The following is a 57,671-nucleotide window of genomic DNA, read 5'->3' on the forward strand; positions in this document are numbered from 1 at the left end:
AACGCAGTTGCCCCCCCCCCCCCCCCCGCTCCCCCCCCCCCCCCCCCCCCCCCCCCCCCCCCCCCCCCCCCCCCCCCCCCCGCCCCCTTTTCCGCTGCCCCGCGGCCCCGCCGCCGGCCCGGCCGGTGCACGACCGGGCGCGTTCGTCAGGGCCGATGTCGCCGGGACTAACTAGCATCAATGGGATGAACGTGGATCAGCGCCCCGCGCCCGCCGTGTCCGTGGTCGTGATCGTCTACAACGACGCGGCGAGGCTGCCCACGGCCGTGCGTTCCGTCCTGGACCAGACACTGCGCGACATCGAGATCGTCATCGTCGACGACCACAGCACGGACGGTTCGTACGAGGTGGCGCGGGAGCTGGCCGCCGGGGACCCCGAGCGCATCCGTGCCCTCCGGCTGCCGGAGAACAGCGGCGGCTGCGGCGCCCCCCGCAACCGCGGCATCGAAGAGGCCCGCGGCGCGTACGTCCTGTTCCTCGACAGCGACGACGTGCTGGAGCGCAACGCCTGCCGCAACATGCTGGAGGCCGCCGAGAGCACCGGCGCCGATCTCGTCTCCGGCCTCTGCGTCCGCGTGCACGTCGACTCGCGCACGCGCAAGGAGAACAAGTGGTACCCCTGGCTGTACGAGCGGACCCGCACCCTGGAGTCGGTCTCGGAGCTGCCCGACCTGCTGGTCTTCGACACCCTCTCGACGAACAAGTGCTACCGCCGGCGGTTCCTGCTGGACGAGGGGCTCCGTTTCCCCGTCGGGATCCACTACGAGGACCTCCTCTTCTCCGCGCAGGCGTACGTGGCGGCCCGCCGCATCACCCTCATCCCCAACCGGGTCTACGACTGGAACGTCGTGGAGAAGTCCACGCCCACGGCCGTGAAGTCCATCAGCAACCGGCGCGACGAGATCGCCAACTTCGCCCACCGCATGGAGATCCACCGCCGCGTCGACCGGCTCCTCGCGGACGGCGGCCTGCCGGAGCTCAAGTTCCGCAAGGACGTCAAGTTCCTCAAGCACGACCTCGTGCTGCACCTGCGCGACCTGCCCTTCCGGGACGCGTCCTACCGGCGGGAGTTCGCCGCGGCCGCGCGGCAGTACCTGGAGTCGATCGACCGCGCCGCGTTCGACGAGGCCGAGCCCGTCCACGCGGTCTGCGCCTACCTCCTCCAGGTGAGCGACTGGGAGAACCTGCTGCCCGCCGTGGACACGCTGACCAACCGCGACAAGATCTCCGCCCCGCTCGTCGAGCGCGACGGACGGATCTACTGGTGTGCCGAACACCTCGACGACGACTTCGGCCGGCACGTCCTGGACGTCACCGAACTCGGCTACCACACCCGGCCGATCGAGCGGATGTTCCTGCGCAACGCGCTCACCGCGTACACGCAGACGGGCCGCACCGTCCGGCTGGCCGGGCGGATCACCAACCCCCTCGGCATCGTCCCGCCCGGCGCCCGGCTCGCCGGGGAGCTGGAGTTCTACGCCCGGCGCAAGGGCGTGCGCTTCCGCACCTACCGCTTCCCCGTGACCACCCTCGGGCACGAGGGCACGGCGGTCGGCTGGGAGGCCACGGCCGATCTCGGCGCCGTCCGGCCGCTCGGCATCGTCGACGCCGTGTGGGACGTCCGCCTGCACCTGGACGTCGACGGGGTGCGCACCTCGACCCGGCTCACGGCGGCCGACGCGGACCTGACCGCCGGACCGCTGCCCGTACGGCCCCTGCTCACCCGGCTGGTGGCCGACCGCATGGAACCCGTGGTCTCCACCCGCGGCCACCTCGCCTTCCGGCTGGTGCCGGACAAGAAGGCCGGCGAGCTGGTGCTGAGGGGCGTCCGGGGCCCGGCCGGCCGGTTCGCCAAGTCCGGCTACCGCAAGGCCAGGTCCCTCCGCGGGAGGATCGCCTCGGGCGAGAGCAAACTGCGGGTGTACCACGAGGTGTTCAGCCGCCTGCCCCTGCGCAAGGGCCTCGTCGTCTTCGAGAGCCACCTGGGCCGGCAGTACAGCGACAGCCCCCGGGCCATCTACGAGGAGATGCGCCGCCAGGGCCTCCGCTTCGAGGCGGTGTGGTCGTACACCGGGCGGCCGGACGGTTTCCCCGCCGACGCCACCCTGCTGCGCCGCTGGTCGCTGCCCTATCTCAAGGCGCTCGCGCAGGCCGAGTTCTGGGTCGACAACCAGAGCTACCCGCTGAAGCTCACCAAGCGGCCCGGCACCACGTACCTGCAGACGTGGCACGGTTCGGCGCTCAAGCGGATGGGGTTCGACGAGGCCGAGTGGAAGCTCAAGTCGCGTGCCGAGCAGGAGGCGCAGCAGCGCACCCTGGACCGTTTCGACCGGTTCCTGATCCGCTCCGAGCACGACGTCCGCACCCTCGCGCGGGCCTTCCGGCTGCAGGAGAAGACCCTCCTCAGGGTCGGCTACCCGCGCAACGACGCGCTCGTGCGGGCCCGGGAGCGCGAGGCGGCCGCCGGCGGGGTGCGGGAACGCGGGCCGCTCGCCGCCGAGCTGGGCATCCCGGACGACCGGACGGTGCTGCTCTACGCCCCGACGTTCCGGCAGCGCGGCGGCGGCCGGAAGCGGTTCGAGCTGCCCTTCGACGTGGAGCGCTTCGCCGACGCGTTCGGCGACCGTCACGTCCTCCTGGTCCGCTCGCACTACCTCAACCACGTGGTGCTCCCGCCCTCGGTGCGGGGCCGGGTCATCGACGTCACCGCGCACCACGACATGACGCCGCTGCTGGCCCTCGCCGACGCGCTGATCACCGACTACTCGTCGGTGATGTTCGACTACGCCCTCCTCGACCGGCCGATGTTCTTCCTCGTCCACGACTACGAGGAGTACGTGCACGAGGGGCGCGGCACCTATTTCGACCTGCTGGAGCGGGCGCCGGGCCCCGTCGTGCGCACCGAGGACGAACTGCACGCCGCCCTCGGCTCACTGGACGAGCAGGCCGTGAAGTTCGCGGCGGCGCGGGAGCGGTTCGTCGCCGACTTCGGCGAGTACGACCGGGGGACCGCCGCGCGCAGCGTCGTCGACCAGTTCTTCTCCCGGTGGAGGCCCGAGTGAGCGGGCCCGGCGGGCGGGACGGGAGCCCGGCGCCGGACGGGCGCACCGGGCCCCCCGGCCGTGCCGGGCGGGACATCTTCCTCGTCTCCAACAGCGTCGACGAACTGGGCGGGGTGACCAGCTGGTCGCACCGGATGGCCCGGCTGTTCACCGAGCGCGGCCACCGGGTCCACGTCGTCGGGATCACCGAGCCCGCGGTCGCCCAGGAACTCGGCGCACTCCCGTACCCCACCACGACGCTGTACGACGTCCACCCGCCGCGCGTCGCACCCGCCCGCGGTCCGGCGCGGCTCAGCCCGGCGCGGCGCAGGCTGCGGGCGGCGCGCGCGGCCGGTGTGCGCCTCCGGGCGGACCGGCTCACCGCGCTGTTCCGGTCCGCGCGCCCCGGTGCCGTCGTGATCGTCACGCAGGTGTGGGCCATGGAATGGGTCGTGCAGGCCGACACCACCGGGATGACGGTCATCGGCATGAGCCACGAGTCCTTCGCCTGCTCCCGCACGACCTCCCGGTACCGGCGGGTGCGGCGGTACTACCGCGACGTGGACCGGATGCTGGCGCTCACCCGTGAGGACGCCGACCTGTGGATCCGGCACGGCATGGACAACGCCTCCTTCATGCCGAACCCGCTGCCGTTCCTGCCGGACGAGCCGTCGCCGCGCACCGCGCAGGCCGTGGTCAGCGTCGGCCGGCTGACGGACCAGAAGGGCGTCGACCTGCTTCTCGACACCTGGGCCGAGGTCGCGCCGCGGCACCCGGACTGGAGCTTGCGGATCTACGGCTCCGGCGAGGACGAGGAGGTTCTGCGGACGCAGAGCACGGCCCTCGGCCTCGACGGCTCGGTGCGGTGGATGGGCCGGACCGGCGATGTGCCGGGCGCCCTGCGGACCGGCTCCGTGTTCGTGCTGTCCTCACGCGGCGAGGGCTTCCCGCTGGCCCTGATGGAGGCCATGGCCTCCGGCCTGGCGTGTGCCGCCTTCGACTGCGCGCCGGGCGTCCGCGAGATCGTCCGCGACGGTGAGGACGGCCTCCTCGCCGCCCTCGGCAACACCGGCGAACTCGCCCGCCTGCTCGACCGGTTGATATCCGACGCGGAGCTCAGGGACCGGATCGGGGAGGCGGCGCGGGCGAACATCCGACGCTACACGCCCGAGGAGATCGTGCGGCGCTGGGAGGACCTGTTCACCTTCCTGGAGCGCTGACCCCGCGGCCCGGTGGACCGCCCTGCGCTACTTCGCGGTGAACCTCTCGTACTCCTTGAGGACCTCCGCCGTGGGCCCGTCCATCCGCAGTTCGCCGCGCTCCAGCCACAGCACGCGGTCGCAGGTGTCGCGGATCGACTTGTTGTTGTGGCTGACCAGGAACACCGTGCCCGCGTGCTTGCGCAGCTCCCGGATGCGCGCCTCGGACCGCTTCTGGAAGGAGCGGTCGCCCGTGGCCAGCGCCTCGTCGATCATCAGGACGTCGTGGTCCTTGGCGGCGGCGATGGAGAACCGCAGCCGGGCGGCCATGCCGGAGGAGTAGGTGCGCATCGGCAGGGTGATGAAGTCGCCCTTCTCGTTGATGCCCGAGAAGTCGACGATCTCCTGGTACCGCTCCCGCACCTGTTCCCGGGACATGCCCATCGCCAGCCCGCCGAGGAACACGTTGCGCTCGCCGGTCAGGTCGCTCATCAGCGCCGCGTTCACCCCGAGGAGCGAGGGCTGGCCGTCGGTGTAGATCCTGCCGTTCTCGACCGGAAGCAGGCCCGCGACCGCCTTGAGCAGGGTGGACTTGCCGGAGCCGTTGGTCCCGATCAGGCCGATGGCCTCGCCGCGGTACGCCGTGAACGAGACGTTCCTGACGGCGTGCACCGTACGGACGCCCGCCGCCTGTTCGGTCCTCCTGCGCCGCAGTATCCGGTTGAGCGCGGCGGTGGCGGTGCCGCGGCCGGCTCCGGTGCCGTTGACGCGGTAGACGATGTCGACGCCGTCGGCGACGACGGTGGGGACGGGGCCGGCGGTGCCGGTCCCGCTCGTGCGTCCAGTGTCCTTCGTCAGGGTGTCAGCCACGGCCGTAGGTCTCCTCAGCCTTCCAGAAGTAGATGAAACCGCCGGCGCCCGCGAGCAGCGCCCAGCCGGCCGCCAGCGCCCACACATGGGCCGGGAGCTGGCTTCCGTGGAAGCTGTCGATCAGCGCGAACCGCATGAGGTCGATGTAGACGGCGGCCGGATTGCACTGCAGGGCGACCAGCACCGCGTGCGGGATGTCCCGGTCGTCCAGCATCCGGTCGATGCTCCACATGACGCCCGAGACGTACATCCAGGTGCGCAGCAGGAAGGGCATCAGCTGCGCGATGTCGGGGGTCTTCGCACCCATCCGGGCGACGACCATGGCCACGCCCGCGTTGAAGACGAACTGCAGGGTGAGCGCCGGGACGACGAGCAGCCAGGAGGCGGTGACCGGCACGCCGAAGCAGAGCAGGATCACCACCAGGGCGGCCATCGAGAACAGCAGCTGCTGGAGCTGTTGCAGGCAGTACGAGACCGGCAGCGCGGCCCGCGGGAAGTGCAGCGCCCGGACGAGGCCGAGGCTGCCGGAGATCGCGCGGGTGCCCGCCATGATCGAGCTCTGCGTGAACGTCCACACGAAGACGCCCGTGACCAGGAACGGGACGAAGTCCGGGACCCCGTGCTTGGTGCCCATCAGGATGCCGAAGATGAAGTAGTAGACCGCCGCGTTCAGCAGCGGGGTCGCCACCTGCCAGATCTGGCCGAGCCTCGCCTGGCTGTACTGGGCGGTCAGCTTGGCGGTGGCGAAGGCCGTGATGAAGTGCCGGCGGGCCCACAGCAGGCGCACGTAGGCGGGCAGCGAGGGACGGGCGCCGCTGACGGTCAGGCCGTACCGCGCGGCCAGTTGCTCCGGGGTCTCGGCCACGGGGGCGGACGCGGTCGCGGGGGGCGGTGCGTGGAGAACCTGGCTCACATCCGCTGCTTTCGCTCGGGGGGCGGGGTGCGGGGTCCGTCGCCGTCGTCTTCCCGCGCCGGCTCGACCGGCGCTTTACGTCGGGACGGGACCGTATCGTCGTAACGTGAGCGTAGGACCTGCCGACGTCGGAACGCAACCGTTTCGTCGTACCGGCCTATGCTGGTCGGCATGACGACGAACGCCGACTCGCCGGGGCCCGACACGGACCGGGCGCCGCGCCGCAGGGCACCCGCCGGGGCCGCCGTGCTCCGGGAGGACGTCACCGAGGCCATCCGGTCGGCCGTGTTCGAGGAACTCGCCGCGGTCGGCTACGCCCGCATGTCCATCGAGGGCATCGCCCGGCGGGCGGGCGTCGGCAAGACGGCGGTGTACCGGCGCTGGCGCTCCAAGCTGCACCTCGTGCTGGACCTGGTCTCCGCGGTCGCGGTCCAGGGGCTGCCCGCGCCGGACACGGGCTCGCTCGAAGGCGACCTGCGGCTGCTGTACGAGGTCACGTCCCGTGCCCTGCGCCACCCGGTCGCCGGCCAGATCATCCCCGACCTGCAGGCCGAGGCGGCGCGCAATCCCGACCTCGCCGAGGCCATGCAGAAGGCGCTGCGCGAGGGCCAGCAGGGCGTGGCGAGCGGCATCGTGGCGGCCGCCGCGGCGCGCGGCGAGATCCGCGAGGGCGTCGACGAGGACCTCGCCCTCGACCTGGTGTCCGGCCCGCTCTACTGGCGCGCGGTCGTGGTCCGCGGCCCCGGACTCCCGAAGGGCTACCTGGCGGGCCTGGCGAGGGCCACGGCGGCGGCCCTCAAGGCTCTCTGACCCACGGACAACCGGGCCCCGGGCCCTCGGGTGCCGGCCGCGGCGCGCCCCGGAGCGCGGGGCCCGTCGATCGCCGACTGGTCCCCGGGCGCGGGCACCGGTCGGCCCCGGCGGCTCCGGGCGCGGTCACCGGTCGGCCGCGGCGGCCCCGAGCGCGGGCGTCGCGCGGCGGCCCCCGGCGCGGGCGTCGGTCAGCTGCGGGCGGCTCCGGGGTGCAGGCGGACCCAGCCGTCCCAGGCCGACGTGATCATGTCCTGGACGTCGTACTTGGCCTTCCAGCCCAGTTCCGCGGCGATCCGGTCCGCGGAGGCGACGACCCGGGCCGGGTCGCCGGGGCGGCGGGGGGTGACCGTCGGGGGAGTGTCGTAGCCGGTGATCGCGTTGATGCGGTCGATCATCTCGCGCACCGAGACCCCCTCCCCGCGTCCGATGTTGAGTGTCAGGTGGGTGCCCGGCGAGGCCTGGAGGGCGCGGGCCGCGGCCACGTGCGCCTCCGCCAGGTCCACCACGTGGATGTAGTCGCGCACGCACGTGCCGTCCGGGGTCGGGTAGTCGTCTCCGAAGATCCGCGGCGGCGCGCCGTCCGTCAGCCGTTCGAACACCATGGGGACGAGGTTGAAGACGCCGACGTCGGCGAGTTCGGGCTCCGCCGCCCCCGCCACGTTGAAGTAGCGCAGCGACGCCGTGGACAGCCCCGAGGCCCGGCCGGCCGCCCGGACCAGCCACTCGCCCGCGAGTTTCGTCTCGCCGTAGGGGCTCATCGGGACGCACGGGGTCTCCTCCGTGACCAGGTCCACGTCGGGCATGCCGTACACCGCGGCGGAGGAGGAGAACACGAAGGAGGGGACCGCGGCGGCCGTCACGGTCTCCAGCAGCACCCGCAGTCCCTCGACGTTCTCGCGGTAGTAGTGCAGCGGGAGCTCCACCGACTCGCCGACCTGCTTCTTCGCCGCCAGATGGACGACGCCGGTGACCCGGTGCTCCGTGCAGGTCCGGGCCAGCAGCTCGGCGTCCAGGGTCGAGCCGACGACCAGCGGGACGTCCGCGGGGACCCGCTCGGCGATGCCGGTGGACAGGTCGTCGTAGACCACGGCCCGTTCGCCCGCCTCGGTCATCGCGCGCACCACGTGCGCCCCGATGTAGCCGGCGCCGCCGGTGATCAGCCAGGTCATGTCGGCCGTCCCCTCGTCAGTGAGCCTCGGTGAGTGTGTGCCCGGCCCCGGGTGGGGGAGGGCGGTCGGTCGTGTCTCAGTGAAGCAGGCGCGCGAGCCTGCGACGGACGACTGCTGTCAATCCTCGCCAACCGGGCGCGAGCCGCAGTGCCAGCGCCCCCGCGTGGGTGGCGTACGGCTGTACGAGCAGGATGCCGTGCCGCCTGCTCGGGACCGCCGTGCGGCGCAGCAGCCCCGGCCCGGCGAGGGCGTGGGGGGTGGTGTCGCGGCTCGTACCGTCGTCAAAGCGCAGCCGCAGGCGCACGTCCCAGGTGCCCGAGCCGAGCGCCGCCAGGTCCACGGCCGTCCCGGCGGACCAGGTGCCGGCGGCGGGATCCGCGGCGAAGAAGGCGGTACGGCGCAGGCCCACCCGCCCGTCCTCCCGGTGCACGAACTCGACCTCCACGGACGCGGGACCCGCTTCCGCCATCCGGCCGTACAGCTCGTGCAGGCGCAGCCGCATCTCGCGCGCCCGGGGCCGCAGCTCCGCGTCCACGGCGACCGGCAGCAGCCGCACCGGCCGCTCCGGCAGGTGCTCCAGCTCCACCTGCGGAAGGTCCGCCGACCAGACCGGCGTGCCGTCGGCGGCGCGCGCGTAGGGCGGGCAGAGCCGCGCCGGCCGGGCCGCCAGCTCCTTCACGCGGGCCAGATCGCGCGGGGCGTCGCAGGCCCGGACGAGACGGGCGATCACCCGGCCCGGTGCGGGCGCCTGCGCCAGGTCGGCCGCGTCGAAGGTGGCGAGGTACGCGCGCGTGCACTCCCACCAGGCCCGCCGGTAATCGGGGTCGCGCAGCTCCAGTTCGCGCGCGTACATGCGCACCTCGTGGTCGAGGAACTTGGCGCGCACCGCCCGGGCCAGCCGCTTCTCCCCGGCGCCGAGGAGGATCTCGTACGCCAGGCGGTTCGCCTCGATGCGGGCGCGCCAGTTGTCGATGCCGCCCCGGTCCAGCGAGATGGACAGGTGCGCGGCCGCCCTGCGGACGTGCCACACGTACACCCGGTCGGGCACCAGCGCGACGCGTGGTCCGGCGGCCAGGACGCGCGCGGTGAACACGAAGTCCTCGTACGTGAAGCGCCCTTCGGGGAAGCGGATGCCGTGGGCGCGCAGGAAGTCGGTGCGGTAGAGCTTGTTGACGCAGAGTGTGTCGTGGACGAGCCGGGTGCGCCGCGCGGGCCTGGCGACGAGGGCGGGCCGCGCGTACAGCCCCGCCTGCCAGGGGGTCTCGCGGCCCGAGGGCAGCTCCCGCCGCACGCACAGCCCGGCCGCGACCTGTGCGTCGTGCCCGGCGGCCGCGGTGAGGAGTGCGTCCACCGCGCCGGGCGGCAGCACGTCGTCGCTGTCGAGGAACATCACGTACGGTGCCGCGGCCGCGTCGATGCCGTCGTTGCGGGGGCTGCCGCAGCCGCCGCTGTTGACGGTGCGGTGCAGCACCGACAGCCGGGGCTCTCCGGCGGCCAGGGCGTCGAGCAGCTCCGGACTGCCGTCCGTGGAGCAGTCGTCGACGGCGATCACCTCGCGCACCGCCGGCCCCTGGGCGAGCGCGGAGCGCACGGCGCCGGCGACGTGCGGGGCGTCGTTGTAGCCGATGACGACGACGGAGACCTGGGCGGGGTGAGGGTGCATGGAGTCCACGGCCGGAGCGGTAGGGGAGATATTTCCGAATAAGTATGTATGCGGCATTTCAGTGTCTTGTACGGAAAACGACCGGAATCGGGTGTTGGTTCCGCGTGGACGCGTCCGGTCCCGTCCGCTCCGGCACGCAGAGCCCGGACCGCCACAGGCGCCGGAAGGACAGCACCGCGGCTGCGGCCAGCAGGCCGTTGCGGAGGACCATCAGCAGGCAGCCCGTCCAGGTGCTGTCGACGACCTCCCCGTACATGCCCGGGTACGCGACCGAGCTGACCGCGGTCGCGGCCACGACGAGCACCGCCACCGGCCGCTGACCGGTGTGCCGTGCGGTCAGGCACACGGCGGACAGGCCGAGCAGCCACACCATGTACTGGGGGCTGATCACCCGGCTCGTGACGGTGAAGAGCAGGACGGCGGCGAGCGCGGCGTCGAACGGTGTCGACGGCGTCCAGCGGCGGGCGCGCACCCGCCACAGCAGCAGCAGCCCGAAGGCGGCCACGGTGAGCGCGAGCGAGGCGGCGGCGACCAGGGGCACATGGGGGCCTACGAACTCCATGGCGCCGTACTGGTAGCGCACCTGCCCCGGCCAGCCGGCATGGCGCGCGAGGCCGAGGACCGTGCCGCCGAGCGACTCGATCTGCACGCCCCGGCCGCCCTGCTGGCGCAGGAAGTCGAAGGGGTGGTCGAAGAGGGCCGCGAGGGCCGCGAGCAGGACCGCCGTCGTCACGGCGGCCGAGGTCCACGCCTCCCGGGTGGTGCGCCCGCGCGGCGTGCCGATGAGCGCCAGGGCGGGCCACACCTTGACCAGCGCCCCCAGGGCGGCGAACGCGCCGCACACGCGCGGGGACCGCGACGAGGCCAGCAGGGAGAGCACGGCGAAGGCGGTGACCTGCACGTCGTAGCGGGCCAGTGGGATGTGCAGCAGCAGGGGCAGGCTCGCCGTCCACAGCCACGCCCCGGCCGTGCTGCGGCCCGGTCGCGTTCCCGCGCGCGCGAGTGCCGCGGTGATCACCGCGTCCGTGAGGAGCGTGAGGGTCACGAAGGCCTGGAGGTAGGTCAGGGCGGGCAGCAGCCCGGGCGACAGCAGTACCGGGCCGGCGCCGGGCGGGTACTGCCACAGGCGGTCCCCCGACGGGAACGAGCCGTGCGACAGGACGCCGTACCAGCGGAAGTACAGGTTCTCCACCTCGCGCGAGACCCCGCCCCGGCCGAGCGGCACGAGGTCGTCGTGAGCCAGCATCCACAGCATCAGGCCGCGGGCGGCCAGCCAGCCGACGGCGAGCGGGACCAGGCGGCGGAGTTTCGTCGAGGCGCTCATCAAGGCCGGATCGTAAGCCGCACGGATGGGTAATCCGGGACGATACGCCGTCAATGCGCAAGAGAGGTGACCTACTCCCACAAGGTCGACCCATGCTCAGCAAGTGCGTGGGGCGGTGGCAGGTCGGGCGCGCGGAGGCCGCGGCCGTGCTCGGGCCGGTGCTCGTCATGCTCGCCCTCGGGCTGTGGGGGCTCGACCGCGGGGGCATGTGGCGCGACGAGGCGGTCACCTTCCAGGTGGCCCGGCGTTCGGTGCCGCAGATCTGGCGGCTGCTGCACGACGTGGACGCCGTGCACGGCCTGTACTACCTGTTCATGCACGTCGTCCTCGCCGCGCGTCCCGGCGAGGTGCCGCTGCGGCTCCCGTCGGTGTGCGCCGCCGCCGCGGCGGCCGGCCTCGTCGCCGCCCTGGGCACCCGGCTGTGGCGCCCGCGCGTCGGCCTGTGGGCGGGCCTGCTGTACGCGGTCGCCCCGGCGGTCGGCCACTACGCGCAGGAGGGGCGCTCGTACGCGATGGTCGCCGCCGGAGCCGCCTGGGCGACGCTCCTGCTGGTCCGCGCGACGACGCTGCCCACCCGCGCGGAGCGGATGCCGTCGGGCGGGGGCGGGACGGCACGCGCACGGGCCGGGGGCTGGTGGGGGTACGGCGCCGTCGTCGCCGTCACGTGCCTGCTGCACGAGCTGGCGGTGCTGGTGCTGCTGGCGCACGGCGTCACCCTGGCGCTCGCCCGGATGCCCGGGCGGGTGTGGCGGGGGTGGCTGTGCGCGGCGGGCGCGGTACTGGTGGTCCTGCTGCCGCTCGCGCTCGTCTCGCGCGGCCAGGCCGCTCAGGTCGCCTGGCTGGTGCCGCCGGACGGCCGCAGCGTGGAGCGCCTGGCCGAGGGGTTCGCAGGTCCGTCCCCGGCCGTCCTCGTGCCGTACCTGGTGCTGGTGGCCGTCGCTCTGCTGCCCGCGCCGAGGCGCCGCGGCGGGCTGTCGCCCGTCCGGGTCGCCCTGCCCCTCGCGGTGCTGCCGCCCGCGGTCCTCATGGGGGTCTCCCTGGCCGTGCCGCTCTACGACGAGCGCTATGTGCTCTACGCGCTGGCGGGCGTGCCCCTGCTGGCGGCGGCCGGGCTGGAGCGGGTCGCGGGGCTCGCCGCCGGTGGACGGGAGCGGGCGCCGTCACTCCTCGGACGGCGGCCGGTGCCGTCGCCGGCCGCGGCGATGCGGGCGGACGGCACCGTCCCGCACCCCGCGCGAGCCCGGCGGCCGGGCGCGTCCGTGCCCTTCCCGGCCGGCACGCGGGCGGGCGGCCGCGTGCCGCGCCCGCCCCTCGGGGCGCTGTCCGGAGTCCTCCTCGTGGCGGTCGTGCTGCTCTGCCAGCTCCCACTGCTGCAGCGGGACCGCAGCCCCGATCACCGTCCCGACGACCTCGCCGCCGTCTCCGCCGTCGCCGCCCGCCGGCTGCGGCCGGGTGACCCGGTGCTGTTCCTGCCGGCGATCGGCCGGCGCACGGCGCTGGCGTATCCGTACGGGTTCCGGGGCACGCGGGACATCGCGCTCGGGGTGCCGGCGCCCGCCTCGGGGACCCTGTACGGACGGGAGACCGGCCCGGCGGAGCTGAGACGGCGGCTGGCCGGGCTGAACCGCGTCTGGGTCGTCGCCGAACGGTTCACCGCGCCGGCGTCCTGGTACCCCGCGGAACCCACCGAGCGGGTCAAACTGGCCGTCGTGGGCGAGGAGTTCGTGCCGCGCGAGACGCATGTGCGCCGGGGAGTGACCCTGCGGCTGTACGTACGCCGCCCACCGGCCCGGCCGTGGCCCGGACCGGCGGGTGCGCGGGACGCGGCCGGGCCCTAGACGCAGCCCGGAGCCTCGTCGGCCGCGGACCCCTCGGCCGCCGCCTCGTCCAGTGCCGCCTCGTCCAGCGCCGACGTCAGCCGGTCCAGGCGGGAGCGCAGTTCGCGGATCTCGTCGAGCTCGAAGCCGGTCGCCGCGGCGATCCGGCGCGGTACGAGCAGCGCGCGGGCGCGCAGCGCCGTGCCCTCGTCGGTGAGGTGGACGTGCACGGACCGCTCGTCGCGGGCACTGCGCTCGCGCCGCACCAGACCGGCCGCCTCCAGCCGCTTGAGCAGCGGCGACAGGGTGCCGGAGTCGAGCCGCAGATGCTCGCCCACCTGCTTCACGGGCAGTGCGCCGTGCTCCCACAGCACCAGCATCACCAGGTACTGCGGGTAGGTGAGCCCGAGGTCCTTCAGGAGCACGCGGTAGACACCGCCGAAGGCGCGCGTGGCGGCGTTCAGGGAGAAGCAGATCTGCTGCTCCAGGCGGAGGAAGTCCCCGTCGGGCGACGCCTGGGGGCTCGGGGCGGGCGTGGTGGTCATGGCTCCAGGATAGCTCTGTCCACCATTAAGTTGTGTGCAATTGAATTGCGTGCTCTACTAGTGGTCGCAGACGGCCGGACCGGTCGCCCGCCACCTTTGACTTGAGAGGGATGGTCTCCATGGACGCGCTCTACACCGCTGTCGCCACCGCCACCCACGGCCGTGAGGGCCGCGCCGTCAGCTCCGACGGCCGCCTGGACCTCCAGTTGGCCGTGCCGGTGCAGATGGGCGGCAACGGCGAGGGCACCAACCCGGAGCAGCTCTTCGCGGCCGGTTACGCCGCCTGCTTCGCCAGCGCCCTCGGCCTCGTCGGCCGACAGGCGAAGGTCGACGTCACGGACGCCGCGGTGACCGGCGAGGTCGGCATCGGCAAGGAGGGCGCGGGCTTCGGACTGGCCGTCACGCTGCGCGTGGAGCTGCCCGAGTCCGTCGACGCCGCGACCGGCCGCAAGCTCGTCGACCAGGCCCACCAGGTCTGCCCGTACTCCAACGCGACCCGCGGCAACATCCCGGTCGAGATCGTCGTCGAGTAGCCGGTACCCGAAGACACCGCCGCAGCGCCCGGGGCCCCGCCCCGGGCGCTCACGCGACCCGCGCCAGCACCTCGCCCGTCCTCGGGCTCCACGCCACCACCACCGCTTCCCGCGGCACCTGCCTCCAGCGGGTCAGCAGCAGCCAGCGCACGTGGTAGCGCCGCACGACGGCGGCGCGCTCGGCGCGGGTCGACGCCGGATCGAGGTAGGCGTGGACCGCCGCCAGCCGCCGCAGCCGCACCCGCTCGTCGAGGGCGGCGTCGGGCCAGGCGGGCGCCGCCAGGTTCGGCCCGTACCCGGCGATGGAGTGGATCGCGTAGTACCCGTCGGTGATCACCACCTCGCCCGGCCCGATGTGCCGCGCCGCCCACGCGTACGTCGGCCAGCGCGGCGGCTGCGCGAAGCCGACCGGGTCGGCCGAGCGCGGCACGACCGCCCCGGCCTGCACGGTGAGGAACCCCAGGCAGGCCGCGACCGCCGCGGCGCCGCCCAGCACGCGCCGCCACCGCGGCCACGGCCGCGGCGCCGCCAGCTCCACCGCCAGCGCGAACTGCGGCGGCACCAGCGTCAGCCCCAGGATCCTGCCGTACGTGTAGTGCCCGCTGAACCAGCCGTACGCCACGACCAGGCACTCCAGCGCGAACATCAGCACCAGCGGATCCCGCCCGGCGGCCCGCCACCGCCCGTCACCCGCCGCGCGCCGCGCCCGCCGGGCCCGCACCCACAGCGCGGGCACGCCGGTCAGCGCCAGCCAGAACTGATCGGGCACCCCGCGGTACAGCCGCCGGTGCATCGCGTCCACGCTGCCGTCCCCGGCCAGCGCGAAGACGTCGAAGTACGGCCAGCAGGCGGCGACCAGCAGGGCCGCGCCGCCCGCCACGGCCCAGCGGCCCACGACCGCCCCCCGCCACCCGCGCTGCCACGCCGCCACGAAGGCCGCCGCGCCGAGCACCGCCGCCACCGAGGTGATCGGATGGACGAGCAGGATCAGGCCGTACAGGGCACCCACCGCCGCGTACCCGGAGAACCCCCGGAGGCCGCTCGGGCCGACGTACCGGACGGGCCCCCCGAGGCCGGCCGCGCGCGCCCCCGTGAGCGCCCAGGCCCAGAAGGCCAGTCCGATGGCGAACGTCGACGGGTAGCCGAGGTTGCCCGTCATCGACATCAGCCCGAGATAGCCGCTCCACCAGGCACGCTCCGTGCCCCAGAGCAGCACCATCGCCACCAGGGCCAGGACGGGCGCCCAGGGGCGGCGCGGGGCGAGCACCCGGACGAAGCGGCCGATGCCGGTGAGCAGGACGAGCAGGTTCACCGGCCCGGAAAGTCGCACGACCTCCCAGCCGGCGAGGCCCGTCACCCGCGCGAAGGCCCCCTGGACGACCGCGTACGGCGAGTAGTACGGGCTGCCCGCGCCCGGCAGGTCGGCCATCGGATGGCGGGGGTGCAGCAGATGCGCCTTGAGCCGCTCGACGACCGCCGCGTGCTGGCCGAAGTCGCAGCACATCGGGACCCGCCAGTACGCGAGCGTCATCACCAGCCAGAACAGGCCGCCGAAGAGCTGGTACGGAGTCGGACGCCAGGACGCGCCGCCGCGCAGCGCCGTGGCGCCGTGCACGGCCCGCCGGACGAGGGTGTCGGCGCTCACCGGGCGGAGGGGGTCGAACAGGGCGGAGCGTTTCGGGGCATTTGACGTGCTTTCCCGCTGGAGTCAACGGCCTAGCGCGTCGTCACCTCATCGGGGGATGCGCTGTCCCTCGTCCGCCGCTCGCGGCATCTCGCTACGGGGACACCCGGGCATCCCTGCGCAGGGGCGCCGGGACCGTGCCGGCGACCCCGCCGGGCCGGGTCCGGCCGGCGCGCTCCAGCAGCAGCGGCAGGCCCAGGACCGGCAGCAGCCACGCCAGCACGATCAGCCGGTCCCCGTAGATGTTGATGTCCGGGTGCCCGGCCTGATTGAGGACACCGGTGGCGGCGGCGGCCAGGACGAATGCCCCGAAAGCCGGACGCTGTCGGAGCACGCCCCACGCGGCGGCGGCCAGCGCGGTCAGGAACAGCGGTTCCCACAGCCGGCGGCGCAGCCACTCCACCCAGAAGTTGCCCTGCAGATGGAGGAACTCCGACCACGGCCGGCTCCGGTCGGGTCGGCCGAAGTGGCCGGTCAGCAGGTCCTGGAGGCTGTCCGACTCGGACGGGTAGTGCAGCAGCCGGGCCGCGACGACGGTGGCCACCGCCGCGCCGACCGCCACCGCCGCGACCACCCGCAGCGGCCGGCCGAGCCCCTCCCCGAGCCCTGCGAGCCCCCGCCCTGCCCGCAGGCGGCGCGCCCGTCGCAGGCCGATCAGCACGCACGCCCCGGCCAGGCACGACCCGAGGAACAGCGCCTGCGAGTGCTTCACCGTGAACAGCAGCAGCAGGGAGCCGCCGACCAGGGCGGCGCCGGCCCGGGTCCGGCCGTCCAGGGCCAGCGCGCAGCCCCAGAGCGCGGCCAGGGTCAGGGTGAGGAGCAGTCCCTCCGTCATGGGGCGCATGGCGGTCGTGCCGCACGGCAGGACGTAGAAGAGGACCTGCCCGGTCACGGCCACCGTGGCCGGGGCGCGCAGGGTGCGCAGCACGAGGAAGGCGAGCACCCCTCCGGCGACCGTGACGGCGACACCCGACGCCCACAGGCCCCACTTCACGCCGAGCACCGTGACGAACGGGACCAGGAACACCGGATACCCGGGGCGCGCCTCGAAGATCCGCATGAAGCGGGTGGGCATGAACGGCACCGTGTGACCGGAGGTCTGACCCGCCCGCAGCCGGTCGTCGACCTGCCGCCACTGCTCGCGCCGGCAGTCCTCGGCGACCTGCCGGGCGGGGCTCGGCCGGTGGAAACGCACCACGTCGACGCTCTGGTTGCGGCGCGCGATGGACGCCTTGCCCGCGCACACGTAGTCGATGGTCGCCGTCGCCGCCTCCCGCTTGCCGTCACCGCGCAGACTGAGCGCGTACGAGAGGTAGTTCTTGGTGTCGGGGGTGTCCCGGCCGGTGGTGTTGGCGAGCTGGAGCACCGCGAAGACGACCGCGGCCAGGACCACCCAGTGCCGCGGCTCCGCCCGGCCGTGCCACGCCCGCAGCGCGGCCCGGGCCCGCGAACGGACGGAACCGCGGGGGTCCGTGGGGACCTCGGAGGTCACGAGGACACCGGGACGTCGTGGCCGGCGGGCGCGGGCACCCGGACCGGGACCGGGGCGTCCGGCTCGCCCAGCATCAGCGTCCGGACCACCCGCTCGGCGGCCCGCCCGTCGTCGAACTCGCAGAACCGCGACCGGAATCCGGCCCGCAGCCGCGCCGACTCCTCGTCCCGCCACGCCCCCGACGCGAACAGCCACGCCAGCTCCCGGTAGGAGGACGACACATGGCCCGGCGGATCCGCCGTGATGTCGAAGTAGGCGCCGCGGCTCGCCGTGTACGCCCCCCAGTCGTCCGCGTGGACGACGATCGGCCGGTCCAGGTTGGCGTAGTCGAAGAGGAGGGCCGAGTAGTCCGTGACCAGCACGTCGGAGGCGAGCATCAGCTCCTCCACGTGCGGCTCGTCCGTCCCGTCGACCACCACCCCGCGCCGGTGCAGCTCGGTGAGGCCGAGCCCGCGTGCGGGCCCCTCCGCGAGAGCCGGGTGCAGCCGCACCACCAGGGTGTGACCCGGGCCCAGGTCGTCGGCGAACCGGGCCAGGTCGACCCGGTCGGCGTGCCCGCCCCGGACGTAGTCCCGGCGCGTCGGCGCGTACAGCACCACCGTGTGATCGGCCGGGATGCCGAGCCGGGCCCGGACCGCCGCGCCGTCGCCGGGCCGGGCCCGGACGAGGACGTCGTTGCGCGGACTGCCGGTGCGCACCGAGGTGAAGTGGCAGGGGTAGGCCCGGTCCCAGACCAGTTCCGAGTGCCGGTTGGCGACCAGGCTGAAGTCCCAGCGGTCGGCGCGGCGCAGCATCTGCGGGACGTCGAAGCCGTGCCGGGCGCCCGGCTTGCCGAGCAGATCGGCGGCCATGTACTTCAGCGGGGTGCCCTGGTGGGTGTGGATGTGCACGCTTCCGGGCCGCTTGACCAGCGTGCCGGGCCAGTTGACGTTGTTGACGAAGTACGTGGCACGGGCGGTGACCTGACGGTAGCGCAGGGAGTCGGGCGTGACGTATTCGACGCCGGGCGGCAGCAGCGGGACCTGGTCCTCGCGCACCACCCACACCCCCCGGATGTGCGGGGCGAGTTCGCGGGCGGCCCGGTGCACGGCCGCCGGATCGCCGAGCATCCCGCGGTGGGAGAACGCCGAGTAGACGGCCAGGTGCGGGTCCAGCGGCCGGAGCCCCTGCACGGTGGACCAGCCGTGGCGGATCCGCTCGACGGCGGCCGCACGCGCCCGCTGCCCGCGTTCGTCGAGCGCCTTGGCGATCCGCGTGGTCTGCCGCCGGACCCGGTAGCGGGCGTAACCGCGCTCCAGGCACCGCAGTTCGGCCGGTACCGGCCCGCTGCCGTGGGTGCGGAACAGGGTGGCCGTGCGGCGGAAGAACTCGCCCTTGTCGGACGCGGGCAGCCGGTCCGGCTTGGCGAGGATGTCCAGACAGTGCTCGCCCATCTTGCGGTGCAGGTACGGGCGCCAGCCGGCCAGCTCCGGACGGGAGTCGACATAGGCGAAGACCCGCTCGTACTGCTCGTGGATGTCGAAGTGCTTGCGGCTGGTCGTGGACAGGATGTTGCCCTGCCGCCGCTGCCGGTAGGCGAGGCAGATCCGGTCGAGGGTGGCGATCCGCTCCGCGCTGAGCAAGGCGGGGAACGTCCACGGAGTGTCCTCGTAGTAGCCCGGCGGGAATCGGAAGCCGTGCTTGTCGACGAAGTCGCGGCGGTAGACCTTGTTCCACACCACCATCAGCAGTTCGAGGATCTCCGGGTGTTCGGCTGCGGTGAAGGTGCCGTCGCCTCCCTCGGCGAGCACCCGTGCGAGCACGTTGCGCCGGGTGCCGCCCCACCAGTAGGTGCGGGCGTAGTCGAAGACCAGCACGTCCGGGTCGGCGGTCTCGTCGAGCCGGTCGGCGATGGCGCGCAGGGCGCCCGGCGTGAGTGTGTCGTCGCTGTCCAGGAAGAACAGGAAGTCCCCCGTGGCGTGCGGCATCCCGGCGTTGCGGGCGCGGCCGAGCCCCACGTTCTCGGGCAGGTGCAGCACCTTCACCCGCAGGTCGCGGTCCCCGTACTCGTCGAGGATCGCCCCGCAGCCGTCCGGCGAGCAGTCGTCGACGGCGATGACCTCCAGGTCCGGGTACGACTGCTCCAGGACCGAATCGAGGCACTCGCGCAGAAAGCCCTGCACCTTGAAGACGGGGACGATCACGCTGAAGCGGGGCACGTCAGCTCCTTACGAGGGTGGGGGCCGGGGTGCGCTCGGCGAGGGGGACCACGGGCGGGATCGCCTCGGGCGGTTCACCGAGCAGCACCCGCCGTACGACGCGCTCGGCGGCCCGCCCGTCGTCGAACTGGCAGAAGCGCTCCCGGAACGCGGCCCGCAGCGCGGCCGACTCGGCGTCCGCGTAGGAACCGTCCAGGAAGAGGCGCGTCAATTCGTCGGCGGTGCGCGCCACATGACCGGGCGGGCTCTTCAGCAGGTCGAAGTAGCTGCCACGCGTCTCCTGGTAGACCTCCCAGTCGTCGGCGTACACGACCACCGGTCGGTCGAGGTTGGCGTAGTCGAACATGATCGACGAGTAGTCCGTGACCAGGGCGTCGGCGGCGAGACACACGTCCTCGGAGGAGCGGTGCCGGGTCACGTCGATGATCCGGCCGCTGCTCTTCGAGCGGCCCTCGTCGTAGAAGTAGTGCGCGCGCAGCAGCACCACGAAGTCGTCCCCGACCGCCTCGCAGAAGGCCTCCAGGTCGAGCCGCGAGTCGAAGCCGGTGCTGTGGTCGCGGTGCGTGGGCGCGTACAGCAGGGCCTTGCGGCCCTCGGGCACCCCGAGGGCGCGCCGGACCCGCGCGACGTGTTCGGCGGTCGCCGTGTAGTAGACGTCGTTGCGCGGATAGCCGTACTCCAGCGCCTCGTAGCCGCCGGGGAAGGCGCGCTCCCACATCTGGGTGGAGTGCCGGTTGGCGGACAGGTTGTAGTCCCACCGGTCCACCCGCGTCAGCAGCTTGGCGAAGCTCCCGGTCGCCGCGGCCACCACCGGATACGTCGACTGGTCGACGCCCATCTTCTTCAGCGGGGTGCCGTGCTGGGTCTGCAGATGCACGCTGCCGCGGCGCTTGACCACCGCGTCCGCGAAGTTGGCGTTGTTGACCAGGTACTTGGCGCGGGCCAGCACCTCCCAGGAACGGTGGCTGCCGATCACCGCGTGCTCCAGTCCGGCGGGCAGCGCGTCCACCGCGTCCGCCTCGACCAGGAACACCGAGCGGATGTGCGGGGCGAGTTCACGGGCCTTGGCGTGGATCGCCGCCGGATTGCAGGCGTAACCGCGGCCCCAGTACGCGCAGTACACGGCCAGGTTCTCGTCGAGGGAGCGCCGCAGGTTCAGCGCGTACAGCGCACGGGTGCGCAGCATCCGCGGCCGCGGCAGCCGCCGGGTCACCGCCGTGGCCAGCCGGTTCGCGCCGCGCAGCGCGCGGAACGCGCTGTACGCCCCGGCCGCGAGCAACCGGTGCTGCACTCCGAGACTGCCCGCCGGCGGCCGGAACCCGGCCGGGCGGTGTCGCCGGTGGAGCCGCCCCGCGCGGCGGAAGAAGGCCCGGCGCCGGCGCGCGGGCAGCCGCTCGGGATGGGCGGCCGTCTTCAGCACCACGGCGAAGAGCTGCCCGAACAGCGGCCTGGCCCGCTCGGCCGGCAGCCCCTGCGCGGCGGCCCGGGCGAGCACCAGCTCCACTTGGTCGAGGAGATCGAGCTGGTGCTCGCCCGGAGCGTTGAGCCGGCTGCCCTGCCGGCGCAGCAGATGCCGTACGACGACCGTGCGCAGCACCGCCACCCGGCCGGCGGCGAGGGTGACCAGGCCTCCCCAGCCGAGGTCCGTGAAGTGCCGCGGGGGGAAGGCGAGTCCGTGCTCGGCGAGGAAGGCGCGGCGATAGGCGGCGCTCCAGGCGGGCAGCGCGACACCGGTGAGCGCGGGGGCGCGGTCCGGGGCGAAGGCGCCCGCGGGCGTCCGGGGCAGCGGGGGAGTGGCCGTCTCCACGTCCCACCAGTGGACCCGCTCGTGCTCGAAGTAGAGGACGTCCACCTCTTCGTCCCGGAGGCCCGCGTCGAGGGCCGCCAGCGCGCCCGGCGTCAGCTCGTCGTCACCGTCGAGGAAGAGCAGGTACGTGCCGGTGGCCGCCCCTGCCCCGGTGTTGCGGGCCGCGCCCAGCCCGGCGGACGGCGGGGACTGCACCGGGGCGACCCGGGAGTCCCGCGCGGCGTACGCGGTGGCGACGGCGCCCGCGGGCGAGTCCGGTGCGTCACAGACGGGGATCAGCTCGAAGTCGCCGAAGGACTGGGCGAGGACCGAGTCCAGCGCCTGGGACAGGCGCCCGGCGACTCCGTACGTGGGGACGACGATGCTGAAGCGGGGCATTCTGCTCTTTCTGTCGAGGGACGCGGAGCCGGAGGGTCATCGCCCCGGACGACCGGCGGGGCGCCAGGTGGCGGGCCGGGTCGGGGTGGGCCGCGACGAGCTGCGGGGCATGCGTACTCCGGTTCAGAGGCTGTCGGGGGCGACGGGAGCGGCGACCCCCGCCCCGGGCGGCGGTACGGACGTAAGGGGCGGGACCGGCGCGGGCCGGGGCGGGCCGGACGGTGACGCCGCGAGCGGGGCGGCGAGACGGGCCGCCGCGGCCGAGGGCACCGGATGGCGTTCGGCGAGCGGCACGACCGCGGGCAGCCCGGCCCGCTCGCCGAGGACGGCCCGGCGCACCACCCGCTCGGCGGCCCGGCCGTCGTCGTGCGGACAGAAGCGCTCGCGGAACGCCGCCCGCAGCTGCGCCGAGCGCGAGCCGCGCCAGTGGCCGGTCGCGAAGATGTCGATCAGCTCGTCCTCGCTGCGCGCGAGCGCGCCCGGCGGGAACGACCGCAGGTCGAAGTAGGTGCCGCGGGCCGCCTCGTACGCCTCCCAGTCCTCGGCGTACACCACGATCGGCCGGTCGAGGTTGGCGTAGTCGAACATCAGGGACGAGTAGTCGGTGACCAGCGCGTCCGAGGCCAGGCAGAGCGACTCCACGCTCGGGTGGTCGCTCACGTCGATGAGCCGGCCGCCCGAGCCCTCCGTGAGCGGGCCGCCGTAGGAGGGGTGCGCGCGGGTCAGCAGCACGAAGCCCGGCCCCAGTCGGCGCAGCACGCGCTCCGGGTCGAGGGTGAGGAGCCGGCCGCGGCGGTAGTCGCGGAACGTCGGCGCGTACAGCACGGCCACCGACGACTCGGGGATGCCGAGCGACTCCCGCAGCCGGGCCACGTCCGCCGAAGTCGCCTGCTGGAAGACGTCGTTGCGGGGCTGGCCGTACTCCAGCGTCGTGTAGCCCGAGGGGAAGACGCGCTCCCAGACCAGGGTGGAGTGGCGGTTGGCGGAGAGGCAGTAGTCCCAGGTGTCGGCCGAGCGCAGCAGCGCGGCGAAGTCCGTGTCGCGGGCTGCCGCCGGACGGTCCTGGAGGTCGAGCCCCATCCGCTTGAGCGGGGTGCCGTGCTGCGTCTGGATCACCACCTGGCCGGGCCGCTTGACCAGCCTGCGGTCGAGGCCGGCGTTGTCGACGAGGTACCGGGAGCGGGCCAGCGCCGTCCAGTACGCGGCCGACCCCGGCCGTACCCGGCGGGTCGCCGCGGGCACGGTGTGGTGGTGCTCGGCGTGCGCGATCCACGTGGTGCGGATGTGCGGGACGAGGGTGCGGAACGCGGACTCCAGGGCGCCCGGATTGCAGCCGTAGCCGCGTCCCCCGTGGCTGCGGAACACGGCGCGGTCGCGCAGCGGCAGGCTGCGCTGGATGCGGTAGTGCAGCCGGAGAGCCGCCGCCCGTGCCCGGCGCCGGACGCCGGCGGCCGACCGCAGCGCCCGCCTCCTGAGGCGGGACGCCAGGGAGAGCAGCCGGTAGGTGCGGTGGCTGCCCAGGCGGACCAGCGCGTGCCGGAGCCGGATGCGCGGGCGCACCGGGGAACCCGGCGCCCGGTGCCGGGCGTAGTGGGCGCGGGCCCTGCGCAGGAACTCGGCGCGGGTGCCGCGCGGCAGCCGCCCGCGCCGGGTGAACACGGTGGCGATGTGGTCGACCATCCGGCGGAACAGGACCGGGCGCCAGTGCGCCAGCTCCGGATGCGCGTCGAGATACGCGAAGACGCGGTCGTACTGCTCGAAGACGTCGAAGTGCCCCCGGCTGGTGGTGCCGAGGATGCTGCCCCGGCGCCGCTGCCGGTAGTGGACGCAGACCCGGTCCAGGGTGGCGATGGTCTCCGCGGACATCAGGGCCGGATAGGTCCAGGGGGTGTCCTCGTACAGCCCCGGCGGGAAGGTGAGGCCCTCGCGCTCGACGAACTCCCGGCGGTAGGCCTTGTTCCAGACGACCATCAACACCTTGAGCAGACCCGGCCGGTCGTCGAGCCGGAAGGGCGCCGGCCCCTCCTCGGTGAGCTGCCCGGCCAGTTGGTTGCGCACGGCCTCGCCCGACCAGTACGTGCGCGCGTAGTCGTAGACCAGGACGTCCGGCTCCGAGGTCTCCTTCAGCCGGTCGGCGATCGACCGCAGGGCGTCCGGGGTGAGGCTGTCGTCGCTGTCCAGGAAGATCAGGTAGTCGCCCGTCGCACACCGGAGTCCCGCGTTGCGGGCGCGTCCCAGCCCCACGTTCTCGGACAGGTGCAGTGCGCGCACCCGCGCGTCACGGGCCGCGAACTCGTCGATGATCGCGCCGCAGGCGTCGGGCGAGCAGTCGTCGACCGCGATCAGTTCGAGATCCGGACAGGACTGCTCCAGCACGGATTCGAGGCACTCGTGCAGGTACGCCTGAACCTTGTACGCGGGGACGATGACACTGAACCTGGGCAAGGGACATCCATGGGTCGGCGCGGGCATACTGCCCGGGAACGGCCGAAGGGGTGACCTGGTTACGCCAGATGCGGCATCCGGGGGACGACGGCCGCGTGGGCTCGGCGGACGCGCCGGCGCCCGCGCCCCGAGGGCGTCCCCGGCGGCGGCCGGTGCACCCGTGCCGAGGGGCGGACCGGTTCCGGTCCGCCCCGACTGCTCGGCGCCCTGCCTCGGCGCCGCGCCTACTTCACCGCGCCCGCCATCACGCCGGAGACGAACTGGCGCTGGAACGCGAAGAACACGGCCATCGGGATCACCATCGAGATGAAGGCGCCCGGCGCCAGCACGTCGATGTTGTTGCCGAACTGGCGCACCTGCGTCTGCAGCGCCACCGTGATCGGCTGGGTGCCGGACTTGGTGAACACCAGTGCCACCAGCATGTCGTTCCACACCCACAGGAACTGGAAGATCCCCAGCGAGGCGATCGCCGGCCCGCCGAGCGGCATCACCACCCGTACGAACAGGCGCAGTTCACCCGCGCCGTCGAGACGCGCCGCCTCCAGGAGCTCCCGCGGGATCTCCGCGAAGAAGTTCCGCAGCAGGAACACCGCGAAGGGCAGCCCGAAGCCGACGTGGAACAGGATCACGCCGAGGATCGTCCCGAACAGGCCCAGCTTGCCGAAGAGTTCGGCGATCGGGATGAGCGCCACCTGCACGGGGACGACCAGAAGGCTGACCACGCCCAGGAACCACCAGTCGCGGCCCGGGAACTCCATCCAGGCGAAGGCGTACCCGGCGAGCGAGCCGATCACCACCACCAGCACCGTCGCCGGGACCGTGATCAGCACCGTGTTCACCAGCGAGCTGGTGATGTCGCTGTTCTCCAGCAGCTTCTGGTAGCTGTCGACGGTCAGTTGGGAGGGTTCGCTGAAGACCTTCCACCAGCCGCTCGCGCTCATGTCCTCGGGCCTGCGCAGCGATGACAGCAGGAGCCCGATCGTGGGCACCAGCCAGAACAGGCCGACCAGGATGAGGAACAGCCGCAGGACACCCCCGCCGACCCCGCTCGCGAGGCGGGAGCCGAGCGACTCCTTGGGCCTGACGACCGCTACGGGCGCCGTCTTCGCCTTCACGGCACTGCCGGCCTGCGTGGTCATCGTCGTACCTCCCGCCGCAGCCTGCGGACGTTGAACAGCATCACGGGGATGACCAGGAGCAGCAGGAACACGGCGATGGCGCTCGCGATGCCCGGCTGGTCCTCCGAGAAGCCCTTGCGGTACAGCTCCAGGGCCAGCACGTTCGCGTCGTCCTGCGACGAACCCGGCGGGATGATGAAGACCAGGTCGAAGACCTTCAGCACGTTGATCATCAGCGTGACGGTGACCACCGCGAGGACGGGCGCCAGCAGGGGCACCGTGACCCTGCGGAACACCTGCCACTCACTGGCGCCGTCCACCCGGGCCGCCTCCAGCAGCTCCCTCGGCACGCTCGCCAGTCCCGCCGCGATGAGGACCATCGCGAAGCCCGCCCACATCCAGACGTACGAGCCGATGACGGCCGGGGTGACCAACGACGGGCCGAGCCAGTCCACCCCGTTGTACGGCTCGCGGAAGTTGTCCGCCGGGAGCCGCAGCAGCGCCCCGTCCGCCTTCTCGGTCAGGGTGAAGGTCCCGTCGTCGCCGACCTTCGCGGAGTCCACGACCTTGCCGTCCTTCACGGCCTCGACCGTCATGCCCGCGTAGCCGAACTCCGTGGTGTCGACGCCGTTGAGTTCGCCGACACCCTTGCCGCGGGTGAAGTCCTGCCAGGCCGTGCCGGTGACCTTGCCCGGCTCGGCCTTCGCCTTGACGGCCTTCTGCGCGCCGTCGGGCATCTGGTCGGGCGCGACGCCGACCAGCGGCAGCGTGACCGGCTGCCCGGCGCTGACCGGGGTCCTCGTGACGAAGCCGCCGCCGTCCGCCTTGAGCGGCGACTCCCGTCCCGGGTGGGCCTTCGGGAACGCGGAGGACTCCGCGAAGGTGTCGTGCACGCCCACCCAGACCGCGTTGGCGACGCCCTTCTCCGGGTCCTGGTCGTACACCAGCCGGAAGATGATGCCCGCGGCGAGCATCGAGATCGCCATCGGCATGAAGACGACCAGCTTGAACGCGGTGCCCCAGCGCACCCGTTCGGTGAGCACCGCGAAGACCAGACCGAGAGCCGTCGAGATCGTCGGGGCGAACACCACCCACAGCACGTTGTTCTTCAGGGCGGTGCGGATGCCGTCGTCGGTGAACAGGGCCTGGTAGTTGTCGACGCCGGCGAAGCCGTCGCCGGACTGGTCGAAGAAGCTTCGGACCAGCGAGTACCCGATCGGGTAGACCACGAGCGCGCCCAGCAGCACCAGGGCGGGCAGCAGGAACAGCACTGCCACGATCCTGCGGGTGCCGGTCACGCTCTTGCGGGTGTGCGCCGCGGGAGGAGTCGGGGTGACTCCTCCCGCCGATGCCGAGGTCATCCCCGGATCAGTCCTTGTACGCCTTGGCGGCGTCCGACTCCAGCTTTTCCTGCGTGCCCGCGACGTCCTTGGGGTTCTTCAGGAAGTCCTGGAGCTCCTTCCACTCGCCCTTGCCCGGTGTGCCGCCGAAGGCCTGCGGCGCCTGGTCGGACATGTCGAAGCGGAAGTCGTCGCCGGCCGAGATCAGGGCCTCGGCCATCTTGCGCTGCACCGCGTTGGGATACGCCGACGCGTCGACGTTCTTGTTGGGGGAGAGGTAGCCGCCGAGCTTCGCCTGGATGGTGGCCGCGTCCGGCGAGGCGAGGAACGTGGCGAGCGCCTGCGCCGCCTTGGAGTCCTTCAGGATGACGGCCGCGTCGCCGCCGCTGACGACCGGTGCGTCGTCGCCCACCGCCGGGAACGGGAACACCTTCGCGTCCGTGCCCACCTTCGCCTTGGTCTCCGTGATGTTGACCTGCGCGAAGTCACCCTCGAAGACCATGCCGGCCTTCGGCTGGTCGCCGCCCTGGAACGTCTGCGTCACCGAGGCGGGGAACTCCGTCTGCAGCGCGCCGCCCGGGCCGCCCGCGAGGTAGTCCTTCTTGCCCCACAGCTGGGCGAGCGTGGTGAGCGCGTCCTTGACGGACGGGTCCGTCCACTTGATCTTGTGCTCGGCGAGCTGGTCGTACTTCTCGGGGCCGGCCTGGGAGAGGTAGACGTTCTCGAACCAGTCCGTGAGCGTCCAGCCGTCCGCGCCGCCGACGGAGACGGGCGTGACACCCGAGTCGTAGACGGTCTGCGCGGTCGCCAGGAACTCGTCCCAGGTCTTCGGCTCCTTCGCGCCCGCGTTCTCGAAGACCTTGGTGTTGTACCAGACCAGGGACTTGTTGGCGGCCTTGTAGTAGACGCCGTACTGCTTGCCGTCGACCTTGCCGAGGTCCTGCCAGCCCTGCGAGTAGTTCTTCTGCAACTGCTCCTGGGCCGCCGTTCCGACGGGCTTGGCCCACTTCTTCTCCACGGCCTGCTTGATGGCGCCGACCTGGGGGAGCATCGCGATGTCCGGTGGCTCGCCGCCCGCGATCTTCGATCCCAGGAAGTTGATGATCGGGTCCTGGGCGGGTACGAAGGTGACCTTGGCGCCGGTGCGCTTCTCGAACTCGGCGAGCACCTTCTTGAAGTTGGCCTGTTCGGGGCCGGTCCAGACGGCGGCGACCTCCAGGTTCTCGCCGTTCAGCTTGGGGAGCGTGACGGACGCTCCGTTGCTCTCTTTTTCCTTGCCGCCGTTGCCGTCGCCGTCGTCGTCGCCTCCGCCGCACGCGGTGAGCGCGAGGGCGAGGGCGCCGGCCGTGAGGGCTGCGGCTGCGGCCCGGGCGGTCTTGCTCGGCCTGCGTGAGTGAACAGTGGTGCGCATCTGTGCCCCGTTCTTCGTTCCTCGTCGAACGTCTGAGCGGTGTCTTGTGCGTGTCCCGTGCGGTCTGGTGTACGCCCGGGTGCTCGGGGGCGGCAAGAGCGCCTACGGTGTCAAGCGAGCGATCGTGACCGCGTCGTGACGTGCGGGCTTCGGGCGGGGGCGCCCTCGGCCGGGTTGTGGGTCGCCGCCGCGCCGGTGCATCCGCCCTGGGCGAAACGGGCGTGAGGCCCTGTCACGGGGCGGCCGGAGATCAATGCCCGCCCCGCAGAGGGCATCTGACGTACCGGCACGGTCCCTTCCGTCGGGGGAGGGCGCCTGCGGGCCGTCGTCCGCTGCTGTATCCGGTTCGACGGGCTTTCGGCCCGTCCGGCGTTTGCGGACGAGCGCGTCCGCGCGATACGGGGGTCTGAGGGCGGAGCCCCCAGGTACGGGACGGGTAGGGGCGGAGGGGGCGGGAAAAGGCCCCTGGCGGGGTCAGAGGAGGGACGGGACCTCGGTCGCCGAGACCGAGCGGGCCGCCCGTTCCAGCGCGCTGGCGAGCAGCGCGAGGTCGGTCGGACCGTTGCCGAGCTCCCGGACGGGCCGCCGGGCCGGCGGATCCCCCATCCGCTGCCACTCCAACGGCACCACCGTCGGCCGAAGCGTGGCCGTACGAGGAATCCGACCCGTCACCCGCCCGCCCTGGAAGGGCGTGACCCGGCCGTCCGCCCCGGACACCCGCCCCCGCCCCGGCGCCGGCTCGTCCGCCCCCGCCGCCGGCACGTCCAACGTCACCCGGAGCTCGGCCGTACGCGCCAGCTCCGTCTCCGTGGCCCGCCCGCACATCCCGGTCGCCGCCACGAGGTGCACCCCGAGCCGCTCGCCCTCCCGGGCGACGGCCTCCAGCGCCCGTACGACGGACCCCGCCGAGGGCCTCCCCGGCGAGCCCAGCGCGGGCGACAGCAGGGAGTCCAGGTCGTCGACCACCACCACGAGCCGGGCCAGCGGCGGCCCCGGTTCCGCCCGCTGCCGGGCCGCCGCCGGGCGCAGCCGGATCGTGGACGTGGTCGGGCTGTCGAGATCCCCGGTGCCGGAGGAGCCGCCGCCGGCCGAGCGCTGGGCGACCATCCGGCCCGACACCTCGCGGTTGGTGTGCCATCCGGCGAAGTCCTGCCGGCCGAGCAGCTCGGCCCGCCGCTTCAGCTCGGCGCTCAGCGACTGGGCGAACTCCCGCATGCGGACCGGGTCGTTGGCGGTGAGATGAGTGGAGACGTGCGGCAGGTCCGTACAGGCGCCCAGGCCCTCGGGACTCCCCGTGCCCTTGCCGCCCGTGTGGTCCCGCCCGTCTATCAGGACGATGCCGAGCCGGTCGGGGCGCTCGGCTGCGGCGAGCGAGGCGGCGAGCGAACGCAGCAGTTCCGTACGGCCGCTGCCCGGCGGGCCCTCGATCAGCAGATGCGGTCCCTCGGTGGCGAGGTCGACGCAGACCGGTCCGCGCGGCCCCGCGCCGAGCACCGCGCGGGCCCGGCCGCCCAGTGCCTGGGTGTCGTCGGCCGCGTCGGCCCAACGCGCCATCAGCGACGCGGGGGTGGCCCGCGCCAGCCCCAACTCGTCCAGCAGACGGGCCGCTTGGGGCAGCGGGGCGGACACGCGCGCGTGCCGGTCCCCGGTGCCGTCGGTGCGCAGGGGCGCCAGCGCCCGCGCGAACCGCTCGGCCCACGCCGGGGAGACCGCGTCCACCGCGGCCACGGTCCCGTGCCCGACGAAACCGGGGGAGTCGCCGGGCGGGCCGGCCTGCGCGGCGGACCGCCCGTCCCGGGCGGGAGCCGTCCGGTCGTCGGGCGCGCTCGCGCGGTGCTCCTCGGGCGCGCCGCCGGGGGCGACCCGCATCAGCCGCAGGGCCGTGGCCACGTCACCGCTGAGCAGGGCGACCGCACCGCACTCGCGGAAGCCGGGCGCCGCCCGGCAGGCGGCCTCGTACGTCTCGGTCACCGGTGACGCCGGTGACGCCGCCGCGGTCTCGGCGAGGCACACCACGTGGATCCCGGCCTGCGCGCCCTCCCGCGCCAGCCGCACCACCGCGTCCCGGACTGCCGCGCCGCCCGGGTCGCCGTCCACCACGAGCACCGTGTACGGGCCCGGGAAGACCTCCGGGTCCTCGTCCCGGGCCCAGGAGGGCCGCCGGGCGCCCCCGCGGACGGCGCCGGACGCCGCCGCGCCCGGGACCCGGTCGCCGGGCGGCGCCGGACGGCCCGCTTCCGAGAGGTGGTCCTCCAGACGGCGGAGGAGCTCGTCCGCCCGGGCGGTGGCCTGGTCGCGGTCGTAGGCGAGGAGGAGACGGCAGTCCTGCCCGTGGGTGGGGCGAACGTGCGGCAGCCAGCCGAGCCAGGACCACTCGGCGGTGCGGTCCTCCACCGCACGCGAACGGTCCGTGCTGATCAGGACGATCTCCAGGCTGTCGGGGGAGTGCAGGGCGGCGAGCTGGGCGAGGACCGCGCGGGCCAGCCCCGCCAGCCGCGCCCGCGGCCCGGCCAGCCCCAGCGAGCCGGCCTCCCGCAGCCCGGCCGTCACCGGCACCGCCGGCAGCAGGCCCGAGCCGTCGGGTGCGGGGCGGTCGGCCGTCCCCAGCCGCACCGTGAGCGTCTCCGGGTGTCCCGGTTCCCGCTCCCACAGCCGCGGGCCGGGGCCGAGCGCCGTGAGCAGCAGCGTCGCGGGGTCCGGCCAGGTGTCCGGCAGCTGTGCGGCCGCCGGCACGCGGCCGGTCGGCGCCGGGCCCGGCTCGTCGTACGCCTCCGGGCCGCCGTCCGGCAGGTCGCCGCGGCCTCCGGTCAGTCGGCGTGCCCAGGCGGAGAAGCCGCGCTTGCGGATCCCGGGCGGGACGTCGGTGCCGCGGGTGGGGGTGCCCTTGCGCGTGTCCGGGGCGTCGGGACCGCCGGCCTCCGGGAAGCTCGCGCCGTGGTCGTGGTCCGCCGCCGGGGCCGCGTCGCCGCGACCGCGGGTGTCACCGGCCCGGTCGGGCACGGAACCGGTGGTCCGCCCGCCCCGCGGGTCCGCTCCGGAGGGCCTGCTCTCCGTCCGGGGGGCGCGGCCCTGCCCGGGGACGACGGGCGGTGCGGCGGGGGCGTGCACGGGCGCGCCGGGGACGCCTCCGGCCGATCCCCAGCCCGCGTGTCCGTAGCCGTGATGCGTCTCTGCCGCCGGGGTGGACGTCTCCCGCCGCGGCCCCGCGCCGGTGCCCGCCCCTCGGGTCCCGGGGTCGTCCTGCACACGCGGCCGGGGCACCGCGGCGGACCGCGCCGGAACCTCGGCGGAGCCGGCGGCGAGGCCTCCCTCGGCGCTCACCCGTACGTGGCCCTCGCCGTCGGGCGCGGTCGGGACGGCACCGACGCCGGCCGCCGGGGCCAGCCGCAGCGCTGACTCCCCGACCCGCAGCAGCGCCCCGGGCCCGAACCGCACCGGGCGGTCGCCGACCCGGGTGCCGTCCAGCGTCGTGCCGTTCGTGGAGCCCAGGTCGGCGACCGCGACGCGGCCGTCCGGCGAGACCGTCACCGCGCAGTGGAGACGCGAGACGTCCGGATCGTCCAGCGGGACGTCCGCGTCGGCCGAGCGGCCGATGTGGATCCGGCCGCCGTGCAGCAGATGGACCCCGCCCGCGTCCGGGCCCGCGATCACGTGGAGCTGAGCCGTGACGTCGGTCTCGTCGGGCCCCGGCTCCACGGGAGCGCCGAGCGAGAGCACGGCGCCGTCGATCAGCGGAGGCTCGCCCAGCGTGCAGCGCTGCGCGTCGAGCCGCTCGGAACCGGCGTACAGCACGAGCGGACCGTCGCTCCCCGCGACCGCCGAGGCCAGTCCGGACGCCACCGCGGCCAGCGCCGTCCCGGCGGGCGCGGTCACCAGCACATCGCAGGCGGCGGCACGCCCCCGCGGCTCCGAGAGCGGGCCCAGCGGGTCTACGACGGTCAGCCGGATCTGCATCGCCGTCAGGGGTCCCTTCCGCACGGGCGCCCGCGACGAGGACGGGACCGCGCTGCGGTCCCCCACCGCAGACTCCCCCACCGCGCACGGGCACGTCGGCCAGTACTGGAGGCATCCTCGCACCTGACACCGACAACACGCCCGGCACCCACGAACAAGTGATCTTGATTGGTCGGCTCTGCCCGCAAAAGTGCCTGACCAGTGCCCGACCGGTGTCCGCTTGAGATCGGTCACGTCCACGGTTCGGCAACCAACGGTCCGAAGAGAGCGTCTTTCCTTCGAACACCGACAGGAGTGCGTCCGCGGATGCCGGAGCAGGCACCCGGGGCGGGCACGGAGAGCACAGCAGGACGACAGCCCGGTCCCGCCTTCCACGGCACTACAGTGGGTCGGAACACCCCGAGCAATGTGGACGACGGTGGACGGACCAGGCAAGCAAGCAGCAGGGAGCGCATGACGTGCGGCCGGTAGGGAGCAAGTACCTCCTTGAGGAGCCGCTGGGACGCGGCGCCACAGGCACCGTCTGGCGCGCCCGCCAGAGGGAGACCGCGGGCGCGGAGGCCGCCGTCGCGGGCCAGCCCGGCGAGACCGTGGCCATCAAGGTCCTCAAGGAAGAGCTGGCGAGCGACGCGGACGTCGTGATGCGGTTCCTGCGGGAGCGGTCGGTCCTGCTGCGGCTGACCCACCCGAACATCGTCCGGGTCCGCGACCTGGTCGTCGAGGGCGACCTGCTGGCGCTGGTCATGGACCTCGTCGACGGCCCCGACCTGCACCGCTACCTCCGCGAGAACGGGCCCTTCTCGCCCGTCGCGGCCGCCCTCCTCACCGCGCAGGTCGCCGACGCGCTCGCGGCCAGCCACACCGACGGCGTCGTCCACCGCGACCTCAAGCCCGCGAACGTCCTGCTCAAGCAGGACGGCGGCCAGATGCACCCGATGCTGACCGACTTCGGCATCGCGCGGCTCGCCGATTCGCCCGGGCTCACCCGGACGCACGAGTTCGTGGGCACGCCCGCGTACGTCGCGCCCGAGTCCGCGGAAGGCCGCCCCCAGACGTCGGCCGTCGACATCTACGGCGCCGGCATCCTGCTCTACGAGCTGGTGACCGGGCGTCCGCCGTTCTCCGGAGGATCGGCCCTGGAAGTGCTGCACCAGCACCTCAGCGCCGAGCCGCGCCGCCCCTCGACCGTGCCGGACCCGCTGTGGACCGTCATCGAGCGCTGCCTGCGCAAGAACCCGGACGAGCGGCCCAGCGCCGAGAACCTCGCCCGCGGGCTGCGTACGGTCGCCCAGGGCGTCGGCGTGCACGCGAGCCCCGGCCAGATCGCCGCCGCCGAGGGCGTCGGTGCGCTGCTCGCGCCCGACCCGGCTCCGGCGGCGGTCCCCGACACCCCCGGGGCGGCCGACCCGACGCAGGTGCTGCCGTACGGCGCGGGCGCCTACGACCCGAACGGTGCCACCAGCGTCCTGCCCCACACTTCGGGCGACGCCGATCCGACCTCCGTCCTGCCGCACCGCGGCGCCGCCGACCCCACCGCCGTGCTGCCGCCGGTGCCGCCGCACCAGCCCGGCGGGCAGCCGGGGCAGCCGGAGGACCCGCACCCCTGGCAGAACCAGCTGCGCGCGGCGCGCGACCGCAACGAGCAGACGCAGGTCCAGTCGTACCTCGACCCCGACGAGGACCCGTTGCGCCGGCGTCCCCAGCGGCAGGTCGCCCGCCCGCAGCAGCGGCCTCAGCAGCAGCGGCCCCAGCAGCGGCCCCAAGGGCAGCAGCCCGGCTACGGCTACCCGCAGCAGCCTCAGCAGCCTCAGCGGCAGCAGTACGCACCCCAGAGGCAGCAGCCGCAGCGGTACGCCCCGGCGCCGCAGCAGCCCCAGCAGCCCGCCCCCCGGCAGCCGCGCGAGCCGCGGCAGCGCAGCGCCAACCCGATGAAGATCCCCGGCCTCGGGTGCCTCAAGGGATGCCTGTTCACCGTCGTCATCCTGTTCGTCGCCGGGTGGCTGGTCTGGGAGCTGAGCCCCCTGCAGGAATGGATCGGGACCACCAAGGGCTACTGGGCGCAGCTCAGCGACTGGTTCAACACGGTGAGCGGGTGGATCGGGGATCTGGGCGCGAAGACCGGGCAGTGATTCCCGGTAACTCTGGAGATTTGTCGACACCTGGCGGGTGATTTCCGTCTCCGCGGTGAAGGTTGGCTCCTCCGGCGCGTAGTTTTAGCGACAACACGCGTCTGTAGGAGCAGTCTTGGCACGGAAGATCGGGAGCCGCTACACCGCGAACCAGATTCTGGGGCGGGGCAGCGCCGGCACGGTGTGGCTGGGCGAGGGGCCGGAAGGGCCCGTCGCCATCAAGCTGCTGCGCGAGGACCTCGCGTCCGACCAGGAGCTCGTGGGGCGCTTCGTCCAGGAGCGCACGGCGCTCCTGGGGCTCGACCACCCCCACGTCGTCGCGGTGCGGGACCTCGTCGTGGACGGCAACGACCTCGCGCTCGTCATGGACCTCGTCCGCGGCACCGATCTGCGGACCCGGCTCGACCGGGAGCGGCGGCTGGCCCCCGAGGCCGCGGTCGCGATCGTCGCGGACGTCGCGGACGGGCTCGCCGCCGCGCACGCGGCGGGGGTCGTGCACCGGGACGTCAAGCCCGAGAACGTGCTGTTGGACATGCAGGGGCCGCTCGGGCCCGGCGGGGCGCACCCGGCGCTTCTCACGGACTTCGGGGTGGCCAAGCTCATCGACTCCCCGCGGCGGACCCGGGCGACGAAGATCATCGGTACCCCGGACTATCTCGCGCCGGAGATCATCGAGGGACTGCCGCCGCGGGCCGCCGTCGACATCTACGCGCTGGCGACGGTGCTGTACGAGCTGCTGGCCGGGTTCACCCCCTTCGGGGGCGGGCATCCCGGAGCGGTGCTGCGGCGGCACGTCACGGAGCGGGTGGTGCCGCTGCCGGGCATCCCCGACGAGCTGTGGCAGCTGATCGTGCAGTGCCTCGCCAAGGCGCCGGCGTCCCGGCTGCGGGCGTCCGAGCTGGGGGCGCGGCTGCGGGAGCAGCTGCCGCTGCTGGCCGGGATGCCCCCGCTGGACGTCGACGAGCCGGACGACGCGGAGTCGGAAGAGGGCGAGGGCGGGTACGAGGAGACGGCGGACGGCGTCTCCTCGCGTGCCGGGGAGCGGGACGAGGACCGGGAGCCGGGGCGGGGGCGGGCCCGGCGGGGGGCGGTTCCGTTGGTGCCGGGGGCTGCGCCGGACTCCAACCGGGACACACACACGTCGATGCGGGTACCCGGGCCGGACGAGCTGGCCGGGGGTGCGCGGGGGACGGCTCGGGCGCCGCGGGCCGCGGGGGCGCCGCGGCCGGGGTCGGCTCGGCACCGGGCGTCGGCTCGGCGGCGGAGGATCACGTTGGGGGCGGCGGCGGTGGCGCTGGTCGCGGCGGTGGGTGTGGGGACGTGGGTCGCCACGTCGGGGGACGACGCGGGCGCCACGCCCCGCGACCGGGAGACGTCGGCTCCGTCTTCGCCGTGATCTTCGCGGGCGCCGGTGCGCTGCGGGTGCCGGTGCGCTGTCGGTGGGGTGGTGGGTCGGGGCCGTGCCGGTACATCCGCCCGTCGCTGGTCGGGCACTGAGGTCTGTTACCGGCGTTCCTCGGTGGGGTGTGGCCCCGTCTCGACGGGCATGTGATGTACCGGCACGGCCCCTTGCGCCGGAGGGCGGCTGCGGGCTCGTACGGATTGCGCAGCGGGTGGTGGGGGGTCGGGGCCGTGCCGGTACATCCGCCCGTCGCTGGTCGGGCACTGAGGTCCGTTACCGGCGTTCCTCGGTGGGGTGTGGCCCCGTCTCGACGGGCATGTGATGTACCGGCACGGCCCCTTCCGTGCACTGGCGGCTGCGGGCGCGTACGGATTGCGCTGCGGGCACGCGGTGCGTCATCAGCTGCGGGCAGGCGTGCGGGGAGGGGGGTGGCGCCCGGTCGGCCGCCCTGGCTGCGGGCAGGTGGCGCGGGGTGGGGCTCGGTCGGCCCTAGCTGCGGGCAGGCGTGCCGCTAGGGGCGGCACGGGTGGGCGCAGGCGGCTCCCCGTCGGCGCCGGGCTCGCCGTCCCACCCCGGTGCCGGCCGGGACACGGGGTGCTGGTGGGCGTGGGGGAGTGGGGTGCGCGGGGTGGCGGGACCGGTGGGAACGCCGGGAAGGCGGCGGAGGCGGTGGGGGTGCTTGTCGTAGCCGTTACGCTGGAGGCGTGGCAGTCGTCGATGTATCCGAAGAGCTCAAGTCCCTCTCCTCGACCATGGAGTCGATCGAGGCCGTCCTGGACCTCGACAAGATGAGGGCAGATGTCGCCGTTCTCGAGGAGCAGGCGGCCGCGCCGTCCCTCTGGGACGACCCGGACGCGGCGCAGAAGATCACCAGCAAGCTGAGCCACCTCCAGGCGGAGGTCCGCAAGGCGGAGGCCCTGCGCGGCAGGATCGACGACCTGAGCGTGCTCTTCGAGATGGCCGAGGAGGAGGACGACCCGGACACCCGCGCCGAGGCCGAGACCGAGCTCACCGCCGTCCGGAAGGCGCTGGACGAGATGGAGGTCCGTACGCTGCTCTCGGGCGAGTACGACTCCCGCGAGGCCGTCGTCACCATCCGCGCCGAGGCCGGCGGCGTCGACGCCTCCGACTTCGCCGAGAAGCTCCAGCGCATGTACCTGCGCTGGGCGGAGCGGCACGGCTACAAGACGGAGCTCTACGAGACCTCGTACGCGGAAGAGGCCGGCATCAAGTCGACCACCTTCGCCGTCCACGTGCCGTACGCCTACGGCACCCTGTCGGTCGAGCAGGGCACGCACCGCCTCGTGCGGATCTCGCCCTTCGACAACCAGGGCCGCCGCCAGACGTCGTTCGCGGGCGTCGAGATCCTGCCCGTGGTCGAGCAGACCGACCACATCGAGATCGACGAGTCCGAGCTCCGGGTGGACGTGTACCGGTCGTCCGGCCCCGGCGGCCAGGGCGTCAACACGACCGACTCCGCGGTCCGCCTGACCCACCTCCCCACCGGCATCGTCGTCTCCTGCCAGAACGAGCGCTCGCAGATCCAGAACAAGGCCTCCGCGATGAACGTCCTGCAGGCCAAGCTCCTGGAGCGGCGCCGCCAGGAGGAGCAGGCCAAGATGGACGCCCTCAAGGGCGACGGCGGCAACTCGTGGGGCAACCAGATGCGTTCGTACGTCCTGCACCCGTACCAGATGGTCAAGGACCTGCGGACCGAGTGCGAAGTCGGCAATCCCGAGGCCGTGTTCAACGGGGAGATCGACGGTTTCCTGGAGGCCGGAATTCGCTGGCGCAAGCAGCAGGAGAAGTAGCGGGGCGAATTCCCGCCGCTTTGTCGACAAGGCAACTGCCGTTCTCCGGACGGCAGTTGCCTTTTGTGTGTGGGTTGTCTGGGTTTTACGTCACAGTCACATGTCCGCACGGCAGGCAAATGACGCTGATCCGGACATCGCGTACGCAACGACCTTGACGATGGTTTGAAAAGTGGGAAGGGTGACGCGTGGCATGCGTATCTCTGGGGCGCATGTGAACCGGGGGGCTTCGACAGGCCACCTGTGACGCCGTGGCCCCGGGCGCTGCTCCATCGACGATGAGCTACTGGGGGTAGCAGGCAGATGACCAAGAAGACGCGGATCCGCGTGGCGCGAATAGCCGCCGGCGCGGTGATCGCAGCCGGTGCATCTCTGACCGCCGCGGGTGCCGCTTCGGCCCTCGACGTCGGCGTGAACGTGGGCGGCCTGAGCGTGGGCGCCAGTGTCGACGAGGACGGTGTCGGCGTGAACGTCGCCGCCCCCGACGCGACGGACACCCCGCCGGCTCCGACGCCGTCCAACACGGGACTTCCCGAGGACCCGGAGCCCTCGGCCACTCCGCCCACCGAGGAGCCGCCGGAGCCGTCCAACGAGCCGACCGACCCCACCGAGCCGGGCAACGGCAACGGCGGAGGCAACGGCAACGGCGGTGGGAACGGCAACGGTGGCGGCAACGGCACCGGCGGCAACGACACCGACCCGGACGGCGGCTCCAAGCCGGTCGAGCAGGGCGAGGGTTCCTCGGCCCTGACCGACACCGGCTCGGACACCTCCGCCGACACCTCGGCGCAGGGCGAGAACGACGGCGAGCTCGCCGAGACGGGTGCCGGTCAGACCGCGTTCCTGCTGGTCGGCGCCGCCACGATGATCGCCGGCGGTATCGGCTTCCGGATGCTGCCCCGCCTCGTGGGCGGCCGCGGCGGTGCCGCCGCCTGACGGACGGCCGCGTGAGGCATCACACATGAGAAGGGCCCGGAGCGGATGCTCCGGGCCCTTCTCATGTGTCGGAGGTGCGGGACCGGCCGGGGGACGCGCCGTCTCCTAGCGGGCCAGCAGCGCCACCGCGGCGATCAGCACGGCAAGCAGTGCGATCAGTGCCATCGGGTTCAGCCCGGCGAAGGGGCTCTCCTGCTGGAGGCGCTCCCGGTTCGCACGGCAGACGTGGCAGCGGCCCTCGCTCACGGGCGAAGCGCAGTTTGCGCACACCAATCGGTCGTACGTCATGCGCCGGCCCTCCTTGCGCTGTCTCTCCGCGTGTATAACGCCGCGGGGAACGCGACCGTTCCCCCTCCACTGTGCCAGGTTCCGCGGATTTCGGCGCGGCTCGCCCCATCCTGCCCGCTCCTGGCGGGATCGAGGCCTGTTCCCGGCCGGAAGATGCCTGACGGGACCCGCAGATCCGTGACAAAACGCGCAAGCCTCACGCAACCCCGTACGCCGACTGCGCTCCCGCACCCGGTTCGCGTATGGTCACGCACACCTACCCCCGGCGACCCGTGGTGCATCCGTGATCCGATTCGACAACGTCTCCAAGGTCTACCCCAAGCAGACCCGCCCCGCTCTCAGGGATGTCTCCCTGGAGGTCGAGCGCGGCGAGTTCGTGTTCCTCGTGGGGTCCTCCGGCTCCGGAAAGTCCACCTTCCTCAGGCTGGTCCTCCGCGAGGAGCGGGCCAGCCACGGACAGGTGCACGTCCTGGGCAAGGACCTCGCGCGCCTCTCCAACTGGAAGGTGCCCCACATGCGCCGCCAGCTGGGGACCGTGTTCCAGGACTTCCGCCTCCTGCCCAACAAGACGGTCGGCGAGAACGTCGCCTTCGCACAGGAGGTCATCGGCAAGTCGCGCGGCGAGATCCGCAAGTCGGTGCCCCAGGTGCTCGACCTCGTCGGGCTCGGCGGCAAGGAGGACCGGATGCCCGGCGAGCTCTCGGGTGGTGAACAGCAGCGCGTCGCCATCGCACGCGCCTTCGTCAACCGGCCGAAGCTGCTCATCGCCGACGAGCCGACCGGAAACCTCGACCCGCAGACCTCCGTCGGCATCATGAAGCTGCTCGACCGCATCAACCGCACGGGCACGACCGTGGTGATGGCGACCCACGACCAGAACATCGTGGACCAGATGCGCAAGCGCGTCATCGAGCTGGAGAAGGGCCGTCTCGTCCGCGACCAGGCGCGCGGCGTCTACGGCTACCAGCACTGACGATCCACGGAAAGGCTTAAGCGAACGCCATGCGCGCCCAGTTCGTTCTGTCGGAGATCGGTGTCGGTCTCCGTCGCAATCTGACGATGACCTTCGCCGTCATCGTCTCGGTCGCCCTCTCGCTCGCCCTGTTCGGCGGTTCGCTCCTGATGAGCGACCAGGTGAACACGATGAAGGGCTACTGGTACGACAAGGTCAACGTCTCGATCTTCCTCTGCAACAAGAGCGACGCGGAGTCCGACCCCAACTGTGCCAAGGGGGCGGTCACCACGGAGCAGAAGGAGCAGATCAAGACCGACCTGAGCAAGATGTCCGTCGTGGAGAAGGTCGAGTACGAGTCGGCGGACCAGGCGTACAAGCACTACAAGGAGCAGTTCGGCGACTCCCCGCTGGCCAGTTCGCTGACTCCGGACCAGATGCAGGAGTCGTACCGGATCAAGCTGGAGGACCCGGAGAAGTACCAGGTCATCGCGACCGCCTTCGACGGCCGGGCGGGCGTGCAGTCCGTGCAGGACCAGAAGGGCATCCTCGACAACCTCTTCGGGCTGCTGAACGGCATGAACTGGGCCGCGCGCGCGGTGATGGCGATGATGCTGGTCGTCGCCCTGATGCTGATCGTGAACACCGTGCGCGTCTCCGCGTTCAGCCGCCGCCGGGAGACCGGCATCATGCGGCTGGTGGGCGCCTCCGGCTTCTACATCCAGGCGCCGTTCATCATGGAGGCCGCGGTCGCCGGACTCATCGGCGGCGGTGTGGCGTGCGGCTTCCTCGTGGTCGCCCGGTACTTCATCATCGACCACGGCCTGGCCCTGTCGGAGAAGCTCAACCTGATCAACTTCATCGGCTGGGACGCGGTGCTCACCAAGCTGCCGCTCATCCTCGCGACGAGCCTGCTGATGCCCGCGCTGGCCGCGTTCTTCGCGTTGCGCAAGTACCTGAAGGTGTGACACATGCCAAGAGGGCCGTACTGCCAACCGGCGGTACGGCCCTCGTGCGTTGTCCTAGACTCACCGGCATGTCAGGTCGTGACCTGTTCTGTCAGCCCCGCCGCATCGGCCGCGGGGCCGCCCTGACATTGGTCTTCGCCGGCGTGCTCGCCGCCGGTGCCGCGACCGGATCGCTCCCCGAGCACGGCCGGAAAACCCCCTCCTCCTCCCGTGCGATCCCGGCGGGCCAGGACGTCACGCGGGCCGCCGCCGAGGCCATGGCCGACGGCAAGTCCCCGATGGAGGCCGCCGAACGGGCCGTCAGCCGCAGCGGGGACCGCTGGAGCGCCGTCTACTCCCAGGGCGAGTACGAGGAGTTCGAGGAGGCCCTCGACGGCGAGTACACCGGCGTCGGGCTGTGGGCCCGGCGCGAGCGGGACGGCCGTATCGAGGTGTCCCGCGTGCAGAGCGGCTCGCCCGCCGCCACCGCCGGTATCCGCAAGGGGGACCGGCTGCGCAGCGTGGACGGCCGGGCGGTCGAGGGCCGTCCGGTGACCGAGGTCGTCTCGCTGCTGCGCGGGGACGCCACGGGCGCCTCCGCGGGCACCGAGGTCTCCGTGGGTCTGGAGCGCGGCACGCACGCCTGGAGCGAGACGCTGCGCCGGGCCCGCCTGTCCACGGACTCCGTGACGGTGCACCGGCTCCCCGGCGGCGTCACCGTCATCAAGGTCGCCGCCTTCACGAAGGGCTCGGGCGACCGGGTGCGCGCCGCGGTCGCCGACGCGCCCCGGCGGGCCGGGGTCGTCCTCGACCTGCGCGGCAACTCGGGCGGACTCGTCACCGAGGCGGTCACCGCCGCCTCCGCCTTCCTGGACGGCGGCCTCGTGGCGACGTACGACGTGCGCGGTGAGCAGCGCGCCCTGCACGCCGACCCCGGTGGCGACACGGACCGGGCCCTGGTCACGCTCGTCGACGGCGGCACGATGAGCGCCGCGGAACTCCTCACCGGCGCCCTTCAGGACCGCGGCCGGGCGGTCGTCGTGGGCTCCAGGACCTTCGGGAAGGGCTCGGTCCAGATGCCGAGCCGACTCCCCGACGGTTCGGTCGCCGAGCTCACCGTGGGGCACTACCGGACCCCCGCCGGCCGCACCGTCGACGGGCGGGGGATCACCCCCGACCTGGAGGCGGACGACGCGGCCGTCAAGCGCGCGGTGACCGTACTGAGCGGTCTCGGCGACACTGCGTAGCAGTCGGCGGCGGCTGCGGAAATCCGGTTCCCGCGCAGCCCCCCTGTAGTGCGAAAATGGCCAGCACTATGGCCAAGGGAATGTACGTACCGAAAGAGTCCCAGCAGAAGCAGGGCAGCCAGGCCGCGTCCGGCCGGCCCAAGGACGGCAAGAAGAAGATCGTCGCGCAGAACAAGAAGGCGCGGCACGACTACGCGATCATCGACACCTACGAGGCCGGGCTCGTGCTCACCGGCACCGAGGTGAAGTCGCTGCGTCAGGGCCGGGCCTCGCTCACCGACGGCTTCGTCCAGATCGACGGCAACGAGGCGTGGCTGCACAACGCCCACATCCCGGAGTACAGCCAGGGCACCTGGACGAACCACACGGTGCGCCGCAAGCGCAAGCTGCTGCTGCACCGCGAGGAGATCGACAAGCTGGAGTCGAAGTCCCAGGAGACGGGTCACACGATCGTGCCCCTCGCCCTGTACTTCAAGGACGGGCGCGCGAAGGCCGAGATCGCGCTCGCCCGGGGCAAGAAGGAGTACGACAAGCGGCAGACGCTGCGGGAGAAGCAGGACCGGCGCGAGTCGGACCGGGCGATCGCGGCGGCCAAGCGCAAGCAGCGGGCGCAGTAGCGTCCCCGCCGGCGGGGAATACGCTGGCATCGTGGCGCGTTGGTCACGTACGATGGCACTGCACCTCACAGCGGGTGCGTGGACCGCAAGGTCCGGCTTTGAAAAATCAACATGGGGATGATCGGTTTCGACAGCGGCTGTCGAAGCAGGGGAAGCGAGCCGAGGAAGCGGCAATGATCTCGTTAACCATATGTCGCAACAAATAATCGCCAATACCAAGAGCGATTCCCAGTCCTTCGCCCTCGCTGCCTAATAAGCAGTGAGTGAAGGACCCTTAATGGGTGTCAGCCCGGGAGTGTTCCCGACCCGGATCCTGGCATAATCTAGGGAACTAAACCATCGGGCCCGGTCACGGGGTTCGATGGGAAATCAAACAGTGACTGAGCCCGTCGGAGACTTGTTCGCGTGATCTCCGGGGCTGAGAAAATCGCAGCGAACTGCGCTCGGAGAAGCCCTGATTCTGCACCGTTGGACGCGGGTTCGATTCCCGCCATCTCCACCACCCCATGTTTGTGTACACAGTGACGAAGGCCCCGCGGCTCAGGCAGCGGGGCCTTCGTCCTGTGCGCCTCCGGCCCCGTCCGGGGGCGCGGGCTCCGGCGCGTACGGGGCGGAACACATGGCGGGCCCGTCCCGTTGTGGTGTCCCGGGCCATATCCGGGAGTAGTACAGGCTTCTACGGTCCCTCCCCATGACACCGACCAGAGCCGCATCACCCCCCGTCGTCCTGGTGGCCCTGCTGGCCGCCCTCCTCTCGCTCCTCCTGGCTCCGGGCAGGGCCTCGGCCGCCGCCCTCCAGGAAGTGACCGGCTTCGGGTCCGATCCCGGGGCGCTGAAGATGTACCGGTACGTGCCCGACGGGCTGCCCGCGGGCCGGCCCGTCGTCGTCGCGCTGCACGGCTGCACGCAGAACGCCGCCGGATACGGCACCGGCAGCGGCTGGACCCGGCTCGCCGACCGCTGGGGCTTCTCCGTCGTCCTGCCGCAGCAGCAGACCGCCAACAACGCCTCGTCCTGCTTCGACTGGTTCCAGAGCGGTGACATCGCGCGCGGCCAGGGCGAGGCGGCCTCCGTCGCGCAGATGGTCGACCGGCAGCTCGCCGACGTCTCCGGCGACGCCTCGCGGGTGTACGTCACCGGGCTGTCCGCGGGTGGCGCGATGACCAGCGTGATGATGGCGGCGTACCCCGAGAAGTTCGCCGCGGGCGGTGTCGTGGCGGGGCTGCCGTACGGGTGCGCGCAGGCCGCCGGGTCGCCGTACGTCTGCATGTACGTGGGCGCCACCCAGTCCGCGCAGCAGTGGGGCGACCGGGTGCGTGCGGCGCGGCCCGGGTACACCGGGCCCCGGCCGGTGCTGACCGTGCTCCAGGGCACCGCCGACTACACCGTGAAGCCCGTCAACATGACCGACCTGATGAAGCAGTGGACCGACGTCCACCACGCCGACCAGAGCGCGGACCTCGCCGACACGGTGGCCGGATACCCGCACCAGGTCTTCCGGGACGGCGCCGGCCGGACGGTCGTGGAGACGTACAGCATCACCGGGATGGGACACGGACAGCCCGTCGATCCGGGCACCGGGGCCGCGCAGTGCGGGACGGCGGGGGCTTACATCCTCGATGTGAACCTGTGCGCCGCCTACGTCCTCGGGCATGCCTGGGGGCTCGGCTGAGGCGCGGGCGCCCTGTCGGGAAGACGTGTCCTCGGGGGATGCCGCCGAGGCGTGAAGCGCCCCCGTGAGCACATCCGCGAACCGTGTCAATTCCCGCTTACGGCGCCGGGGTTGGGCCGTCGCCGCTGATTCCGGCGGCGGCCCGCCGCGGCCGGGACGCTCCGGCCGGCGTGCCGCCCCCGGGCCGCTCCCGCCGTCGATATCAGCAGCGCGAGGGCGGCCGCCGCCACGGGGACGGCGAAGCCGGCCGCGGCCGAGCTGCGCTCCACGACCCAGCCGCCGGCGGCGGACCCGCAGGCGATGCCCCCGAGCAGGGCCGTCACGGCGAGCGTCATGCCCTCGTTCAGCCGCCCCTCGGGCGTGCGTTCCTGGACCAGGGTCATGCCGGTGATCATCGTCGGGGCGGTGGCCATGCCGGCGACGAGCAGTGCCCCCGCGAGCAGCACCAGGGACCCGGCCAGGGAGGCCGCGAGCAGCGGCAGGGTCATCAGTGCGGTCATCGCGGCCACGCACCACGGGTACCGGCGCCGGGCGGGCCCGCCGGCTCCCACCGCCCCGTACAGCAGTCCTGCCGCGCAGGACCCGGCGGCCTGCAGGGCGAGGACCGGGCCCGCGGCGGAGCGGTGTCCCAGCGCGTCCGCGAAGGCGATCGTGACGATCTCCATCGAGCCGAAGACGGCACCGACCGCCAGGAAGGCGACGAGCAGCGCCGCCATGCCGGGCGCTCGCAGCGGGGAGGCGGCGGCCGGGTCCTTGAGCCGCTGCACCGGCGGCTCGGTGGCGCGCTGGGCCGCGAAGAGCAGCACGCCGCTCACCAGGAGAACGGCGCCGACCAGCGTGCCGGCCTCGGGGAACAAGGTCCCGCACAGGAGGGCCGCGAGCACCGGGCCGAGCATGAAACACAGCTCGTCCGCGGCCTGTTCGAAGGAGTTCGCGGTGTGCAGCGCCTTCGCGTCGCCCCGCAGGAGGTGGGCCCAGCGGGCGCGTGACATACCGCCGGTGTTCGGCGTCGTCGCGGTGGCGGCGTACGAGGCGAAGAGCGTCCAGGCCGGGGCGTCGTGGCGTACGCACAGCAGCAGCGCGAGCGAGCCGAGCGCGGCGATCACCGTCACGGGTACCGCGATCCGGGCCTGTCCGTACCGGTCGACGAGCCGTGCCGTCCACGGGGCGACCACCGCGGTGGCGGCCAGACCGGTGGCCGTGACGGCACCGGCGAGCGCGTACGAGCCGCGCGATCCGGCGATCATGATGACCGCGCTGACGCTGAACATGCCCATCGGCAGGCGGGCGATCAGGTTCCCCGCGGTGAAGGCGCGGGTCCCGGGTACGGCGAAGAGACGGCGGTAGGGATTGCGCGAGTGACCCTGCCCCCGCGGCGGGCCGTCCGCCGCCGGCGGCGGCGCGGAGGGTGCGGGGCGCGGGCCCGGGTCGACGACGACCGGGGTGTCCCCGGCGACGGTGCGGAGGGTCGAGGGAGGCCCCTCGCAAGGCGGTTGCGGCATGGGCCAACCGTCGCCCGCGGGCCCTGCGGCGGTCCAACACCTAACTCGATGGCCATTGACGCACCTCGGTTGTAAGTTCGCCGGATGCCCGCCGACCCCCGCCTGCTGCGCGCCTTCCTGGCCGTCGCCGAGGAACTCCACTTCACCCGCGCTGCCTCCCGGCTCTACGTCGCCCAGCAGGCGCTCAGCCGGGACATCCGCAGGCTGGAGCGCGAGCTCGGCGCGGAGCTGTTCGTCCGGACGACCCGGCAGGTGGCCTTGACGGCCGACGGCGCCCGGCTGCTGCCGTACGCGCGGCGGGTGATCGAGGCGCAGGACGCCCTGCTGTCCGTCTTCGGTCGCGCCGGGTCCGAGCGGCGGCCCGCGCCGGAGGCGCCCCTGCTCGTCGACGTCAACTCGCCGGGACTGGTCTCGGGCCGGGTCCTGGACCGCGCCCGTGAACTCGCCCCGGAGAGCGAGCTGATGGCCCGTTTCGAGAGCGGCCTCACGGGCGCGGCGCAGGAGATGCTCGCCGGCCGGCTGGACGCGTCGTTCGGGCGGTTCGCCGGTCTCGACCCGGCCGTCCGGGCCCGGCTGGAGCAGCAGCCCGTGCGGTACGAGCCGATGGCCGTCCTTCTGCCCGCCGGCCATCGCCTCGCCGCTCTGGAGGCGGTGCCGCTGGCCGCCCTGGCGGGCGAGACCGTGTACGCGGGCGCCGGAAACCCCCGCACGCTGGAGTGGACGGACCTCGCCGCCCGGCTGTTCGAGGGGCGCGGGATCGAACTGGCGCCGCCCGCGCCGGTGGCCATCGGTGCCGAGGAGTTCCGCCGGGTCATGGCGCGGAGCCGGACTCCGGTCCTCGCCGTGGTGGACTTTCCGGCCATGCCGGAGTCGGTGCTGCGGCCTCTCGTCGATCCCGTGCCGCTGTCACCCGTGTCGCTCGTGTGGCGAAAGGGGCTGGTGCATCCAGGGCTCGACGCACTGCGCCGCGCGGCCCTCGAACTGGCTGGCGAGAAAGAGTGGTTGCGGCGCCCGGCCGATGGATGGATTCCGGCCACCGATGCACTCGTCATGGTGACTCTCTGATGACTTAGCGCAACGGGTGTCACTCGTGTGCGCTACATTCGTGGCCCGGGCGCAGTGTGACAAAAGGGGGCGCTCGGATCGGGTGGGGGCCCGGTCCGGCCGACAAGTACCGAAAAGTGCGAAGTGCCCGGGGTCGTAGCGCGCGCCTCGAACCTGTCCCTGGGGGATGCACGTGCGCGTAAAGAACTGGCGAAAAAACACCCAACCCGATCAACGGATTGCGGATCCGGTCGGTGTCCGCCAAGCCATTCCGTCGACCCGAAGCCGCGTCCCGGCGGCACCCGAACCACCGGCCGAACCGCCGGTGTCCATCCCCGGGCAGGTGACCTGGCCGGAGGCCGCCCGGACCTCCTCGTGGTCGGCGGGGGAGTCGGTGACCGCCCCCGCCGGGCGGCCTTCCGCCGAGATGCCCGACGACCTGCTCGTGCCCGCCGAGACAGCCGCCGCTGAACCGTCCGCGTCCCCCGGGCCCGGCACGGCCGTGCTCGGCGGTGGGGCGGCCCGCACGGCGGCCCCACCGTCCTGGGAGCGCACCGACGAGCCGACGCACACCCACGATCCGAACGAGGTGACGGTCCAACTCGACGGCGCCGGACGGGAAGTGGGGCACCGGCCGGGCCGCCGCGGCCCGTCCGGCCCGGGAGGTGCGGGCCAGGAGGGCTCCGACGGACCCGTCTTCGTCGACGAGTCGGGCCGCCGCGGACGCAGGTTCCGCCGCCTCGGCGTGATCGTCGGGATCGCCTGCGCGGTGTACGCCGTCGTCATCGGCGTCACCGTCCTGTCGGGCAACTCCAACGCGCCCTGGCTGCCCGTGCCCGGTCAGCGGGACGACCCGCCCGCGGGCCGGGTCGACACCTCGCCCGTGCCCGTCGACGACGCCGCCCCGCCGGGCGGCGGCGGCCGGACGCCGGGTACCGCCCCTTCATCCGGCGCGACCGCCGCGTCCTCGCCCGGCACCGGCCGCGCCTCGCGCCCCTCCGGCAGCGCCACGGCACCGGGCGCGTCCGCGCGGCCCAAGCCCTCGGCCGGCACCGCCGGACCCAAGCCCGGCACCAGCACGAAGGCCCCCGCCCCCGAGCCGTCGGCGAGCGTGTCGGGTCCGCCCGCCGCGAGCACCCCGGCCGGCGACCCGCCGAGCGGGTCGTCCTCGCAGCCCCCGGCCGGCGAGGGACCCGGCACCACCACGGTGTCCGACACGACCGGGACCACCGACTCCCGGACCACCACCACCGTGGCCGGCGCCTTTTCCTCACCCGGGGAGCACGTCCTCTGATGGCATCGCGCACCGAACGCCGGGGCCGCGCACGGAGTGCCGGCCGCCGCGTCCCCGTCCCCCGTACCGGCCGTTCCGGGCGCCGGGCCCCGGCACCGCGCGCCCGCCGGCGCCGTCTGCCCCTGCGCTATCTGCTGCCCTCGCTCCTCCTCGTCGCCCTGATGGCGATGCTGATGCTGCGCGGCTTCGTGCACAGCGAGATCCTCGCCGACCACCGCGTCAGGCCCGCCGCGGCCACCGACGAGGTCCCCGCGAGGATCCTCGCGGGCGGCCCCGTCATCGACACCCGCGGCGGCCGCACCGCCAGCCTCGACGTCCCGGACCGCCGCATCGTCCTCACCTTCGACGACGGCCCGGACCCCACCTGGACGCCCAAGGTGCTCGACGTCCTGAGGAAGCACCACGCGCACGCCGTCTTCTTCGTCACCGGCACCATGGCCTCCCGCCACCCCGACCTCGTCCGACGCATGGTGCGGGAGGGTCACGAGATCGGGCTGCACACCTTCAACCACCCCGATCTCTCGTACCAGTCCAAGAAGCGCATCGACTGGGAGCTGTCCCAGAACCAGCTCGCGCTCGCCGGTGCGGCCGGCATCCGCACCTCCCTGTTCCGGCCTCCGTACTCGTCCTTCGCCGACGCCATGGACAACCGGTCCTGGCCGGTCACCGAGTACATCGGCACCCGCGGCTACATCACGGTCGTCAACAACAGGGACAGCGAGGACTGGCGCAGGCCCGGCGCCGGCGAGATCGTCCGCCGGTCCACGCCCCGGGGCGGCAAGGGGGCCATCGTCCTCATGCACGACTCCGGCGGCGACCGGCACCAGACCGTCCAGGCGCTCGGCACGCTGCTGCCCGAACTCCGCGAGCGGGGCTACCGGTTCGACAACCTGACCGAGGCGCTGGCCGCGCCCAGCGCCCACACCCCCGTCCACGGCCTCGACCGGTGGAAGGGCAGGGCCTGGGTCTTCGCCGTGGGAGCCTCCGAGCGGACGACCGGCGTCCTGGTGGCGGGACTGGCGGTGATCGGCGTCCTGGTCTTCGTCCGCTTCGGTCTCATGCTGCTGCTGTCCGGCCTGCACACCCGCCGCGTCCGCCGGCGCGACTTCCGGTGGGGCCCGGACCCGGTCACCGAACCGGTGTCGGTGCTGGTCCCCGCGTACAACGAGGCCAAGTGCATCGAGAGCACCGTCCGTTCCCTGATGGCGAGCGAGCACCCCATCGAGGTGGTCGTCGTCGACGACGGGTCCGGCGACGGCACGGCCAGGATCGTCGAGGGGCTGCGGCTGCCGGACGTGCGGGTGGTGCGCCAGCACAACGCGGGCAAGCCCGCCGCCCTCAACCGCGGCCTCGCCAACGCCCGTCACGACCTCGTCGTCATGATGGACGGGGACACGGTCTTCGAACCGGCCACCGTCCGTGAGCTGGTGCAGCCGTTCGCGGACCCGAAGGTCGGCGCGGTCGCGGGCAACGCCAAGGTCGGCAACCGCGACTCCCTGATCGGCGCGTGGCAGCACATCGAGTACGTGATGGGCTTCAACCTCGACCGCCGCATGTACGACATCCTGCGCTGCATGCCGACCATCCCGGGCGCGGTCGGTGCGTTCCGCCGTTCCGCCCTGGAGCGCGTCGGCGGCATGAGCGACGACACGCTCGCCGAGGACACCGACATCACGATGGCCCTGCACCGGGACGGCTGGCGGGTGGTGTACGCGGAGAACGCGCGCGCCTGGACCGAGGCACCGGCCTCCGTCCAGCAGCTGTGGTCGCAGCGCTACCGCTGGTCGTACGGCACCATGCAGGCGATCTGGAAGCACCGCCGGGCGATCGTCGAGCGGGGCCCCTCGGGCCGGTTCGGGCGCATCGGCCTGCCGCTGGTCTCGCTGTTCATGGTCGTGGCGCCGCTCCTGGCCCCTCTGATCGACGTCTTCCTCCTGTACGGAGTGGTGTTCGGGCCGACCGAGAAGACGATCCTCGCCTGGCTCGCCGTCGCCGGGGTCCAAGGGGTCTGCGCGGCCTACGCCTTCGCTCTCGACCGGGAGAACATGAGCCCCCTCGTCTCACTGCCCCTGCAGCAGATCCTCTACCGCCAGCTCATGTACGTGGTGCTGCTGCAGTCCTGGATCACCGCGCTCACCGGCGGCCGGCTGCGCTGGCAGAAGCTCAGGCGCACGGGCGACGTGCGCCTTCCCGACGCGCTGCCCGAGGAACGGCAGCCCGCACTGGACGGGAGGCCGGTCGCATGAGCACCTCCTCGCAGGACGCCGCCCGCACGGGCGCGCTCCCCGGACCCGACGCGCACCCCGGATTCGGGGCGCCGCCGGTACCCGGAACCCGGCCGGCCCCCGAGACACCCCTCTCCACGGTCACCGTCCCGCCACCGGCCGCCGCGCCGGGGACGGGACCGGCCGAGCCGCCCGGGAGCGAACCGCCGGCCCCGCGCCCGGCGCCCGGCCGGGACCGCTACTTCGACCTGCTGCGCGCCGTCGCGCTGTTCCGGGTCGTCTTCTACCACCTGCTGGGATGGGCCTGGCTGCCGCTGGTGTTCCCGTCCATGGGCGTGATGTTCGCGCTCGCCGGAAGCCTCATGGCCCGCTCGCTGAAGCGCCCCGCGCTCCAGGTCGTCAAGGGACGGCTGCGCCGGCTGCTGCCGCCGCTGTGGCTGCTCGGCGTGGTCGGAGTCTCCGGCATGGTCCTCCAGGGCTGGGGCCCGGACGCCGAGGGCCACCCCGGCTGGTGGTGGCTGCACCTGGGCTTCTGGATCCTCCCGCTCAGCGATCCGCCGTACCCGGAAGGGCTGCCCGGGTGGCACGGCTTCATCGGCGAGGACTGGGCGACCGAGTTCGCGGGACCCCTGTGGTACCTGCGGGCCTACATCTGGTTCGTCCTGCTGTCGCCCTTCCTGCTGCGGGCGCTGCGCGCGCTGCCGTGGGCGACGATCCTGTCCCCGGTCGCCCTGGCCCTCGCCCTCGACCTCGGGTACGTCACCATCCCGGGGGAGCGGATCCCCTCCACGCTCACGGACTTCAGCACCTTCGGCGCCTGCTGGATCCTGGGCATGGCCCACCAGGAGGGCGTCCTGCGGCGCATCCCGCGCTATGTCGTCCCGTCGGTGGCGCCGGCGGTCGCCTGCCTCGGCCTCTGGTACGCGACGAGACACAACCTCACCGAGGGCCACGACCTCGACGACATCCCCGTCGGCCAGGCCCTCTGGTCGTTCGCCACGGTGCTTTTGCTGCTGCACTTCAGCCCCTCGTGGTCCGCATGGCCCCGCCTGCTGCGCCGCTGGGACCGGCTGATCACCCTGTTCAACTCCCGCGCGGTGACGATCTACCTCTGGCACAACATGTGCATCCTCGTCGCCGCCACCCTGTGGGACCGGCTCTGGGGCGTCGACGTGATGTGGCGCCATTTCGCCTGGCTGCTGGAGAGCCCGTGGCCGGTGCTCGCCCTCACCTGGCTGCTGGTCGGCGGCTGCATCGTGTGCTTCGGATGGATGGAGGACCTGGCGGCCACACGCACGCCCCGGCTCTGGCCGGACGGTTCCCGGCGCAAGGGCGCGGGGACCCATCGGAGCTGACCGCCGGAGCACGGAACGGCCGGGGGCCCGGGCACGCCGCACCGCGGCGGCCCGGGCCGTGTCGTACGTCACTCGCCCGGCGGGGCCGCCGGCGCAGGTCACCGGGCCTCACCGCGACCTCCGGACGCGCGTGAGAGCAACGTTCCCTTCCGGTCACCCACAGGCACAGGCCGGAAACGCGCCCTCCCTACCTTCAGGAGTCGTCACCAGTACGACACCTGAGCACCGGAGAACCGTGGAGGCGTCATGACAGCCCCGAGCACAGCCCCCGCACAGAGCAGGGGAGGCCGCTGGATCGACGAGTGGGACCCCGAGGACGAGACCTTCTGGAAAGAGACGGGTGAGAAGGTCGCCCGGCGGAACCTGGTCTTCTCCGTGCTGTCCGAGCACATCGGGTTCTCGGTCTGGACCATGTGGTCCGTGCTGGTGCTGTTCATGGGGCCGGAGTACGGCCTGACCCCCGCCGACAAGTTCCTGCTCACGTCGGTGGTGACGCTGGTCGGAGCCGTCGTGCGGGTGCCGTACACCTTCGCGGTGGCGATCTTCGGCGGGCGGAACTGGACGATCGTCTCGGCGAGCCTGCTGCTCGTCCCCACGATCGCCGCGTTCACCGTGATGGAGCCGGGGACCTCCTTCTCCACCTTCCTGCTGGTCGGCCTCCTCGCCGGCATCGGCGGCGGCAACTTCGCCTCCAGCATGACCAACATCAACGCGTTCTTCCCGCTCCGGAAGAAGGGCTGGGCGCTCGGCCTCAACGCGGGCGGCGGCAACATCGGCGTCCCGGTGATCCAGCTCGCGGCGCTCGCGATCATCGGCGCGAGCGGCGGACCGCGGGTGCTCCTCGGCATCTACATCCCGCTCATCGTCGTGGCCGCCGTGCTCGCCGCCGGCTACATGGACAACATCTCGTCCGTGAAGAACGACACCGGCGCCGCCAAGGACGCCGCGAGGGACGGGCACACCTGGATCATGGCGTTCCTCTACATCGGGACGTTCGGGTCGTTCATCGGCTACAGCTTCGCGTTCGGCCAGGTGCTGCAGAACCAGTTCGGGCGCACCCCGCTGGAGGCCGCCTACGTCACCTTCATCGGCCCGCTGCTCGGCTCGCTGATCCGGCCGGTCGGCGGCTGGCTCGCCGACCGCTACGGCGGCTCGAAGATCACGCTGTGGAACTTCGTCGCCATGGCCGCGGCCACCTCCGTCATCATCGTCGCCTCGATGCAGAAGTCGCTGCCGCTGTTCACCGTGGCCTTCATCGCCCTGTTCGTGCTCAGCGGCCTCGGCAACGGGTCGACCTACAAGATGATCCCGGGGATCTTCCAGAACAAGGCCCTCGCCAAGGGCCTCACCGGTGAGGCGGCCGCCGGGTACGGCCGGCGACTGTCCGGGGCCTCCATGGGACTGATCGGCGCGGTGGGCGCGCTCGGCGGCGTCGGCATCAACCTCGCCTTCCGCCAGTCCTTCCTCTCCTACGGCTCCGGGACGGGCGCCTTCGTCTCCTTCCTGGCCTTCTACGGGGTCTGCTTCGCGGTCACCTGGGCCGTATACCTTCGACGTCCGGCGGCCACCGGGAGCTCCACCACCGCGGCCACGGAGACGAACGCGCAGCTCAGCTACGCGGAAGTGTGACGTTACACGCGCGACATGCGGCTGATCCGAGCCTGTCACGGGGCGTTGACAGGCTCGGGCCAGCCGCAACCGCACGACGACTCGAGCGCACGACGAGAGCCGGGACGAACGCCATGTACGACGAACAGCAGCGACCAGACCACGGACCCCTCGCCGGGTTCACCGTGGGCGTGACGGCCGCGCGTCGGGCCGACGAACTCGGGGCCCTGCTGCAGCGGCGCGGTGCCTTCGTGGTGCACGCGCCCGCCCTGCGCATCGTGCCGCTCGCCGACGACAGCGAGCTGCTCACCGCCACCAAGGAGCTGATCGACGAGGCACCGGACGTCGTGGTCGCCACCACCGCCATCGGATTCCGGGGGTGGGTCGAGGCCGCCGACGGCTGGGGGCTCGGCGAGGAACTGCTGGCGCGGCTGCGCGGGGTCGAGCTGCTCGCGCGCGGACCCAAGGTCAAGGGCGCGATCCGCGCCCAGGGACTGACCGAGGCCTGGTCACCGTCCTCCGAGTCCATGGCGGAGGTGCTCGACCGGCTGCTGGACGAGGGGGTGGAGGGCCGCCGTATCGCCATCCAGCTGCACGGCGAGCCGCTGCCCGGGTTCGTGGAGTCGCTGCGGGAGGCCGGCGCCGAGGTCGTGGGCGTCCCCGTGTACCGGTGGATGCCGCCGGAGGACATCGGGCCGGTGGACCGGCTGCTCGACGCGGTCGTCACCCGTGGCGTGGACGCGCTCACGTTCACGAGCGCGCCCGCCGCCGCCTCCCTGCTCTCGCGCGCCGAGGACCGCGGCCTGCTGCCCGAGCTGCTCGCGGCCCTCCACCACGACGTGGTGCCCGCCTGCGTGGGCCCGGTCACCGCGCTGCCGTTGCAGGCCCACGGCATCGACACCGTCCAGCCCGAGCGCTTCCGGCTCGGGCCGCTCGTCCAGCTGCTGTGCCAGGAACTGCCCGCACGGGCCCGCACGTTGCCGATCGCGGGGCATCGGGTGGAGATCCGGGGGCACGCGGTGCTGGTCGACGAGGAACTGCGCCCGGTGCCGCCGGCCGGGATGTCCCTGCTGCGGGCCCTGTCCCGGCGGCCGGGCTGGGTGGTCGCGCGGGCCGAGCTGCTGCGGGCCCTGCCCGGCGCGGGCCGGGACGAACACGCCGTGGAGACGGCGATGGCCCGGCTGCGCACCGCGTTGGGCGCGCCCAAGCTGATCCAGACGGTGGTCAAGCGCGGCTACCGGCTGGCCCTCGACCCGGCCGCGGACGCCAAGTACGCCGACTCCTGAGGCCGGCCGGCCCGCCCGAACGCGACGAGCGCGCGGGCGAGGCAGCCCAGGGCGACGGTGCACAGCACGGCCCGTACGACGTTCCAGGCCACCCAGGTGTCCTCGAACTCCTCGCGCACGGCGGCCGGATCGGCGATCCTGCCGGGGTCGCCGGCGTGTGCGAGGCCGTCGTTGAGCGGGACGTTCACCACGACGGTGCAGAGGAAGGCGAGGACGCAGGCGATCAGTGCGGCGCCCGTCCAGCGGCGGAGCGCGGGCTCGCCGCGCGCCTGCCAGAGGGCGACCGCGGTGAGCAGCGGCGCGCCGAGGAAACTCAGGAAGAACACCGGGTTCTGGATCACCTCGTTGATGTGCTGCATCACCTCGACGTAGACGCGGTCGTCGCTGCGGGCGAGCGCCGGCATGACGGCACACGCGAACACGTAGAACACCCCGGCGAGCAGGCCCGACGCGATGGTGGCCGCTCCCAGCACACCCCCGGCGGCCGTGCGCCGCCCCTTGCTGTTCGATGTCATGCCGCCCAGTCAACCGGCCCGCCGCCGCGGCGGACATGGCCCAGGCGCGCGGGCGCATAAGCGGACGTCCAGCGAGGGGGTTCCCGCCACGGCCGGGGAGGGGCACTGTAGGGGTACGGACCCCGCACCGACCCCTCGCGGCGGTAACCCAAGGCGGTGACAGGCACATGGCATCGGGTACGGCCACGGCCTCGTACGAGATGCGGTTCGACTCCGGGCGGATCTGCCTGGACCTGGTGGCGACCACCCATCCCGAGGAACGGCTCTGCTCGGCCGAGCGGTTGCGGTCCTGGATCGCCGGCTCGGGCCTGGTGCCGGCGGGGACGCCGCTGGCGTCGGTCGACGACTCCTGGCTCGCCGCCTGCCACGAACTGCGCGCCCACATCGAGCGGTTGGTCGACGGCGAACTCGACGGACGCCCCGCCGAGACGGCCCTCGCCCGGGTCAACGCGCTCGCCGAACCCGCGCCGCCCGCACCGCGCGCCGTGCGCACCGAGGACGGGACGCTGCTGCGCCGGATCAACGGCCCGCTGCTCCCCGCAGGCCTGCTCGCGGCGGTGGCCCGCGACGCGCTGGAGCTGCTCACCGACCCCGTCGCGCGGGCCGGTCTCCGCCGCTGCGAGGGCGACAACTGCCCCCTGGTGTACCTGGACACCTCGCGGGGGCGGCGGCGCCGGTGGTGCTCCAGCGAGGTGTGCGGCAACCGGGAAAGAGTGGCCCGCCACCGGCGCCGGGCGGCGCTCGCGCGAGCGTGAACTTGACTCCTGCCCCAACTCGCCCAAGAAATATGTGCGACCACTTTGAACACGGGCGCGTCCGCGTCCGTACCCGGTGGTGAGCGACCGACTGGGGGACCCCGGTCGAATCGGGGACACCGGAGGTAGGCGTGCGCAAGGATTCCGCCGTGGCTGATGAACGCCCGCCAAGGGCACGACATCGTGCGTCCCAGCCCTCGGAACCTGACGAGGAGCTGATGCGGGCGCTGTACCGAGAACACGCCGGACCTCTGCTCGCCTACGTGCTCAGGCTGGTCGCCGGAGACCGGCAGCGGGCCGAGGACGTCGTGCAGGAGACGCTCATCCGTGCCTGGAAGAACGCCGGTCAGCTCAATCGAGCGACCGGTTCGGTACGCCCCTGGCTGGTGACGGTCGCCCGGCGCATCGTCATCGACGGCCACCGCAGCCGGCAGGCCCGGCCGCAGGAGGTCGACCCGTCGCCGCTGGAGGTCATCCCCGCGGAGGACGAGATCGACAAGGCGTTGTGGCTGATGACACTGTCTGACGCGCTGGACGACCTGACCCCTGCTCACCGGGAGGTCCTGGTCGAGACGTACTTCAAAGGGCGTACGGTCAACGAGGCGGCCGAGACGCTCGGCATCCCCAGCGGCACGGTGCGCTCGAGAGTGTTCTACGCACTGCGGTCGATGAAGCTTGCACTGGAGGAGCGGGGGGTGACGGCATGAGCATTTACGGGGGATTCGGAACGGGTAGTCCTGGATCCATGCAGGGATCACAGGGCCCGAATGAGCACGAGACCGTCGGCGCCTACGCGCTGGGCATTCTCGACGACGCCGAGGCGACCGCCTTCGAGGCGCACCTCGCCACCTGCGAGTGGTGCGCCCAGCAGCTGGACGAGCTGGCCGGGATGGAACCGATGCTGGCGGCCCTCGCGGACCTGCCCGGATCCCAGGGCACGCCGTCCATCGGCGAGTCGCTGTCCGCCCGCCCGAGCCCACGGCTCGCGGAGCGGCTGGTCGACGAGGTCGCGGAGCGCCGTGCCCGCAAGCGCCGGCGCGGGATGTACCTGGTGGCGGCCGCGGCCGCGCTGATCGTCGGCGGTCCGCTGACCGTGATGGCGGTCAGCGGTGGGAGCGGCTCCACGGGCAACGAGGCCGGGATGCCGCACCCCACCAGCCCTGCCAAGGCGGCCTTCGACGTCATGAACGACAAGGTCCGGGCCACCGACCCGGGCACCAAGGTCAACGCCGTGGTCGCGACGGAACCGAAGCCCTGGGGCACCCACGCGGTGCTGGAGCTGAAGAACGTCAAGGGCCCGCTCAAGTGCTCCCTCATCGCCGTCGGCAAGAACGGCGAGCGCGAGACGGTGACCTCCTGGGCGGTCCCGAAGTGGGGCTACGGCATCGAGAACGCCAAGACGGAGCAGGCCAAGCAGCCCCTCTACGTGCACGGCGGCGCGGCCTTCACCCCGAACGAGATCGACCACTTCGAGGTCATGACCTTCGACGGGAAGCGGCTCGTGGAGGTGGACGCGTGAGCGAACCGGGAGCGCACACGTAGCCTCCCGGGCCCCCCTTCGCGTACGGTTGACGGCTGCCCAGCACGTCAGAAGGGGGCCCGGTGGCCGCTCAGGTTCAACAGCAGGCCGCGCTCGGTCCGGTCGAGGGTTCCGCCGCGCTCGACTCGGCCGGAGATTCCGTACGCGACCGGGAGATCGGCGTCGAACAGGAACACCTGGACCGGGTGTACCAGCGCCTCGAGGAGAAGATCCACGAGGCCGAGTTCCTCATGAACGACGCCGCCCAGCGCGGCCAGGTCGGCACGCCGGGGGCGCTCGCGGAGCGCGACGCCCAGGTGTTCCGCGCGGGAATCCATCTCAATCGACTGAACAACGAGTTCGAGGACTTCCTCTTCGGCCGGATCGACCTGCTCCTCGGCAAGGACGGCAAGAAGGGCCCGGACGGCGCGTACACGGCGGTGGACCCGGCCGAGGGCGCCGTCCGCGAGGACAACACCGCGGAGATCGCGGAGACGCTCCACATCGGCCGTATCGGAGTCCTGGACGCCGACTACGCGCCGCTGGTCATCGACTGGCGCGCCCCCGCGGCGGCACCGTTCTACCGGTCCACCCCGGTCGAGCCCGGCCGGGTGGTGCGCCGCCGGGTCATCCGCTCCAAGGGCCGCAGGGTGCTCGGCGTCGAGGACGACCTGATGCGTCCGGAGCTGACGGCCACCCTGGACGGCCGGGAACTCGCGGTGATCGGCGACGGCGCCCTGATGGCCGCCCTGGGCCAGGCCCGCAGCCACACCATGCGCGACATCGTGGCGTCGATCCAGGCGGAGCAGGACCTGGTGATCCGGGCGCCCGCCGCCTCGGTGACCTACGTCGA

Annotated in this window: 42 protein-coding genes and 1 other RNA gene (1 of these 43 cut by a window edge); 25 read left to right on the plus strand and 18 right to left on the minus strand. The window is 73.1% G+C overall.

Features of this window, described 5'->3' with window-relative positions; all coding sequences use genetic code 11:
- Positions 1-185 precede the first annotated feature (185 nt).
- Complete coding sequence (locus ACZ4NT_RS18765) at positions 186-3,062, plus strand: bifunctional glycosyltransferase/CDP-glycerol:glycerophosphate glycerophosphotransferase (protein WP_467726397.1); 2,877 nt, start codon at positions 186-188, stop codon at positions 3,060-3,062.
- Positions 3,059-4,261, plus strand: coding sequence for a glycosyltransferase (locus ACZ4NT_RS18770; protein ID WP_467726399.1), 1,203 nt, complete (start codon positions 3,059-3,061; stop codon positions 4,259-4,261). The genes ACZ4NT_RS18765 and ACZ4NT_RS18770 overlap by 4 nt, the downstream gene beginning before the upstream one ends.
- Before the next feature lie 27 nt (positions 4,262-4,288).
- Here ACZ4NT_RS18770 and ACZ4NT_RS18775 read toward each other — a convergent pair whose 3' ends face one another.
- Positions 4,289-5,110: an ABC transporter ATP-binding protein gene (locus ACZ4NT_RS18775; protein ID WP_121402586.1), complete on the minus strand. Its 822-nt coding sequence runs from the start codon at positions 5,108-5,110 to the stop codon at positions 4,289-4,291.
- The gene (locus ACZ4NT_RS18780) at positions 5,103-6,023 is read right to left on the minus strand and encodes an ABC transporter permease (protein WP_121402587.1); all 921 of its coding nucleotides are present in this window, start codon (positions 6,021-6,023) and stop codon (positions 5,103-5,105) included. Before ACZ4NT_RS18780 ends, ACZ4NT_RS18775 begins: the two co-directional genes overlap by 8 nt.
- Before the next feature lie 159 nt (positions 6,024-6,182).
- Between ACZ4NT_RS18780 and ACZ4NT_RS18785 the strand changes: the two genes are divergently transcribed.
- Positions 6,183-6,833, plus strand: coding sequence for a TetR/AcrR family transcriptional regulator (locus ACZ4NT_RS18785; RefSeq protein ID WP_121402588.1), 651 nt, complete (start codon positions 6,183-6,185; stop codon positions 6,831-6,833).
- A gap of 191 nt (positions 6,834-7,024) precedes the next feature.
- Here ACZ4NT_RS18785 and galE read toward each other — a convergent pair whose 3' ends face one another.
- The 3 genes from galE to ACZ4NT_RS18800 form a co-directional block, all read right to left on the minus strand.
- Complete coding sequence (gene galE, locus ACZ4NT_RS18790) at positions 7,025-8,005, minus strand: UDP-glucose 4-epimerase GalE (protein WP_121402589.1); 981 nt, start codon at positions 8,003-8,005, stop codon at positions 7,025-7,027.
- A 76-nt stretch (positions 8,006-8,081) separates the two neighbouring features.
- Positions 8,082-9,668, minus strand: a complete 1,587-nt coding sequence (locus ACZ4NT_RS18795) for a glycosyltransferase family 2 protein (protein ID WP_467726580.1) — start codon at positions 9,666-9,668, stop codon at positions 8,082-8,084.
- Between the two features lie 58 nt (positions 9,669-9,726).
- Complete coding sequence (locus tag ACZ4NT_RS18800) at positions 9,727-10,992, minus strand: glycosyltransferase 87 family protein (RefSeq protein WP_467726403.1); 1,266 nt, start codon at positions 10,990-10,992, stop codon at positions 9,727-9,729.
- A 92-nt stretch (positions 10,993-11,084) separates the two neighbouring features.
- Here ACZ4NT_RS18800 and ACZ4NT_RS18805 point away from each other — a divergent pair, with 92 nt between their 5' ends.
- Positions 11,085-12,830 carry a glycosyltransferase family 39 protein gene (locus ACZ4NT_RS18805; RefSeq protein ID WP_467726405.1) on the plus strand — a complete coding sequence of 582 codons (1,746 nt, stop codon included), beginning with the start codon at positions 11,085-11,087 and terminating at the stop codon, positions 12,828-12,830.
- Here ACZ4NT_RS18805 and ACZ4NT_RS18810 read toward each other — a convergent pair.
- The gene (locus ACZ4NT_RS18810) at positions 12,827-13,354 is read right to left on the minus strand and encodes a MarR family winged helix-turn-helix transcriptional regulator (protein ID WP_467726406.1); all 528 of its coding nucleotides are present in this window, start codon (positions 13,352-13,354) and stop codon (positions 12,827-12,829) included. The genes ACZ4NT_RS18805 and ACZ4NT_RS18810 overlap by 4 nt on opposite strands.
- A 119-nt stretch (positions 13,355-13,473) precedes the next feature.
- Here ACZ4NT_RS18810 and ACZ4NT_RS18815 point away from each other — a divergent pair, with 119 nt between their 5' ends.
- Positions 13,474-13,887 carry an organic hydroperoxide resistance protein gene (locus tag ACZ4NT_RS18815; protein ID WP_121404700.1) on the plus strand — a complete coding sequence of 138 codons (414 nt, stop codon included), beginning with the start codon at positions 13,474-13,476 and terminating at the stop codon, positions 13,885-13,887.
- A 49-nt stretch (positions 13,888-13,936) separates the two neighbouring features.
- Here ACZ4NT_RS18815 and ACZ4NT_RS18820 read toward each other — a convergent pair whose 3' ends face one another.
- The 9 genes from ACZ4NT_RS18820 to ACZ4NT_RS18860 form a co-directional block, all read right to left on the minus strand.
- Complete coding sequence (locus tag ACZ4NT_RS18820) at positions 13,937-15,532, minus strand: hypothetical protein (protein ID WP_467726409.1); 1,596 nt, start codon at positions 15,530-15,532, stop codon at positions 13,937-13,939.
- Between the two features lie 133 nt (positions 15,533-15,665).
- On the minus strand, positions 15,666-16,964 hold the full coding sequence (locus ACZ4NT_RS18825) for a hypothetical protein (protein ID WP_467726582.1): 1,299 nt from the start codon (positions 16,962-16,964) through the stop codon (positions 15,666-15,668).
- Positions 16,965-17,059: 95 nt separating this feature from the next.
- A complete protein-coding gene (locus tag ACZ4NT_RS18830) occupies positions 17,060-19,261 on the minus strand; it encodes a bifunctional glycosyltransferase/CDP-glycerol:glycerophosphate glycerophosphotransferase (protein ID WP_467726411.1) in 2,202 nt (733 codons plus the stop codon).
- A gap of 1 nt (position 19,262) precedes the next feature.
- A complete protein-coding gene (locus ACZ4NT_RS18835; RefSeq protein ID WP_467726412.1) occupies positions 19,263-21,446 on the minus strand; it encodes a bifunctional glycosyltransferase/CDP-glycerol:glycerophosphate glycerophosphotransferase in 2,184 nt (727 codons plus the stop codon).
- Between the two features lie 123 nt (positions 21,447-21,569).
- The gene (locus ACZ4NT_RS18840) at positions 21,570-23,891 is read right to left on the minus strand and encodes a bifunctional glycosyltransferase/CDP-glycerol:glycerophosphate glycerophosphotransferase (RefSeq protein ID WP_467726414.1); all 2,322 of its coding nucleotides are present in this window, start codon (positions 23,889-23,891) and stop codon (positions 21,570-21,572) included.
- 224 nt (positions 23,892-24,115) lie between these two features.
- Complete coding sequence (locus ACZ4NT_RS18845) at positions 24,116-25,030, minus strand: carbohydrate ABC transporter permease (RefSeq protein WP_467726416.1); 915 nt, start codon at positions 25,028-25,030, stop codon at positions 24,116-24,118.
- Positions 25,027-26,307, minus strand: coding sequence for a carbohydrate ABC transporter permease (locus ACZ4NT_RS18850; RefSeq protein WP_467726583.1), 1,281 nt, complete (start codon positions 26,305-26,307; stop codon positions 25,027-25,029). Before ACZ4NT_RS18850 ends, ACZ4NT_RS18845 begins: the two co-directional genes overlap by 4 nt.
- A 70-nt stretch (positions 26,308-26,377) precedes the next feature.
- Complete coding sequence (locus ACZ4NT_RS18855; protein WP_121402601.1) at positions 26,378-27,760, minus strand: ABC transporter substrate-binding protein; 1,383 nt, start codon at positions 27,758-27,760, stop codon at positions 26,378-26,380.
- A gap of 474 nt (positions 27,761-28,234) precedes the next feature.
- Positions 28,235-31,714 (minus strand): FHA domain-containing protein, encoded by a 3,480-nt coding sequence (locus ACZ4NT_RS18860; protein WP_467726585.1) that lies wholly within the window; start codon positions 31,712-31,714, stop codon positions 28,235-28,237.
- Positions 31,715-32,172: 458 nt separating this feature from the next.
- On the opposite strand from ACZ4NT_RS18860, the gene ACZ4NT_RS18865 reads away from it, so the two are divergent.
- From ACZ4NT_RS18865 to ACZ4NT_RS18880, 4 genes are all read left to right on the plus strand, one after another.
- On the plus strand, positions 32,173-33,843 hold the full coding sequence (locus ACZ4NT_RS18865; protein WP_467726418.1) for a serine/threonine-protein kinase: 1,671 nt from the start codon (positions 32,173-32,175) through the stop codon (positions 33,841-33,843).
- A gap of 115 nt (positions 33,844-33,958) precedes the next feature.
- Positions 33,959-35,239 carry a serine/threonine-protein kinase gene (locus ACZ4NT_RS18870; protein WP_467726420.1) on the plus strand — a complete coding sequence of 427 codons (1,281 nt, stop codon included), beginning with the start codon at positions 33,959-33,961 and terminating at the stop codon, positions 35,237-35,239.
- Positions 35,240-35,949: 710 nt separating this feature from the next.
- Positions 35,950-37,056, plus strand: a complete 1,107-nt coding sequence (gene prfB / locus ACZ4NT_RS18875) for a peptide chain release factor 2 (RefSeq protein WP_121402606.1) — start codon at positions 35,950-35,952, stop codon at positions 37,054-37,056.
- A gap of 303 nt (positions 37,057-37,359) precedes the next feature.
- Positions 37,360-37,992, plus strand: coding sequence for a hypothetical protein (locus ACZ4NT_RS18880; protein ID WP_467726421.1), 633 nt, complete (start codon positions 37,360-37,362; stop codon positions 37,990-37,992).
- A gap of 105 nt (positions 37,993-38,097) precedes the next feature.
- On the opposite strand, the gene ACZ4NT_RS18885 is transcribed toward ACZ4NT_RS18880, so the two are convergent.
- Positions 38,098-38,280, minus strand: coding sequence for a hypothetical protein (locus tag ACZ4NT_RS18885; protein WP_121402609.1), 183 nt, complete (start codon positions 38,278-38,280; stop codon positions 38,098-38,100).
- A gap of 283 nt (positions 38,281-38,563) precedes the next feature.
- Here ACZ4NT_RS18885 and ftsE point away from each other — a divergent pair, with 283 nt between their 5' ends.
- From ftsE to ACZ4NT_RS18915, 6 genes are all read left to right on the plus strand, one after another.
- A complete protein-coding gene (ftsE, locus tag ACZ4NT_RS18890; protein WP_121402611.1) occupies positions 38,564-39,253 on the plus strand; it encodes a cell division ATP-binding protein FtsE in 690 nt (229 codons plus the stop codon).
- A 29-nt stretch (positions 39,254-39,282) separates the two neighbouring features.
- Complete coding sequence (ftsX, locus tag ACZ4NT_RS18895) at positions 39,283-40,200, plus strand: permease-like cell division protein FtsX (RefSeq protein ID WP_121402613.1); 918 nt, start codon at positions 39,283-39,285, stop codon at positions 40,198-40,200.
- Between the two features lie 68 nt (positions 40,201-40,268).
- On the plus strand, positions 40,269-41,426 hold the full coding sequence (locus tag ACZ4NT_RS18900; RefSeq protein ID WP_121402615.1) for a S41 family peptidase: 1,158 nt from the start codon (positions 40,269-40,271) through the stop codon (positions 41,424-41,426).
- 80 nt (positions 41,427-41,506) lie between these two features.
- Positions 41,507-42,043, plus strand: coding sequence for an SsrA-binding protein SmpB (gene smpB, locus ACZ4NT_RS18905; protein ID WP_183116830.1), 537 nt, complete (start codon positions 41,507-41,509; stop codon positions 42,041-42,043).
- A gap of 113 nt (positions 42,044-42,156) precedes the next feature.
- Positions 42,157-42,545, plus strand: a transfer-messenger RNA (tmRNA) gene (gene ssrA, locus ACZ4NT_RS18910).
- A gap of 189 nt (positions 42,546-42,734) precedes the next feature.
- Positions 42,735-43,715 carry an extracellular catalytic domain type 1 short-chain-length polyhydroxyalkanoate depolymerase gene (locus tag ACZ4NT_RS18915; protein WP_121402618.1) on the plus strand — a complete coding sequence of 327 codons (981 nt, stop codon included), beginning with the start codon at positions 42,735-42,737 and terminating at the stop codon, positions 43,713-43,715.
- An 86-nt stretch (positions 43,716-43,801) separates the two neighbouring features.
- Here ACZ4NT_RS18915 and ACZ4NT_RS18920 read toward each other — a convergent pair whose 3' ends face one another.
- Positions 43,802-45,217, minus strand: a complete 1,416-nt coding sequence (locus ACZ4NT_RS18920; RefSeq protein ID WP_467726424.1) for an MFS transporter — start codon at positions 45,215-45,217, stop codon at positions 43,802-43,804.
- Between the two features lie 84 nt (positions 45,218-45,301).
- Here ACZ4NT_RS18920 and ACZ4NT_RS18925 point away from each other — a divergent pair, with 84 nt between their 5' ends.
- The 6 genes from ACZ4NT_RS18925 to ACZ4NT_RS18950 all read left to right on the plus strand — a co-directional run bounded on the left by ACZ4NT_RS18925 (position 45,302) and on the right by ACZ4NT_RS18950 (position 54,029).
- Positions 45,302-46,282 carry a LysR family transcriptional regulator gene (locus tag ACZ4NT_RS18925; RefSeq protein WP_467726426.1) on the plus strand — a complete coding sequence of 327 codons (981 nt, stop codon included), beginning with the start codon at positions 45,302-45,304 and terminating at the stop codon, positions 46,280-46,282.
- 322 nt (positions 46,283-46,604) lie between these two features.
- Positions 46,605-47,555 (plus strand): DNA polymerase III subunit gamma/tau domain-containing protein, encoded by a 951-nt coding sequence (locus tag ACZ4NT_RS18930; protein WP_467726428.1) that lies wholly within the window; start codon positions 46,605-46,607, stop codon positions 47,553-47,555.
- Complete coding sequence (locus ACZ4NT_RS18935) at positions 47,555-49,801, plus strand: glycosyltransferase (protein WP_467726430.1); 2,247 nt, start codon at positions 47,555-47,557, stop codon at positions 49,799-49,801. Before ACZ4NT_RS18930 ends, ACZ4NT_RS18935 begins: the two co-directional genes overlap by 1 nt.
- Positions 49,798-51,135: an acyltransferase family protein gene (locus tag ACZ4NT_RS18940; protein WP_121402627.1), complete on the plus strand. Its 1,338-nt coding sequence runs from the start codon at positions 49,798-49,800 to the stop codon at positions 51,133-51,135. The genes ACZ4NT_RS18935 and ACZ4NT_RS18940 overlap by 4 nt, the downstream gene beginning before the upstream one ends.
- Before the next feature lie 246 nt (positions 51,136-51,381).
- Positions 51,382-52,764 (plus strand): nitrate/nitrite transporter, encoded by a 1,383-nt coding sequence (locus ACZ4NT_RS18945; protein ID WP_467726432.1) that lies wholly within the window; start codon positions 51,382-51,384, stop codon positions 52,762-52,764.
- A gap of 113 nt (positions 52,765-52,877) precedes the next feature.
- The gene (locus ACZ4NT_RS18950; protein ID WP_121402630.1) at positions 52,878-54,029 is read left to right on the plus strand and encodes a uroporphyrinogen-III synthase; all 1,152 of its coding nucleotides are present in this window, start codon (positions 52,878-52,880) and stop codon (positions 54,027-54,029) included.
- Here the strand turns inward: ACZ4NT_RS18950 and ACZ4NT_RS18955 are convergent.
- Positions 53,978-54,544, minus strand: coding sequence for an anthrone oxygenase family protein (locus tag ACZ4NT_RS18955; RefSeq protein WP_121402633.1), 567 nt, complete (start codon positions 54,542-54,544; stop codon positions 53,978-53,980). The genes ACZ4NT_RS18950 and ACZ4NT_RS18955 overlap by 52 nt on opposite strands.
- A gap of 167 nt (positions 54,545-54,711) precedes the next feature.
- Between ACZ4NT_RS18955 and ACZ4NT_RS18960 the strand changes: the two genes are divergently transcribed.
- From ACZ4NT_RS18960 to ACZ4NT_RS18975, 4 genes are all read left to right on the plus strand, one after another.
- On the plus strand, positions 54,712-55,299 hold the full coding sequence (locus ACZ4NT_RS18960; RefSeq protein ID WP_467726434.1) for a CGNR zinc finger domain-containing protein: 588 nt from the start codon (positions 54,712-54,714) through the stop codon (positions 55,297-55,299).
- A gap of 131 nt (positions 55,300-55,430) precedes the next feature.
- Positions 55,431-56,006: a sigma-70 family RNA polymerase sigma factor gene (locus tag ACZ4NT_RS18965; RefSeq protein ID WP_121402637.1), complete on the plus strand. Its 576-nt coding sequence runs from the start codon at positions 55,431-55,433 to the stop codon at positions 56,004-56,006.
- The gene (locus tag ACZ4NT_RS18970) at positions 56,003-56,818 is read left to right on the plus strand and encodes a zf-HC2 domain-containing protein (RefSeq protein ID WP_121402639.1); all 816 of its coding nucleotides are present in this window, start codon (positions 56,003-56,005) and stop codon (positions 56,816-56,818) included. Before ACZ4NT_RS18965 ends, ACZ4NT_RS18970 begins: the two co-directional genes overlap by 4 nt.
- A gap of 83 nt (positions 56,819-56,901) precedes the next feature.
- Positions 56,902-57,671 carry the start of a UvrD-helicase domain-containing protein gene (locus ACZ4NT_RS18975; RefSeq protein ID WP_183116832.1) on the plus strand. Its footprint extends 1,651 nt past the window's final position, so the window shows 770 of its 2,421 coding nt (coding positions 1-770); its start codon is at positions 56,902-56,904; its stop codon lies off the right edge, out of view.

Source organism: Streptomyces sp. NPDC026417, assembly GCF_055567695.1.

Coding starts and splice junctions, on each gene's coding strand:
- ACZ4NT_RS18885 (WP_121402609.1), bottom strand. CDS start 38,280: ATGACGTACGACCGATTGGTGTGCGCAAACTGCGCTTCGCCCGTGAGC.
- ACZ4NT_RS18955 (WP_121402633.1), bottom strand. CDS start 54,544: ATGACATCGAACAGCAAGGGGCGGCGCACGGCCGCCGGGGGTGTGCTG.
- ACZ4NT_RS18795 (WP_467726580.1), bottom strand. CDS start 9,668: ATGCACCCTCACCCCGCCCAGGTCTCCGTCGTCGTCATCGGCTACAAC.
- ACZ4NT_RS18815 (WP_121404700.1), top strand. CDS start 13,474: ATGGACGCGCTCTACACCGCTGTCGCCACCGCCACCCACGGCCGTGAG.
- ACZ4NT_RS18970 (WP_121402639.1), top strand. CDS start 56,003: ATGAGCATTTACGGGGGATTCGGAACGGGTAGTCCTGGATCCATGCAG.
- ACZ4NT_RS18940 (WP_121402627.1), top strand. CDS start 49,798: ATGAGCACCTCCTCGCAGGACGCCGCCCGCACGGGCGCGCTCCCCGGA.
- ACZ4NT_RS18960 (WP_467726434.1), top strand. CDS start 54,712: ATGGCATCGGGTACGGCCACGGCCTCGTACGAGATGCGGTTCGACTCC.
- ACZ4NT_RS18945 (WP_467726432.1), top strand. CDS start 51,382: ATGACAGCCCCGAGCACAGCCCCCGCACAGAGCAGGGGAGGCCGCTGG.
- ACZ4NT_RS18900 (WP_121402615.1), top strand. CDS start 40,269: ATGTCAGGTCGTGACCTGTTCTGTCAGCCCCGCCGCATCGGCCGCGGG.
- ACZ4NT_RS18855 (WP_121402601.1), bottom strand. CDS start 27,760: ATGCGCACCACTGTTCACTCACGCAGGCCGAGCAAGACCGCCCGGGCC.
- ACZ4NT_RS18845 (WP_467726416.1), bottom strand. CDS start 25,030: ATGACCACGCAGGCCGGCAGTGCCGTGAAGGCGAAGACGGCGCCCGTA.
- ACZ4NT_RS18800 (WP_467726403.1), bottom strand. CDS start 10,992: ATGAGCGCCTCGACGAAACTCCGCCGCCTGGTCCCGCTCGCCGTCGGC.
- ACZ4NT_RS18920 (WP_467726424.1), bottom strand. CDS start 45,217: ATGCCGCAACCGCCTTGCGAGGGGCCTCCCTCGACCCTCCGCACCGTC.
- galE (WP_121402589.1), bottom strand. CDS start 8,005: ATGACCTGGCTGATCACCGGCGGCGCCGGCTACATCGGGGCGCACGTG.
- ACZ4NT_RS18785 (WP_121402588.1), top strand. CDS start 6,183: ATGCTGGTCGGCATGACGACGAACGCCGACTCGCCGGGGCCCGACACG.
- smpB (WP_183116830.1), top strand. CDS start 41,507: ATGTACGTACCGAAAGAGTCCCAGCAGAAGCAGGGCAGCCAGGCCGCG.
- ACZ4NT_RS18860 (WP_467726585.1), bottom strand. CDS start 31,714: ATGCAGATCCGGCTGACCGTCGTAGACCCGCTGGGCCCGCTCTCGGAG.
- ACZ4NT_RS18805 (WP_467726405.1), top strand. CDS start 11,085: ATGCTCAGCAAGTGCGTGGGGCGGTGGCAGGTCGGGCGCGCGGAGGCC.
- ACZ4NT_RS18915 (WP_121402618.1), top strand. CDS start 42,735: ATGACACCGACCAGAGCCGCATCACCCCCCGTCGTCCTGGTGGCCCTG.
- ACZ4NT_RS18835 (WP_467726412.1), bottom strand. CDS start 21,446: ATGCCCCGCTTCAGCATCGTCGTCCCCACGTACGGAGTCGCCGGGCGC.
- ACZ4NT_RS18950 (WP_121402630.1), top strand. CDS start 52,878: ATGTACGACGAACAGCAGCGACCAGACCACGGACCCCTCGCCGGGTTC.
- ACZ4NT_RS18810 (WP_467726406.1), bottom strand. CDS start 13,354: ATGACCACCACGCCCGCCCCGAGCCCCCAGGCGTCGCCCGACGGGGAC.
- ACZ4NT_RS18925 (WP_467726426.1), top strand. CDS start 45,302: ATGCCCGCCGACCCCCGCCTGCTGCGCGCCTTCCTGGCCGTCGCCGAG.
- ACZ4NT_RS18935 (WP_467726430.1), top strand. CDS start 47,555: ATGGCATCGCGCACCGAACGCCGGGGCCGCGCACGGAGTGCCGGCCGC.
- ACZ4NT_RS18765 (WP_467726397.1), top strand. CDS start 186: ATGAACGTGGATCAGCGCCCCGCGCCCGCCGTGTCCGTGGTCGTGATC.
- ACZ4NT_RS18880 (WP_467726421.1), top strand. CDS start 37,360: ATGACCAAGAAGACGCGGATCCGCGTGGCGCGAATAGCCGCCGGCGCG.
- ftsX (WP_121402613.1), top strand. CDS start 39,283: ATGCGCGCCCAGTTCGTTCTGTCGGAGATCGGTGTCGGTCTCCGTCGC.